Here is a 57671-nt window from a genome sequence, read left to right on the forward strand (position 1 = left end):
TCCTCGAGGCGACGTTCATCGGCCTGTTCTTCTTCGGCTGGGACAAGCTCTCGCGCGTCGGCCATCTCGCCGTGACCTGGCTGCTCGCCTTCGCGACCAGCATGTCCGCGCTGTGGATCCTCGCCGCGAACGCGTGGATGCAGAACCCGGTCGGTGCCGAGTTCAACATCGACACGATGCGCATGGAGGTCACCTCGTTCAGCGCGGTGTTCTTCAACCCGGTCGCCCAGTCGAAGTTCGTGCACACGGTCAGTGCCGGCTACGTGCTCGGCGCGATGTTCGTGCTGTCGATCAGCGCCTGGTACCTGCTCAAGGGCCGCAACGTCGATTTCGCCAAACGCTCGATGACGGTTGCGGCGAGCTTCGGCCTGGCGGCATCGCTGAGCGTGGTCGTGCTCGGCGACGAATCCGGCTACACGGTCACCGAACACCAGAAGATGAAGCTCGCCGCGATCGAGGCGATGTGGGAGACCGAGCCGCCGCCGGCGTCGTTCACGCTGTTCGGCTGGCCCGACGTGGCCGAGCGCAAGACGCATTACGCCGTGCACATTCCGTGGGTCATGGGTCTCATCGGTACACGTTCGCTCGACGGCGTGCTGCCGGGCATCCGCGAACTCGTCGCCGAAGCCGAGGTGCGCATCGCCGATGGCCGCAAGGCCTACGCGGCGATGCAGGCGTTGCGCGCGGATCGCAACGACGCCGAGGCACGCGCGACGTTCGAGGCGCACAAGGACGACCTCGGTCACGCGCTGCTGCTGACCCGCCTCAACGTCGATCCGCTTTCCGCATCGCCCGAAGACGTCGCGCGCGCCGCCGAGAGCACGATCCCGAACGTGCCCGTGCTGTTCTGGGCCTTCCGCATCATGGTCGCGTGCGGCTTCTGGTTCATCGCGCTGTTCGCGTACTCCTTCTGGCTCGCCTCGAAGCGCCAGCTCGACCGCCACCGCTGGTACCTGCGTGTGGCGCTGTGCAGCCTGCCGCTGCCGTGGATCGCCAGCGAGCTCGGCTGGATCGTCGCCGAGTACGGCCGCCAGCCGTGGGCGATCGAAGGCATCCTGCCGACCGCGCTCGGTGTCTCGTCGGTGTCGGTCACGCAGGTCATGACGAGCCTGATCGGCTTCGTGGTGTTCTACACGGCGCTCGCCGTCGTCGATGCGTTCCTCATGGTGCGCTACGCGCGCAAGGGGCCGGACGGGCTAGGCATGTGGCCGCCGAAAGAGGAGGGCGTGCATTGAACACGGTGCCATCGCCGCGCGGGGTTCGCGGACGCGTTCCTCGGGTGCCGGCCACGCGCGTGGCGCGCCGCACGCACGACGCGCAGGACTGAACGGAGGTCGCCGCATGCCGGATTACGAGACCTTGCGCATCATCTGGTGGCTGCTGCTCGGCGTGCTGCTCGCCGGCTTCGCGGTCATGGACGGCTTCGACCTCGGCGTCGCCGCGCTCGTGCGCGTGCTCGGCCACGACGACGGCGAGCGCCGCGCGCTGCTCGAGACCGTCGAGCCGGTCTGGGAGGGCAACCAGGTCTGGCTCATCCTCGGCGGTGGCGCGATCTTCGCCGCATGGCCCCTGCTCTACGCGGCATCGTTCTCGGGCTTCTACTTCGCGATCTTCCTCGCCCTGCTCGCGTTCATCCTGCGCCCGGCCGGCTTCAACTTCCGCAACAAGATCGAGGACCCGCGCTGGCGCGATGCCTGGGACGGCGTGCTCACGTTCACGGGCGTGGTGCCGCCGGTGATCTTCGGCGTCGCGATCGGCAACCTGTTCCTCGGCGTGCCGTTCCGCTACGACGCGACGTTGCGCATGACCTACGAAGGCGGCCTCGTCGACCTGCTGCGGCCGTTCCCGTTGCTGGTCGGCCTCGTCGCGCTCGCGATGCTGCTCATGCATGGCGCGGCCTGGGCCGCGGTGAAGTCCGAGGATCCGATCGCGCAGCGTGCCGAGCGTGCGCTGCGCGTGCTCGCGCCGGCCTTCGTCCTCCTCTATGCCGCGGCGGGCGCCTGGCTCGCGACCGGCATCCCGTCGTACGTGATCAGCGGTGCCGTCGTCGTCGATGGACCGTCAAATCCGCTGTTCAAGGCCGTCGCCACGGACGGGCAGGGTTGGCTGCACGGTGCGCTCGGAAGCTGGGCCTGCGTGATCGCGGGCATCGCGATCGCCAGTGCCGTGCTCGTGCCGCTGCTCGCGTCACGCCGGCGTCATCGCGGCGCGTTCCTCGCGAGTGCGGTCGCGGTCGTCGGCACGGTGATGTCGGCGGGCTTCGCGCTGTTTCCGTTTCTGATGCCGTCGAGCCTCGATCCGCGCAGCAGCCTGACCGTGTGGGATGCGTCGTCGAGCCGGCTCACGCTCGGGCTCATGCTGATCGCGGCGGCGATCTTCATGCCGATCATCGTCGCTTACACGATCTGGGTGTACCGCGTGCTGCGCGGGCGCATCGACCTCGCGCACGTGCGGCGTTCCCACTCGATGCACTAGGAGGCCGTCCCCGATGTGGTACTTCAGCTGGATCCTCGGCGTGGGGCTCGCCTGCAGCTTCGCGATCCTGAACGCGATGTGGTTCGAGCTCGACGCCGATCGTGAGGCAAAACGCCGCGCCGACGACGAGACGCCGCCGCACTGACGACCGGCCTCGCGGGGGCGTACGCATGTACGCCTCCGAACCGCGACGGGCTTAACGGGAATTGAACCACGACCCGTCACGTCATTTGCTACTTTCGTCACGCGCTCGGGGAGTTCGACGCGCACCCCGTCAACCTCCAGCCGAGCGACCTCGCGCATGTTCAACTCGCGCCTGCCAACGTTGGTGTTCGCCGCCTGCGTGGCGACCCTCCTCGCCCCGCGTTCCGCGTCCGCCGCCGAAGCACCCCTGTGGTCGCTCGATACCGGTCTGACGCTACTCGTCGCACCGGTCGTCCAGGCCGCGGCCGTGACGCCGTTGTGGGCCGTGCCGGCCTCGACGCTGCCGTCCGCCGCCGAGGTCGTGACCGCCTCCGAGACGAAGCACTCGTGGAGGCCGCGCATGCTCGAGGAGCTGTCGCCGCGGCAGCTGCTCACCTCGATCGCCAACCGCCTGCGCGACATCCGCTACCGCCGCGGTGGCCGTGATCCCGAGAGCGGTTTCGACTGCAGCGGCTTCGTGCGCTACGTGTTCCAGCACGGCCTCAATGCCGATCTCCCGCACAGTTCGGCCGCCCAGTTCCACGTCGGCCGCAAGATCGACCGCAAGGAGCTGCGCAGCGGCGACCTCGTGTTCTTCCGCATCGCCGGCAAGTCGATCTCCCACGTCGGCATCTACCTCGACGACGGCCGCTTCATCCATGCCCCGTCGTCGGGCAAGCGCGTCAGCGTGAGCAGCCTTTCCGAGCCCTACTGGGCCAAGCGCTACGCCGGCGCCAAGCGCCCGGACGTGCTCGTCGCGCATGACGACACGCTGCCGCAGACGCACGACCGCCACGGCTGACGCGCGGCGTCAGTCGTCCGATGCCGGGTCCAGGCCCGGGAACAGCACGTCGGTGAAACCGAGTCGGGTCAGGTCCTGCATGCGGGTCGGGTAGAGCCGGCCGATCAGGTGGTCGCACTCGTGCTGCACGACGCGTGCGTGGAAGCCTTCGGCTTCACGATCGATGGGCACACCCTGCGGATCGACGCCGCGATAGCGGATCGCCCGCGGTCGCGGCACGAGACCGCGCAGGCCCGGCACGGAAAGACAACCCTCCCAGCCGTCCTCGAGTGTCGCATCGAGCACCTCGATGACCGGGTTGAGCAGGATCGTGCGCGGCACCGGCGGTGCCTCGGGATAACGTTCCGAGCGCTCGAAACCGAAGATCACGAGCTGCAGGTCTACACCGATCTGCGGCGCGGCGAGGCCCACTCCGCCGGCCGCGGCCATCGTCTCGAAAAGGTCGGCGATCAGCGCCTCGAGTTCGACGCTGCCGAGCATCATGTCGGGCACCGGCGGCGCGACTCTCAGCAGGCGCGGATCGCCCATGCGCAGGATCGGATGGATCATCGCGGCCGCCCGCTCAGCGCTTCGCCATGAGCGCTTCGATCGCGTCGGGATCGCTCGGCACGTCGCGCGTGATGACCTCGGGGTCGCCGCTCGTGACGACGACGTCGTCCTCGATGCGGATGCCGATGCCGCGCCAGCGCGCCGGAACGCCCTTGAGGTCCGGCGCGACGTAGATGCCGGGTTCGACCGTCACGACCATGCCGGGCTCGAGCTCGCGGAACTCGCCGTCGATGCGGTAATCGCCGACGTCGTGTACGTCGAGACCGAGCCAGTGCCCGGTCTTGTGCATGTAGAAGCGGCGGTAGGCGTGGTCGCGCAGGTTGGCCTCGAGCGTGCCCTTGAGCAGGCCGAGCTCGATCAGGCCGCGCGTGATCACGCGCACGGCGGCTTCGTGGTAGGCGTCGTAGGCGCGACCCGGGCGCACCGCGTCGATCGCCGCGGCCTGCGCGGCCAGCACGATGTCGTAGAGCGCGCGCTGCTCGGGCGAGAAGCGCCCGTTGACCGGAAACGTGCGCGTGATGTCCGACGCGTAGCACTCGAACTCGGCACCGGCGTCGATGAGCAGCAGGTCGCCGTCGCGCAGCGGCGCGTTGTTGGCGCGGTAGTGCAGCACGCAGGCGTTCGCGCCGCCGCCGACGATCGGCTCGTAACTCGGCACGGCGCCGTGGCGACGGAACGTGTGCAGCAGTTCGGCCTCGACCTCGTGCTCGTTCATGCCGGGTCGCGTCGTGCGCATCGCACGCACGTGCGCCTCGGCGGCGATCTGTGCCGAACGCCGCATCGTGCGCAGCTCGGCGCGCGACTTGAACAGGCGCAGGTCGTGCAGCAGGTGCGACAGCGCGACGAACTCGTGCGGCGGCTTCGCGCCCTGGCGCACCATCGCGCGCACGCGGTTGACCCAGCCGATCAGTTTGAGGTCGAACTCGGTGTCGCGCCCGAAGTGGTAGTAGACGCGCGAGCGTCCCTCGATCATGCCGGGCAGGATGTCGTCGATGTCGGCGATCGGAAACGCGTCGTCGAAGCCGTACTGCTCGACGGCGCCTTCGTGGCCGGCGCGCGCGCCGTCCCAGCGTTCGCGCTCGGGATCCTTCTCGCGGCAGAACAGGATCGTCTCGCCCTGCGCGCGGCCCGGGATCAGCGCGAGCACGGCTTCGGGTTCCGGGAAGCCGCTCAGATAATGGAAATCGCTGTCCTGGCGATACGGGTAATGCGCGTCGTTGTTGCGCACGCGCTCGGGCGCGGCGGGCACGATGACGATCGCGTCGCGGCCGGCCATGCGCATGAGCTGGCGGCGACGGCGGGCGAACTCGCTGGCGGGGATCATCGCGGCGGCGTCGCTCAGTGCAGGCGTCGGCTGGGCGGCGCGCCGGCGCCCGCGCGCGGCATGCCGTTGAACTCGCCGTACAGCAGCAGTACGCCGACGCGCACGAATTCGAGTACCTCGGTCAGCGCGGCCTCGTCCTCGTCTTCGTCCTCGAGATCGAACGACGAGCCCGCGATCGTCGCGACGTCGCGCAGGATCTCGGTCGCATCGGCCGAGCACGTGCCCGGATGTCCGGCACCGGCCAGACCGATGCCGCCGAGGAAACCACGGCACCAGGCAACGAGCGCATCGGCACGATCGGGCAGCGGCGCGTCGTCGCGCGGCAGCAGAGGCTCGAAGCCGAGCTCCTGATCCTCGAGCTGGGCCAGGCAGGCGGGATACAACGCGGCCATGCGCGCGTCGCCGTCGTCGTCGAGGTCGATCGCGAGCGCTTCGGGCCAGCGGCGTGGATCGGCACGGCCACCGCCGCTCAGGAAGCCTACCAGCGAGCCGTGCACCTCGCTGGCGCCGAGGCCGGCCTTGAGGCGGGCCAGGGTGTGGCCGAGGTCGTCGTGGTCGAGAGGGGATGAATCGGTCACGCATCACGTCCGCAGGTCGATGCGCGGATTCTAGCGCGTCGCGCAGGAGGCGACGTGCACGCGCGCAGCCGATTGCCTACACTGCGACGACGAAGCGGGGGAAGGAACGTCGACGCGTGCCCGGGGCGCAAGCCGCGACACGACCGCTGCGGGACGATGGAGTCTGGTCAGGCGGTATCCGGATGCGCACACGCAGCAAGCTCCAACGCTGGACCGGTCCGCACGCATGGGCGCGGCTCGGCCTGTTGCGTGCGCTGATCGTCGCCTGCGCATGGCTCGCGGCGGTCATGCCCGCCGCCGCCGTCGAGCGCGCGTTCTATTTCGACGCGATCGGTGCCGACCACGGTCTGCTGCAGAGTTCCGTCAACGTGATCCATCAGGATGCCGCCGGTTTCCTCTGGGTCGGCACGCAGGGCGGGCTGCACCGCTTCGACGGCTACCGGTTCAGGCTCTATGCCCACGACGGCGACGATTCCGCGAGCCTGCCGGAAGGCGTGCTCATGGCGTTGGCCGACGCTGCCGACGGCCACCTGTGGGTCGGCACCAATGTCAGCGGCGTGTCGCGCTTCGATACCGCGACCGGCCGCTTCGACGCGTTCATGCTCGGCGACGACGCACCTTTGCGCGGTCTCCGCGATTCGGTGACCGCGCTCGCGGTCGATGCGCAGGGCGACGTGTGGATCGGCTCGCGGCACGGTCTGGAACGCCTCGCCCCGGCCACGCGCACGCGCGTCACGCTGTCCCCGGCCGAGGGCGCGGCGCCGAATCCCGTGCGCAGTCTCGTGATGGCCTCCGACGGCACCCTCTGGGCCGCGACCGCGCAAGGCCTGCTGCGCGCGCAGCGCGGTGCCTCGTCGGTCGAACGGGTCGCCGCCGGGAAGCTCGGCGACCTCACGAGCGTCATGGAGGGGCGCGATCGCGTCATCTACGCGGCGGGTCCCGGTGCGCTGTACCGCGTCGACCAGGTCAGCGGCGAGGCTGAGGTGCTGTGGTCGGGGCAGGGCCATGGCAAGGTCACCTCGCTCGCCGAGGACATGGTCGGCCGCGTCTGGATGTCGGTGCGCGGCGAAGGCCTCGCGATCCACGAGCCGGGCCGCGAGGGCGTGCGCTGGATCCATCCCAACCGCGAGCTTCCGGGCGGCCTGCAGGAGCCCACGATCTCGCGGCTTTTCGTCGATCGCTCGGGGCTGCTGTGGATCGGCGGCGAGACCACCGGCCTGGCCAAGGTCGATCCGGACGGCGCGACGTTCCGCTACATCGTCGACAACCGCGCGGCGAGCTTCGAGTCGGGGGCCAACAGCATCCGCTCCATCCTCGAGGACGGACCCGATGCGCTGTGGCTCGGCACCGACGGCGGCGGCCTGCGCCACTACGATCGACGCAGCGGCCGTTTCGAGGACCACACGGCGCTCATCGCCGCGGCGTTCGGCCTCAAGCCGCCGACGCGACTGCACGTGGAAGCGCTCGCGCGCGACGCCGGCGGTGTGATCTGGTTCGCCACCAATCTCGGTGTCGGCCGCTTCGAGCCGGGTACGGCATCGGTGGTCCCGCTCGCGTCGACGCTGGGGCGCGCCGGCGAGTCGCGCGACCGCGGCTACCGGACGCTCATCGTCGCGCGGGACGGCGCCGTCTGGTACGGATCCAACGCGGAAGGCGTGGCACGCCACGACCCGCGCACCGGCATCACGCGCTCGTGGCGGCATGCGGATGGCGATGCGGGAAGCCTCACGCACGACCATGTCATCGCGCTGCACGAGGACAGGGCAGGTCGACTCTGGGTCGGCACGCTCGACGGCCTCAACGTCATCGATCCCGCGAGCGGCGTCGTGCGCACGATCGAGCACGACGCGGCCGATCCGCATTCGTTGTCGGGCAACCTCGTCCGCGACATCCACGAAGCGGCCGACGGCAGCTTCTGGATCGGCACGCACAGCGGCCTCAACCACCTCGCGAAGCTCGACGGCGCGCCGCCGCGCTTCACGCGCTACGGCGTGCGCGAAGGCCTGCCCGACCCGACGGTGTACGCGATCCTCGAGGATCCGATGGGCCGCCTGTGGTTCAGCACGAATCGCGGCGTCGTCGCGTTCGACGCCGCCAACGACACCTTCCACACGTTCTCGCTCAAGGACGGGCTGCAAGGCCTCGAGTTCAACGGCGGCTCGTCGCTCGGGCTGTCGAACGGGGAGTTCGCGTTCGGCGGCCTCGCCGGGCTCAACATCGTCATGCCCGGCGCCGTCGTCGCGAGCCGCTACGTGCCGCCGATCGTCATCACCGGCGTGCGCATCGGCAACGCGGGCGAGTCGCAGGACCGGCCCGGTCCCGACCTGACCATGCAGCAGGCCGATCGCGTCGTGCGCTTCGAGTTCGCCGCGCTCGACTTCACGGCGCCCGAGCGCAACCGGTTCCGTTATCGCCTCGAGGGCTTCGACGAGCACTGGGTCGAGGCCGGCGCGCGCAGCGACGCGACCTACACGAACCTCGACGCCGGCAACTACGTGTTCCAGGTGCAGGCCAGCAACCACGACGGCTACTGGAGCAACGATTCCGCCTCGCTCGCGTTGCGCATACGCCCCGAATGGTGGAACAGCCTGCCGATGCAGGTGGCCTACGTGCTGTTCGGCGTGCTCGCCGTGCTGTTCGCGTGGCAGTCGGTGCGGCGCAAGCGGCTCGAGGAACGCCGCCACCACCGCGAGATCCAGGAGCGCGAGGACCGCCTTCGCCTCGCGCTGTGGGGATCGTCGGACGAGTTCTGGGACCTCGACATGGATTCGGGCGTCCTCGTGCGCCTCGGTGCCGACCGGCGCGGCAACCAGCGCGAGGATGCCGCGTCGGTCTACGAGTGGGTGCGTGGCCACGTGCACCCCGACGACCAGCGCGCGATCGCGCAACGCCTCGACGACCACATCACCGGCAAGGCCTCGCTGTTCGAATCCGAGCAGCGCGTGCGCGTGCGGGACGGCGAATGGATCTGGGTGCTCGCACGCGGCAAGATCGTCGAGCGCAACGAGGCCGGACGCCCCCTGCGCATCTGCGGCACCGCGCGCAACGTCACCGCGACGCGCGAGGCCGAGCGCGACCGGCGCATCGCCCAGCAGGTCATCGGCAGCATGAGCGAGGCGGTATCGGTCACCGACCTCGACTTCCGCTTCATCTCGATCAACCCCGCGTTCACGCGCATGACCGGCTGGCAGGAGCACGAGCTGCGCGGCCGCTCGGCGTCGCTGCTCAACTGCGCGCAGCACTCGCCCGAGCACTACCAGTCGCTGCGCGACGCGCTGGCGCGCGACGGCCACTGGCGCGGCGAGCTGTGGCAGCGCCGCAAGGACGGCGAGGAGTTCCTGTCCTGGCTGCAGAGCAGCGAGGTGCGTGATGCGCAGGGCCAGCGCATGCACTACGTGCAGGTCATCACCGACATCACCGAGCGCAAGCGCAACGAGCAGGAACTGCGCTACCTCGCCAATTACGACACCCTCACGGGCTTGCCGAACCGCACGCTGCTGTTCGAACGCCTCGGTCACGCGGTCGTGCGCGCGCGTCGTGGCGCGCGCAAGGTCGCGGTGCTGTTCCTCGATCTCGACCGCTTCAAGCACGTCAACGATTCGATGGGCCATGCCGCCGGCGACCGCATGCTCAAGGCGGCCGGCAGCCGCCTGCGCGACCACGTGCGCGACGGCGACACGGTCGCGCGCATCGGCGGCGACGAGTTCAACATCGTGCTCGAGGAACTCACCGACGCGATCGAGGCCGAGCGCGTCGCGCAGAAGATCATCACCGCGTTCGAGGCGCCGCTCGAGCTCGACGACGGCCAGGAGGTCGTCATCTCGCCATCGATCGGCATCAGCCTCTACCCCGACCACGCGCAGACGCCGACCGACCTGCTCAAGTTCGCCGACACCGCGATGTACCAGGCCAAGGAGCACGGCCGGAAGACCTACAAGGTCTACACCGAGTCGATGGATGCCGCCGCGCGCCTGCGCGCGACGCTGGTCGGCGCGCTGCGCAAGGCGCTCGAGCGCAACGAGTTCAGCCTCGTCTACCAGCCCAAGCTGTCGCTGCTCGACGACCGCATCACCGGCGTCGAGACGCTGCTGCGCTGGAACAGCGAGGAACTCGGCAGCGTGCCGCCGTCGACGTTCGTGCCGATCGCCGAGGAGACCGGCCTCATCGTCGAGATCGGCGACTGGGTGCTCGAGCAGGCCTGCCGCCAGCTGTCGGCCTGGAACCGCGCCGGCCTGCGCGACATCTCGGTCTCGGTGAACCTCTCGGTGCTGCAGCTGCAGCGCGGCGACCTCACCCAGCGCCTGTGCGACATCCTCGCCGACAACGACATGGCGCCGAACCAGCTCGAACTCGAGCTCACCGAGAGCGTGATCATGGCCAACGCCGAGCAGTCGATCACGACGCTGCGCCAGCTCAAGGCGGTCGGCGTGACGCTGTCGATCGACGACTTCGGCACGGGCTACTCGTCGTTGAGCTACCTCAAGCGGCTGCCGATCGACACGCTCAAGATCGACAAGGAATTCGTCGGCGACATCACCACCGATCCGGATGACGAGGCGATCACCGCGACGGTCATCACGATGGCCCACTCGCTCGGCCTGAACGTGGTCGCCGAGGGTGTCGAGATCGCCGAGCAGGTCGAGTATCTGCGCGAGCAGGGTTGCGACGAGGTGCAGGGCCACTGGCTGTCCCGGCCGATCCCCGCCGAGGCCTGTTTCGCGTTCCTGCGCGACCGTTCCAAGCGGCGTCGCAGCAGCCTCGGCGACCCCATGGACTGGTCGGTTTCCGGTGTATAGTGGACGCCATGTCGGAGCATGATTCCACGCTGTCCGCAGTCGCGGAAATCGGCGGCCAGGTCGATCGCCTGGTCGAGCTCTGCCGCCGCCTCACGGACGAGAATCGCAGCCTGCGGCAGAGCCAGGAGCAGCTCGCCAGCGAGCGCGCCACGCTGCTCGCGCGCAACGAGCAGGCACGCACGCGCGTCGAGGCGATGATCGCGCGGCTCAAGTCGCTGGAGCAGAACCAGGCATGAGCGAACCCGTCGCCGTCCGCATCCTCGACCGCGAGTACCTGATCGCCTGCGCTCCCGAGGAGCGCGCCGGCCTCGTCGCGGCCGCGAATTACCTCGACGGCAAGCTGCGCGAACTGCGCGAGGCGCACCGCGGTGGCGGCCTCGAGCGCATCGCCGTGCTGGCCGGCCTCAACATCGCCCACGAGCTGCTCGGCGAGCGCCGCGCCGGCGCAGACCGCGACGCGCATCTTGAACGCCACCTGCAGACACTCAAGTCGAAGCTTGATGCCGGTTTGCCCGCGTCACTACAATAGGCCCCGGTGTCCTCGGCGGTGTGCGACAGCGCATCCCAACATATTGCCTTGTACCTGTAGACGACCCGGGATGGCCATGTGACGGCCGGTGTGCATGTCCGCCTCGAGCGGAAAGCCTGATGGTCTTGCAGAGCCCTCCCACCTGAACCCATTGGTTCAAGGTCGTTAGGTGTGCATCGGCACGGCGGAGGACGCCACTTCTTTCCCAAGTTGCGGCGCGCATGACAGTCGAAGACGAGCGGCGACTCCTGCGTGCCGAGCTCCGCGCGAAGCGCCAGGCCCTCGGGGCCGCCGAGCGCATCGCGGCCGCCACGGGCGTGGCGGCATCGCTCGAACAGCTTCCCGAGTTCCTGACCGACCCGCGCATCGCCGGCTACTGGGCGATCGACGGCGAGCTGCCGCTGCACAGCGTCGTGGCGAGCCTGCAGCGGCGCGGCCAGCGGTATTACCTGCCGCGCCTGGCCGGACCACGCCTGCTGCGCTTCGCGCCGTGGCATCCCGGCATCGCGTTCGAGCCCAACCGTTACGGCATTCCCGAGCCCGCAAGCGCCGAGGGTGACCTCGTCGAGCCGTCCGCGCTCGACGTCGTGCTCGTGCCGCTGCTCGGTTTCGACCGTCGTGGCCATCGTCTCGGCTACGGCGGAGGCTATTACGACACGAGCTTCGCGTTCCTGCGCGAGCGCACCGAGGTCGCGCAGCCGGTCTACGTCGGCGTCGGCTATGCCGCGCAGGAGCTCGACGCGCTCGAGGCCTCGCCGTGGGACGTCGCGCTCGACTACGTCGCCACCGAGAACGAACTCATCGACTGCCGCGCGGGCGCCGCGTGAGCATGTCGCGCGGCCTGCTCCTGCGCGCCTGCGCGCAGGCATGCTGCACCAGCACGGGAACACCGCGATGACCAAGCGCTACTGGCTCATGAAGTCCGAGCCCGAGGAGTTCTCGATCGACGCGCTCGCCAAGGTGAAGGTCGAGCCGTGGAGCGGCGTGCGCAACTACCAGGCGCGCAACTTCATGCGCGACGGCATGCGCGTCGGCGACGGCATCCTGTTCTACCACTCCAACTGCCCCGAGCCCGGCGTGGTCGGCCTCGCCGAGGTCGCGAGCCTCGCGCATCCGGACCCGACCCAGTTCGATCCGCGCAGCGACTACCACGATCCCGCGAGCCGTCCGGAAGAGCCGCGCTGGCTGCTCGTCGACGTGCGCTTCAAGCGCAAGCTCGCGCGCACGATCACGCTCGACGAACTCAAGGCGCAGGCCGACGAGCTCGGCGACTTCGCGCTGATCCGCCGCGGCAACCGCCTGTCGGTGCTGCCGGTGACGCGCGCGCAGTGGGACTTCATCCTCGCCCTCGAATGACCCGGAGCCCCGCATGACCCCGCAGGAAGAAGGCAAGCGCCGCGCCGCGCGCGCCGCGATGCGCTACGTCGAGAACGGCATGACCGTCGGCGTCGGCACCGGCTCGACCGTCGCGCACTTCATCGATGCACTCGCCGAGCGCCGCCACGACATCGAAGGCGCCGTGTCGAGCTCCGAGCAGTCCACGCGTCTGCTCAAGGAGCGCGGCATTCCCGTGTTCGAGCTCAACGCGACCGGCGAGCTCGCGCTCTACGTCGACGGCGCGGACGAATGCGATCCGCAGCGTCGCCTCATCAAGGGCGGCGGTGCCGCGCTCACGCGCGAGAAGATCATCGCCGCGGCGTCCAAGCAGTTCGTCTGCATCATCGATCCGAGCAAGCGCGTCGACGTGCTCGGGCGCTTCCCGCTGCCGGTCGAGGTGATCCCGATGGCACGCAGCCATGTCGCGCGCGCGCTGGTCGACCGCGGCGGCAAGCCGGTCTGGCGCGACGGCGTCGTCACCGACAACGGCAACTGGATCCTCGACGTGCACGGCCTGCACATCACCGATCCGGTCGCGCTCGAGCGCGACATCAACCAGATCGTCGGCGTCGTCACGGTCGGCCTGTTCGCGCAGCGCCCGGCCGACGTCGTGCTGACCGGCGACGCGGCGCTCGACGGCAACGCCTGAGCACCGCGCTTCTGGTGGCGCCGCGCTTCCGCGCCGGCGCTGGATGCTCGCCGTGCGTGTGTCGGCGCCCACTGTTGTCCGGGGAAAGTTCGATCGAAGGCAGGAGAGCATTGCCGCGCCAGGCTTCAGGCGATGAATGCCGGGATGCCGACTCGCTCTCGTGGCAGACGCGCGCGGCGCGTTCTTTCCCTTCTCTCCGGGAGAAGAGCCTGCCCCGTACCCCGATACGGGGTGGCCCGAAGGGCCGGATGAGGGTCCGGGATCGCGACGATGCTCCGACGTAGTCTCGATCCCGCACCCTCTCCCCAACCCCTCTCCCGGAGGGCGAGGGGCTCAAGCCCAACGCCACTGCGGGAGGGCGCGTCGAGCCTGTTCGGTTGCGCGATACCGAACGCGCCAGGAAGCACCATGCGACAGATCCGCTGACGGCGCGATGCAAGGTGCGGATTGTCCCCGGACAGCAGTGTGTTGGCGCCGGGATGACGTCGGCATCACGCATGCCGCCCTTGTGGAGGCGAAGGAGCGGTCTTCCGTCCCGGCTCGTCGCCGTTCGATCCGGGTGACCCGTAAGCCCGGCCTCAGGCCGGAGCCGGCACCGTCGCGGCCGGTCGCGATGTCGCGCGCTGCGTGAGTGCGGCTTCCCACTCCGGCGCGACCACGCGTTCGCCCGCGTCGACGCCTTCGCCGACGATCGCCTGCAGCTTGCCGCCGACGAGGGCCGCGACCGGCACGCCGTCGGCGTAGACGATGCGCGAGCCGACCATCGCGGCGATGCGCGTGCCCGGCGTGAGGATGCCGACGAGGTTGAGCGGGTCGGTCGCGGCGATCGCGACGAGCTCGCCGTCGCGGGGCCGCGAGCGCGCCTTGCGCAGCAACGGGATCGCTTCGGGCAAGGCGAACTGTTCGCCCGACAGCGCCGCCACGAAGCGGCCGCCGCGGAGCTCGCCGCGTGCCTCGAGCTGGCGGCAGGTGCGCACGAGTTCGCGCCACGGTGGCAGCCAGTCGGGTTCGCGTGCGAGCAGGCGCCACGCGATGACGCCGTAGCGGCGCAGCAGCGTGCGCACGATGTGCTCGAGCGTGTCGGCATCGCAGGCCGGTGCACCGCGCGCGGGCGTCGACGCCGGCACGTCGGTGCGTGGCGCGTGGATCAGCGCCCAGCGACCCGCATCGGCAATGCCGAGCAGGTTCGGTCGGCGTGGCGCGCGTGCGCGCGTGGAGCCGCGCTTCGAGGCCGGCACGAGCAGCGCGCGCAGGCCGGCGAAACTGTCGGCGTGCACGAGGCCGCGTGCGACGAGCTCGCCGAAGGCTTCCTCGAGTTCGACCTGCAGCAGGCGCGTCGCGTGCGCGACCTCGTCGAAGAACGATGCGCCGTGCGCGGCGAGATGGTCGAGCACGGCCTGCGCACGTGACGAGGCCTGCACGCCGTCGAGCGCGCCAGCCGGCGCGAGCGAAGTCCACAGACGCAGCGTCCGGCGTGGCAGCACGAGCACGGGCGTCGCGCGCACGGGTCCGGTCGCGCGCTCGCGCGTGGCGGCAGCGGTGTTGGCGATGCGCGTCCATACGGCGCGGCCGCTGCGGCAGAGGTCGTCTAGCCAGGTGATCGTGTAGTCGGCGACGCGCGCGGGCAGCAGGTCGGATTCCCAGGCGCCGGCCGCCGCTTCGTAGCCTTCGAGCTGGCCGAGCACGGCGAGCAGCGCATCGGGTCCGCGCGCACGCGCCGACGGCGACACGCGCTGCCAGTCGAACAGGAAGCGCTGGAAGTCGCGCGGCTCGACCGGCTCGATCTCGCGGCGCAGGCGCTTGAGCGTGTAGCGGTGGATGCGTGCGAGCAGGTGGCGCTCGCACCACTCCTCGCCGGCGAAGCCGGGCGTGAAGCGACCGCGCATCGCGTAGCCTTCCGACTCGAGCACGGTCAGCGCGAGGGCGATATCGCTCGTGCCGACCGCGAGCGAGGCGGCGAGCGCTTCGGTGGTCACCGGTCCGAGTGCGCCGAGGCGGCCGCGCACGAGGTCGACCAGCGCGTCCTCGCGCGTCCACGCGATCGCGGCGAACTCGGCCGGTGCGTCGATCGCGGGCTCGCGCGTGGCATTCGCGTGCACACCAAGTAACTGCGGCAGGCGTTCGGCCGCGCACCACAGGCCGTGCGTGGCGCCGACGGCCTGCACACAGGCTGCGCGTGCGTCGCGCGCGAGCTGGGCGAGCCACGCGGCCCAGCCCGCATTCGCGCCGGCCTCGCCGCTCGTGACCGCGCCGAGGCCCATGAGCACCTCGTGCATCTCGTCGGCGTCGCGCGGGCCCGGCCAGGCCTCGTCGCGCACCGTGGCGATCGCGTCGGCGTCGAGCGCACCGATGTCGTCGGCCGATTCGGGATCGCTCCAGCGGCGCATCTGCACGGCCTGCGTGCGGCGCTCCTCGAGCGGCGCGTCGTCGAGGAACGCGTAAGGCCGCGCGGTGAGGATCTCGGCGGCGAGCGGTGAAGGCTCGGGCAGGTCGCGCGCGACGATGCCGATCGCACCCGATTCGAGGCCGCGCAGCACGTCGAGCCAGCCCTCGGCGTCCATCGCCTCGCCGAGGCAGTCGCGCAGCGTCTGCGCGACCAGCGGGTGATCGGGCACCTGGCGTTCGCCGACGATATTCTCGAGGCAGGCGACCTGATCCGGGAACACGGTCGCGAGCAGGTCCTCGGACTTCATGCGCTGCAGCTGCGGCGCGGTCTTCTGGCCGCCCGTGAAGCGCGGCAGCGCGAGTGCGGTGGTGGCGGCCCAGCGCCAGCGCACGCCGAACAGCGGCGCGTCGAGCAGCGCCTGCACGAGGATGTCGTGCGCGGTCGCCGAATGCAGGTAGCGCGACACCTCGATGAGCGGGAAGCTGTGGCTGGTCGACAGCGACAGGATGATCGCGTCCTCGGTGGCCGCGGCCTGCAGCTCGAAGTTGAACGTGCGGCAGAAGCGCTTGCGCAGCGCGAGGCCCCAGGCCTTGTTGATGCGGCTGCCGAACGGCGAATGGATGACGAGCTGGGTGCCGCCGGACTCGTCGAAGAAGCGCTCCATCGCGAGCTGGCGCTGGGTCGGCAGCATGCCGAGTGCGTGACGCGCTCGCGCGAGATACTCGACGAGCGCGCGCGCGGCGACTTCGCCGAGGCCGACCTCGTCGACGCACCACGCGATCGCCGCGGCCAGCGGAGCGCCGTCGGCGACTGTCGTGAGCAGGCTTTCGACCGACTCGCGCACGCGCGACACGCCGGCCGACAGCGCGTCGCTGCGCCCCGGCGCCTCGGCGACCCAGAACGGGATGCTCGGCGGCAGGCCTTGTGCGTCCTCGACGCGCAGCCGGCCGCGTTCGATGCGCAGGATGCGGTACGAGGTGTTGCCGAGCTGGAAGACGTCGCCGGCCATGCTCTCGATCGCGAAGTCCTCGTGCACGCTGCCGACCGTGGTCGCCTCGGGCTCGAGCACGACGGTGTAGTCGGCCGTGTCGGGGATCGTGCCGCCGGCGGTCAGCGCGGTGAGGCGCGCATTGCGGCGGCCGCGCACGCGGCCGTGCACGGCGTCGCGGTGCAGGTAGCCCGCACGTGCGCCGCGGCGTGTCGTGAAGCCTTCGGCGAGCATGCGCACGACCGCGTCGAAATCGGCACGCGCGAGATCGCGGTACGGCCAGGCCCGGCGCAGCCAGTCGTACAGCGCACCCTCGTCCCACTCGCCGCAGGCGACCTCGGCGACGATCTGCTGGGCCAGCACGTCGATCGGTGCGGGCGGGATCTCGAGCAGGTCGAGTTCGCCGCGGCGGATGCAGTCGAACAGGGCGGCGCATTCGACGAGGTCGTCGCGCGAGGTCGGGAACAGGCGTCCTTTCGGCGTCGCGCCGACCGCATGGCCGGAGCGGCCGACGCGCTGCAGGAACGCCGCGATCGCACGCGGCGAACCGAGCTGGCAGACGAGGTCGACATCGCCGATGTCGATGCCAAGTTCGAGCGAGGCGGTCGCGACGAGCAGCTTGAGCTCGCCGCGCTTGAGGCGCTGCTCGGCGTCGAGGCGCAGTTCCTTGGCCAGCGAGCCGTGGTGGGCGGCGACGTGCTCCTTGCCGAGGCGCTCGCCGAGGTGGCGCGTGACGCGCTCGGTGGCACGCCGCGTGTTCGCGAACACGAGGGTCGTGCGATGCGTCTGCGCGAGCTGGGCGAGGCGGTCGTAGACGGCCTCCCAGGCCTCGTTCGACATCACCGCCTCGAGCGGCACGGGCGGCATCTCGAGGGCGAGGTCGCGCTCGCGCACGTGGCCGCTGTCGACGATCGTGCAGTCGGGACGGCCGTCGCGGTCGACGTGGCTCGCACCGACGAGGAAGCGGGCGACCTCCTCGATCGGCTTCTGCGTCGCGGACAGGCCGATGCGCACGAGGCGGCGCTGGCACAGCGCCTCGAGGCGCTCGAGCGACAGCGCGAGGTGGCAGCCGCGCTTGTCGTCGGCAACCGCATGGATCTCGTCGACGATCACCGTGCGCACGTCACCGAGCATGAGCCGGCCCGATTCCGAACCGAGCAGCACGTACAGCGACTCGGGCGTGGTCACGAGGATGTGCGGCGGATCGCGCAGCATGCGCTGGCGTTCGATCTGGGGCGTGTCGCCGGTGCGCACACCGGCGCGGATGTCGATGTTGAGGTGGCCGCGTCGCTCGAGCTCGCCGCGGATGCCGGCCAGCGGCCCTTCGAGGTTGATCGCGATGTCGTTGGACAAGGCTTTCAGCGGCGACACGTAGACGACGCGCGTGCGTGCGTCGAGGCCGAAGCCGAGGCCTTCGCGCACGAGGCCGTCGATCGTGGCGAGGAACGCGGCGAGCGTCTTGCCCGAGCCGGTGGGCGCGGCGATCAGCGCGTGGCGTCCCGCGCCGATCGCGGGCCAGGCCTCGACCTGTGCCGGCGTCGGCGCATCGAACGTGCGCGCGAACCATGCCGACACGGCGGGATGGAAGGCCTCGAGGACGGGGTGGGGCGCGGACATCGGCGTGGCGTCGGGCGGGGCGGGGACCGATCGTGGCATGCGGGCGGTCTCAGGCCGTGAGACGCCACGGCGTTGGTCGACCACCGGCTATGTACTAGAGTCAGTCGTTCAGGTTCGCCGGCGGTCACGCCCGCGAACCAGGGAGCCATTCTGCTCCGTTGCCGGTGCCCACGCATGAACACGATCGGGTCGAGGCCGTCGTCGGCCATCTTCCGTCCGCGCCGCTGGCGGCCGCTGCGCGCGATCGCGCGCTGGCTCGCCGACGTGCCCGTCGCCGATCCGGTCGAGCGTCGCCACGCGCCGATGCTGCAGATCGTGTTGCTGCTGCTGGCCGGCATGCCGACGCTGCTGTGGGCCTACCGCATCGGGTTCAGCGGCTTGCCCTGGCGGCCGGCGGAAACGGCGGGCCTGGCCATGAGTGCCGTCATCGTCGCCGTGGCGGTCGCGGCGCTCTTGCTCGTGCGGCGCGGGCACTTCCAGTGGGCGGTACGCCCGCTGCTCGCGGTCATCGCGGTATTCGTGGTGCTGGCCTACGTGCAGAACGGCTTCGACAAGCAGGGCTACGAGCAGCCGTTGCAGGTGGCCTGGCTCGTGCTCGCAGGCCTCGTCGTCGGGCGGCGCGCGCTGTGGGCGATGTTCGCGGTGATCGTCGTGGCGTTCGCCTGCGGCATCGTCGTCGACATCGACACGGCCGCGCGTGCGCTCGAGCCGTCACGCTTCTCGGCCGGCGATCGCATCACGAGCGGTGTCACCGCGACCGTGATCTTCCTGCTCATCGCGATCGTGGTCGACCGCAGCGTGGCGGCGCTGCGCACGAGCCTCGCCGAGGCGACGCGGCGGGGCGATGCGCTCGCACAGGCCAATGCGAGCCTCGTCGAGGCGATGGCCGAACGCGACCGCATCGCCGACCAGCTCGTGCACGCGCGCAAGATCGAGGCTGTCGGCCAGCTCGCGGCCGGTGTCGCGCACGACTTCAACCACCTGCTCGGCCTCGTGCTCGGCCATGCACGGCGCGGCCTGCGCGTCGCGGATGCCGATACGATGAGGGCTGCGCTCGAGGGCGTCGACGCCGCGGCGCGGCGCGCGACGTCGGTCGCGCAGACCGTGCTCGGCTTCAGCCGCCTCGCGCCGGAGCAGGTCTCGCGGTTCGACGTCGGTGACGCGTTGCGCGGCATGCAGCCCGTGCTCGCGCAGCTGTTCGACGGCCGTGTGCGAATCATTCTCGACACGGGTGACGAGCCGCTCGAGGTCGCGTTCGATCGCGATCGCCTGCTGCTGGTCGTGCTCAACCTCGCCGCGAACGCGCGCGACGCGATGGAGGGCGAGGGCGTCTTCGCGATGCGCGCGGCGCGCGCGCACGGTGGTGGCGTCGCGATCACGTTCCGCGACAGCGGACCCGGCGTGCCCGACGCGCTGCGCGGACGCATCTTCGAACCGTTCTTCACGACCAAGGCCTCGGGCCACGGCACCGGCCTCGGGCTCTCGCTCGTGGCCGACGTCGTCGCGGCACGCGGTGGCCGCATCGTCCTCGACGATGCCGATCCGCAAGGCGCGTCGTTCGTGGTCGAGCTTCCGCATGCCTGAATGCCTTCGTGCTTCGCGTCGTCACGTTTCCTGCGTATAGTCCCTGCCAACCGGGCGCGGGGGCGTCCGTCGCGAGCGGAGACACGATGCGGCTCAATGTTGCCGTCCTCGAGGACGACAGCGATTTCCGGGACGGGATCCTCGTGCCCGAACTCGGAGCCTTGGGCTTCAGTGTCGAAGCGTTCGCGCGCTCGCACGACCTCTACCGCCGCATGCGGTCCACCGCATTCGAACTGCTCGTGCTCGATGTCGGCCTCGCCGACGAGCACGGCCTCGACATCGCGCGCACCGTGCGTGCGGCCTCGCCGATCGGCATCGTCGTGCTGACCGGCCGACACGACCCGCATGCACGCGTCACCGGACTGCGCGAGTCGGTCGACGCCTGGCTCGGCAAGCCCGTCGATTTCGACCTGCTCGCGGCGACACTGCACAGCGTGTCGCGGCGCGTGCGCCTCGAGCGCAGCGCCAATGCTCCCGTGCTCGCGCCGCCCGGATGGCACATCCCCGCGGGACGCTGGGAACTGCACGCGCCCGACGGTGGCCACGTGCCGCTCAACCTCGCCGAACGCCGCGTGCTCACGCGCCTGCTCGCGACACCGGGCGATCCGGTCTCGCGCGACGAGCTGATCGCGAACATCAGCGAGCCCCTCGAGGAGTTCGACCCGCATCGCCTCGACATGCTCGTCCACCGCCTGCGCCGCAAGGTCGAGGACCGCCTCGGCGTGAGCGTGCCGTTGCGCTCGGTGCGCGGCTGCGGCTACGTGATCCTCAACGCCGACGAGCGCCGCCCCGTCGTGTCCTGACCTGCGACGCGCAGGTGCGCGTTGCATTTCTTTGCAATTCTCGTGGGCGGTGGCCGGGGATCCGGTGAGTCACGGTGAGAAACCGTGAGCCTGCGTGGATGATTCACCGTTTACGTCTTCCTAACCTACCCGGTAGGGGCATGCCGCGAGAGGCGGACGCTTCCGTGGGCATGGTCCGGGAGTCGGGACCCTGTTCCACGACAGACGCAGGTGCGCGGTCGGATCGGCCGCGTCCAGAAACGGTTGCAAGCAGGACCGCGTGACTCCGCGTGCCTGTCCAAGGGGTCCCCACATGACGTTCCGCCACCCGTTCCGCCCGTCCGGCAGCTTGCCGGGCTTCGCTGCGGCCCTCGCCTTGCTCGCCGCGGCTTCCATGCCCGGCACGCTGCATGCCGAGGGTAGCCGTTCACTCTTCCCGGCGACCTATCCGGCCACGCGAGCCCGCGCGAGCATGGACCTGAGCGGCGACACGCAGTATGTCGGCCAGGTCAATCGCCGCCAGTTCCTCTACGTGTACGCGCGCGCCGGCGAATACATCCTGCTCGGTTCGCGCAACCGCCTCAGCACGAGCGCCGGTGGTGACATCCGGGTCTGGTCGAGTGCCACGGGGAACTTCGGGCCGAAGGGCTGGGAGAATGTCGGCGGAACGCCGCAGACCGGAACGCAGGTGTTCTCGTGCGATCTCTCCGGCGTGCCGCAGCCGGCGAACAGCTTCGCGGGAACGACGCGCGGCGCGATCGCGACGCGTGCAGAGGAACTCGCCGGCCCGCACAGTGCGGACGGTTCGGTACTGACGCCGGGCGGCTTCACGCCGTGCGCGTACGCGGTGCCGACGACGGGTGTGTACGGCGTGACCTTCACCTCGCGGTCGGGCGCCGGTACGGGCAGCAAGAACGTCCTCGATCCGCCGGCCCAGCTCAGCGACGCGGTATCCGCGTGGGACGTGACGGTGCGCGCCAGTGCCACGTCGACGACCGACCTCAACGGCCGCCTGTTCACCTATGCCTGGGCGGGCTTCACCGGTGGCAACAACACCGAGGCCCACCGCCTCAACCACACGCTCTACTACGTCACGAGCGACGGCTACCGCTACGAGCAGATCCAGCACGGCATCGATCCGAACGGTTATGCGATGTACGCGAACCGCTCGGGCTTCCTGGATGGCGGAGCGCCGCTCTACAAGGACGTGCGCCCTGCCGCCGGCGGTTCCGCACCGCTGGTCAATCCGATCCTCGGCGGTACCTCGGGCATCAGCGCCGAGCCGCCGCAGTACCCGGTGTTCTTCAGCAGTGTCGCGACGACCGCTCCGCACGCCGCGGAGACCAACCGCGTGCTCGCGCGCCTGGGCATCCCGGCGGTCCCGCCGGTGCCGCAGCTGAGCAATCCGCAGTTCGAAGGCAACGTCGGCGGCTCGACCTCGACGGTCGGCGCGGGTGGCATGTTCCGCTTCCAGACGGTCAACACGCTGTCGTTCGAGATCGTGATCAGCCGTAACGGCGTCGACTACGATCCGGCCAACCCGCTCAACCGCGTCATCACCGGTGTCGCCGAGACCGGCACGCACGCGGTGTACTGGAACGGCAAGGACAATGCCGGTGCCAATTTCCCGGCCGGTCCGCTGTACAACTACCGCATCGCCGGCCGCAACGGCGAAGTGCACTTCCCGCTCGTCGACGCCGAGGCGAACCTCTCCGGTGGCCCGACGATCAACAAGCTCAACGGCACCGGCGGCTCGCGCGTCTACTACGACGACCGCGGCTACCTGTCGCGCAACGGTTTCGCGGTCGGCACGCTCAACGGCCGCATCTGCGGCGGCAGCCAGGCGGAGCCGGTGGCGACCCATTCGCTGGTCGGCGTCGACTCGAGCATCGCGACGGGCGGCAACTACTACCGCACGTGGAACGGCACCAACCAGAACACCGACTGCGGCACCGGTGGTTTCGGCGACGCCAAGGGCATGGACACGTGGGCGTTCGAGGAGACCGCCGCGATCGTGCGTCAGCTCGACATCATCGGCGGCCCCGCCGGTGTCGACGTCGGCACTTCGGCGTCGGCCGCGGCCAGCGTCTACCCGGGCCAGACCGTCAACGGCAGCTTCGTGTTCCGCAACGACGGCACCGATCCGGCGACGGGCGTGACGTACAGCGTCGTCCTCGGCGATCCGGCCAACGGCTACTGCCCGGCGAGCGCGGCGTTCCCGCTCGTGCCGGCCGGCGTGGTCGCGACGTTCAATCCGCTGCCGCTGTGCACGGTCACGTTCACGGGCATGCCGACCACGCTGACCCCGGGCCAGTCCCTCGTCTTCAACTTCACGTATCCGGCGCCGGGCCCGGGCACGATGCCGATCACCACGACGATCGCCGCGGCCAACGAGTCGCCGTCGCCGGGCACGTCGCCGAACACCGCGACCGCGCAGACCGTCATCGCGGTCGCCGACGTCGCCACCACCGTGACCGTGCCGGCCACCGCGACCGCGGGTTCGACCGTCAACGGCACCATCGTGTTCTCGAACCTCGCGAGCGCCACTGCAACGGCCCAGGGCGTCACCTACACGGCGACGATCGGCACGCCGGGGAGCTGCCCGGCCGGCGTCACGCTGGCCGTGCCGCCGCCGCCGGGCGCGAGCTACACCTACGACAGCGCGACCTGTGCGGTCACGTTCACGGGCATGCCGACGATCCTCGCCCCGGGTGACACGCTCAACGTCAACTTCTCGTACACCGCACCTTCGGGCGCGGCGACGATCCCGGTCAACGCCTCGATCGGCACGACCACGCCCGAGGCGCAGACGGCGAACAACAGCGCCAGCGGCCAGACCACGATCAACCTGCCGACCGCCACGCTCTCGATCGTCAAGACCGCGGTCGAGACGGGCGTCGCGCCGGGCACGAACGCGAGCTACACGATCCTCGTGACCAACAACGGTCCCGACGCGGCGGTCAACGTGGTCGTCAACGACACGACCCCGGCCGGCCTCGCGTTCGTGTCGAACACGGGCGACTGCACGACCGCATTCCCGTGCAACCTCGGCACGCTCGCGAACGGCGCCACGCGCACGATCACGACGACGTTCTCGGTGCCGGCCAACTACACCGGTGCGAACCCGATCACCAACATCGCCTCGGTGGAATCGCCGACCGATCCGTCGGGCCCGCACCAGGACGACGCGACCACGCCGGTCGTGCCGAACGCCGCACTGACGATCGTCAAGACCGCGCTCGACACCAGCGTCGCGCCGGGCACGAACGCGAGCTACACGATCGTCGTCACGAACAACGGTCCGTCGGATGCCGCCAATGTCACGGTGACCGATCCGGCCCCGGCCGGCCTCACGTTCGTGTCGAACACGGGCGCCTGCACCACGGTATTCCCGTGCAACCTCGGCACGATCCCGGCGGGCCAGAACCGCACGATCACGACGACGTTCTCGGTGCCGGCCAACTACGCCGGTGCGAGTCCGATCACCAACGTCGCGACCGTGTCGTCGCCGAGCGATCCGTCGGGTCCGCATGACGACGACGCCACGACGCCGGTCGTCGCCAATGCCGCGCTGGCGATCGTCAAGACTGCACTCGAGACCAGCGTCACCGCCGGCAACACCGCCAGCTACACGATCGTCGTGACCAACAACGGTCCGTCCGATGCGGCCAGCGTCACGGTCAGCGATCCGACGCCGGCCGGCCTCACGTTCGTCGGCAACACCGGCGCGTGCACCACGGCGTTCCCGTGCAACCTCGGCACGATCCCGAGCGGACAGAACCGCACGATCACGACCACGTTCCAGGTGCCGTCCAACTACGCGGGCGCAAGTCCGATCACGAACGTCGCCACGGTCGGTTCGCCGAGCGACCCGTCGGGCCCGCACCAGGACGACGCGACCACGCCGGTCGTGACCAATGCCGCGCTCGCGATCGTCAAGACGGCCGTCGAGACCTCGGTGACGCCGGGCAACAACGCGAGCTACACGATCGTCGTGACCAACAACGGCCCGTCGGACGCCGCCAATGTCGTCGTCACCGATCCGACGCCGGCCGGCCTCACGTTCGTCGGCAACACCGGCGCGTGCACCACGGCGTTCCCGTGCAACCTCGGCACGATCCCGAGCGGCGAGAGCCGCACGATCACGACGACGTTCTCGGTGCCGTCGAACTACACGGGCGCAAATCCGATCACGAACGTCGCCACGGTCGGTTCGCCGAGCGATCCGTCGGGTCCGCATTCGGACGATGCGACCACGCCGGTCGGCGCGGCCGAAGCGGCCCTCGCGATCGTCAAGACCGCGGTCGAAGCCTCGGTGATCCCGGGCAACAACGCGAGCTACACGATCGTCGTGACCAACAACGGTCCTTCGGACGCGGCCAACGTCGTCGTGACCGATCCGGCTCCGGCCGGCCTGACGTTCGTGTCGAACACCGGCGCGTGCACCACGGCGTTCCCGTGCAACCTCGGCACGATCCCGAACGGCGAGAGCCGCACGATCACGGCGACGTTCTCGGTGCCGTCGAACTACGCGGGCGCCAATCCGATCACCAACGTCGCGACCGTGGCGTCGCCGACCGACCCGAGCGGTCCGCATTCCGACGACGCGACGACGCCGGTCGGTACGGCCAACGCGGTGCTCGCGATCGTCAAGACGGCCGTCGAGAGCTCGGTGGTCCCGGGCAACACCGCGAGCTACACGATCGTCGTGACCAACAACGGCCCGTCCGATGCGGCCAACGTCACGGTCAACGACACGACCCCGGCCGGCCTCACGTTCGTCTCGAACGCGGGCGCGTGCACCACGGCGTTCCCGTGCAACCTCGGCACGATCCCGAACGGCGAGAGCCGCACGATCACGACCGTGTTCCAGGTGCCCTCGGGCTACACGGGCGCGAACCCGATCGTCAACGTCGCCTCGGTGGTGTCGCCGACCGATCCGAGCGGTCCGCACCAGGACGATGCCACCACGCCGGTCGGCGCGGCCAACGCCGTGCTCGCGATCGTCAAGACGGCGGTCGAGACGTCGGTGATCCCTGGCAACACCGCGAGCTACACGATCGCGGTGACCAACAACGGTCCGTCGGATGCCGCCAATGTCGTCGTCAACGACACGACGCCGGCCGGTCTCACGTTCGTCTCGAACGCGGGCGCCTGCACGACGGCGTTCCCGTGCAACCTCGGCACGGTGCCGGCGGGCGAGAGCCGCACGATCACGACGACATTCACCGTGCCGTCGAACTACGCGGGCGCCAATCCGATCGTCAACGTCGCCTCGGTGGCATCGCCGACCGATCCGTCGGGTCCGCACCAGGATGACGCGACCACGCCGGTCGGCACGGCCAATGCCGTGCTCGCGATCGTCAAGACGGCCGTCGAGACCTCGGTGATTCCGGGCAACAATGCGAGCTACACGATCGTCGTGACCAACAACGGTCCGTCGGACGCCGCCAATGTCGTCGTCAACGACACGACGCCGGCCGGCCTGACGTTCGTGTCGAACGCGGGTGCCTGCACCACGGCGTTCCCGTGCAACCTCGGCACGGTGCCGGCGGGCGAGAGCCGCACGATCACGACGACATTCACCGTGCCGTCGAACTACGCGGGCGCCAATCCGATCGTCAACGTCGCCTCGGTGGCATCGCCGACCGATCCGTCGGGTCCGCACCAGGATGACGCGACCACGCCGGTCGGCACGGCCAATGCCGTGCTCGCGATCGTCAAGACGGCCGTCGAGACCTCGGTGATTCCGGGCAACAATGCGAGCTACACGATCGTCGTGACCAACAACGGTCCATCGGACGCCGCCAACGTCGTCGTCAACGACACCACGCCGGCGGGCCTGACGTTCGTGAGCAACGCCGGTGCCTGCACCACGGCGTTCCCGTGCAACCTCGGCACGGTGCCGGCGGGCGAGACGCGCACGATCACGACGACGTTCACGGTGCCGTCGAACTACGCCGGTGCCAATCCGATCGTCAACGTCGCCTCGGTGGCGTCGCCGACCGATCCATCGGGTCCGCACCAGGACGACGCGACCACGCCGGTCGGTACGGCCAACGCCGTGCTCGCGATCGTCAAGACCGCGGTCGAGACGTCGGTGGTCCCGGGCAACACCGCGAGCTACACGATCGTCGTGACCAACAACGGTCCGTCGGACGCCGCCAGCGTCGTCGTCAACGACACCACGCCGGCCGGCCTCACGTTCGTGTCGAACGCGGGCGCGTGCACCACGGCGTTCCCGTGCAACCTCGGCACGATCCCGAACGGCGAAAGCCGCACGATCACCACCGTTTTCCAGGTGCCGTCGAACTACGCGGGTGCGAATCCGATCGTCAACGTCGCTTCGGTGGCGTCGCCGACCGATCCGAGTGGCCCGCATCAGGACGATGCGACCACGCCGGTGGGCGACGCGACGGCCGCGCTGGTCATCGTGAAGACCGCGCTCGAGACCTCGGTCACGCCGGGCGGCAACGCGAGCTACACGATCGCGGTGACCAACAACGGTCCGTCCGATGCGACCGGTGTGGTCGTCAGCGACCCGACGCCGGCAGGACTCGTGTTCGTCTCGAACACCGGTGCGTGCACCACGGCGTTCCCGTGCACGCTCGGCACGGTGCCGGCAGGCGAGACGCGCACGATCACGACGGCGTTCCAGGTCCCGGCCGGCTACGCGGGTCCGAGTCCGATCGTGAACCTCGCCTCGGTGAATTCGCCGGATGATCCGACCGGTCCGCACGACGACGACGCGACGACGCCGATCGGCGACGCCGTGGCGCAGCTCGCCATCGTCAAGACCGCGACGCAAGGCCAGGCCACGCCGGGCCAGGCGATCACGTACACGATCGTCGTCACGAACAACGGCCCGTCCGATGCGGCCAATGTCGTGGTGACCGATCCGACGCCGGCCGGTCTCGTGTTCCTGTCGAACGCGGGTGCGTGCACCACGGCGTTCCCGTGTGCACTCGGCACGATCCCGAACGGCCAGAGTCGCACGATCACGACGATGTTCCAGATCCCGCAGAACTACGCGGGTCCGACGCCGATCCTCAATGTCGCCACGGTCAGCTCGCCGAGCGATCCGAACGGCGACCAGAGCGACGACGCGGTCGTGCCGCTGCAGCCGAACGTCGATGCGATCGCGATTCCGGTCGGCGACGGCTTCGGTCGTGCGTTGCTCGTGTTCGGCCTCGTCGCGCTCGCCGGCTTCACGCTGCGCACGCGCCGCGTCCGCGGCTGATGATCGATCCCCGTGCCGGTCACGCCGGCACGGGGTGATCCACCCGATGCGCCGCTTGCGGGGTAACCCGCAGGCGGCCAGCATGTCCCTCCCGTCGATGCCCAAGGAGGTGGCTCATGCTCACGTTACACGGTAGTCCAGGCTGGGGTTCGGCGATCGTCGAGGCCCAGCTCGTGGCCTACGGCCTGCCGTTCCGTTTCGTCGAGGTCGGCGATCTGTTCGCGTCGGCCGATGCCCGCGATGCGCTTGCGCCGCTCAATCCGCTCGCCCAGGTCCCGGTCCTCGAACTCGACGACGAGGTGCTCACCGAGAGCGCCGCGATCACGCTGCATCTCGCCGACCTCACGCGCAGCGACCTGCTCGTACCGCCGCCCGACGCGCCCGAACGCGCACGCTTCCTGCGCTGGCTCGTCTTCCTGGTGGCCAACGTCTATCCGATCTTCACCTACGGCGACGAGCCGACGCGTTACGTCGAGGACGATGACGCTGCACGGGCTTTCCGTGAACGGCTGGACCACCGCATCGAGATGCTCTGGACGGTCGTCGAAGCGGCTGCGGGCGCACCGTGGTTCCTCGGAGAGCGCCGCAGTGCGCTCGACGTCTACCTCGCCGTGATGACGCGCTGGCGGCCTCGCCGCGCGTGGTTCGCGCAGCACGCCCCGCATCTGCACGCGATCGCACGGCGCATCGACGACGACCCGGCGTTCACGGCCACATGGGCGCGCAATTTCCCGGACGCCGTGCCGGGCGATTGATGCCCGTGTCCCATAGCGGACACGAGATTGCCGGTCGGGTGGCACGGCGCGACGTGCCCGGCATCTTCGACATGCAAGCCCACCGCCGGCGTTCGTGACTCAGGTCGAGAGCGCCTCCGCGGAGGCTTCGGCCCGTTCTTTCGACGCGGCACGCGCCGCGTGCACGGCCTCGCGATGGTCTTCGGCCCAGGCCACGAGCGCGGCGAGCGGATCGAGCAGCGAACGACCGAGTGGCGTCAGCGCGTAGTCCACGCGCGGCGGGATGGTCGGGAACACCGTGCGCGAGACGAGGCCGTCGGTCTCGAGCGTGCGCAGTGTCTGCGCGAGCATGCGCTGCGAGATGTCGGGGATCGCGCGGCGCAATGCCGTGAAACGCAGCGTTCCCGCGGCGAGCTCGTTGATCACGAGCACGCTCCAGCGGTCGCCGATGCGATCGAGGATGTCGCGCACGGGGCAGCGCGCCTCCAGGTCGGGATCGCGCTCGAGCAGTCGGTTCATGGCAGGTCTCCTCGGTGACGCCGCAGTAACCTGGGCACGTTCGGCTCCCTTCTTGGAAGCCATGGTATGCGATTGCATGTCGCTCTCGCCGAGTAACCGACATGCCGTCGGGAACCGGGTCTTTCAACGAGGAGCCACGCCATGATCGTCATCACCGCTGCGAGCGGCCAGCTCGGCCGCGCCACCGCCCAGTCACTCGCGCGCCACGTCGCGCCGTCCACCGTCCGCCTCGCCGCGCGCGATCCCTCGAAGCTCGCGGCCTTCTCGGCCGAAGGTTTCGAGGTGGTCCGCGCCGACTACGACGATCCCGCGAGCCTGCGGACGGCGTTCGAAGGCGCCGCGAAGGCCCTGGTCATCTCGGGCATGGGCGTCGACGCCGATCGCCTGCGCCAGCATGTCGCCGCGGTCGACGCTGCGCGTGCGGCCGGCGTGAAGCATGTGGTCTACACGAGCGCCACGCATCCGACCCCCGACAGCCGTTTCGAATGGGCCGGCGCGCACCGCGAGACGGAGGCCTATCTGAAGGCCTCGGGCCTCGCGTGGACGATCCTGCGCGACAACGCCTACGCCTCGAACAACGACGGCCTTTACGCGCACGCGCTCGAGACCGGCGTGTTCGGCCTGCCGGGACCGGATGCGCGCGTCGCATGGGTCACGCACGAGGACGTCGCCGATGCGCTCGCTGCGGTGCTGACCGGAGGCGGCCACGAGGGCAGGACCTACGAGATCACGGGCCCTTCCGCACCGACCGGCCACGAGGTCGCTGCCGAGCTCGCACGCCTGCGCGGTGCACCGGTCGAGGCGGTTGACGTCCCGCTCGAGGCCTTCGCCACGCACCTCGCCGAGGCCGGCCTGCCGCCATTCGTCGTGTCGGGGGTGACGAGCTTCTACGCGGCGCTCGCCGCGGGCGAGTACGCCGAGGTGTCGGGCGACGTCGAGCGCCTGACCGGCCGACCCGGCACGCCGCTGGCGGCCTACCTGCGGGCGCGGTACGCGCGCTGAATGCCGGTCCACCCTCGGGATTGCGAGGGTGTCCGCGTGTCGCCGCTTCGACCATGGTCGATGCGTGACGCGATTCGGCGCCGAATTGCGTTAAAGGAGAAGACCCGTCGCGTTCGCGCGTCCGGGGCGCATGCCTGGATCGGCTGCGCAAGGTTGGACCGTGTCGGTCGTCCGCCCCCTGGGGCGGCCGAACGCCGTGAACTCGCAGCTCACGGCGCGCCATGGTGGCCGGCCGTCCACTCCCCAAGGTGGGCGGTCGGCTTTTTTATTCCGCTGCGGCGCCGGGCAGGCGCACCATGCAGCCCACGAGGTGCTCGAGCGTGCGCAGCGGATCATCGCTGCGGCCCGTGTGCAGCGGCGAGGTCTGGATCATCGCGCTGCGTTGCGCGCACAGCCAGTGGAAGCGCTCGCGCACGGCGAGCCGCCCGATCGGCCCGGCGTCCGTGCCGCCGGCGCAGATGCGCGGTATCGCGGCGAGATGCCCGCGCACGAGTTCCACGTCGACCCGCGGGTCGAGCGCGAGCAGGCGCGCCTCGTCGAGCTCGATGCGCGCCGCGAGCAGGCGCGGCGACGCGCACGACAGGATCACGCCCGCGTTGACGAACTCGCCGCGCTCGGGGCGCGGCACGACGCGCACGATCGCGTAGTCAAAGACCGGCATGGGCGCGCGCGGCCTCCGTGGCGAAATCGCGCGGTGCCTCGAGGCGCCGCACGAGGTAGTCGACGTAGGCCTCGCGATGCGCGCGCGGCGATACGAACGCGGCGTCGTCGCACAGCCAGGCCTCCGGGATCGCCTCGACGTGCGCGCGGATGCGCTCCGGCGTGATGCGCGCAGCCATGTCGGCGTCGATTTTGGCGATGCGGCTCGCGAACGGCAGCAGCACGTGGTCGCGGATCGGCGCGAACGCGCGGCGCGCGCGCTCGGCGTGGTCGCCCCAGGCATGGTGGAAATACAACGCGGCGCCGTGGTCGATGAGCCACAGGCGCCGGTGCCAGACCATGAGGTTGGTGTTGCGTGCGCTGCGGTCGACGTTGGTCACATAGGCGTCGAACCAGACGATGCGCGAGGCGAGCTCCGCATCGGGCTGCCACGCGACGGGATCGAACGTGACCGCGCCGGGAAGGTAGTCGAGGCCGAGGTTGAGACCGGCGCTCGCGCGGATGAGGTCCTGGATCTCGGGATCGGGCTCGGTGCGCGCGAGTTCGGGATCGAGGTCGATGAAGGCCAGGCGCGGCATCGGCAGGCCCGCGTCGCGCGCGAGCTCGCCCGCGACGAGTTCGGCGATCAGCGCCTTCGGGCCTTGCCCGGCGCCGCGGAACTTGAGCACGTAGAGGCCGTCGTCGTCGGCTTCGACGATCGCGGGAAGCGAACCGCCTTCGCGCAGCGGCGTGACGTAGCGCGTGGCGTGCAGCGTGAGCGGTTCCATCGGGGCGGCGATCGTCGTGGACGATGTGCAAGCATAGCGGTACTCGCCACGGCACCAGGAATCGCATGGCTTCGACGCCCACCGTGATCGCGCTGTTCGTCGCCTCGTTCTCGACCGTCGCGAGCGCCGCGATGTGGTTCGCGTGGCGCGGTGCAAGGCGCGCCAACCACATCCGCGAGTACCGGTTCCCGCCCGGCCTGCTCGCGAGCCTGCGCGAGCACCATGCGCATCTGACGGGTGGCCAGCTGCAGCTGGTCGCGCGTGGCCTGCGCCAGTTCTTCCTCGTCTGGCTGCGCGCGAAAGGCAAGCCGGTGGCGATGCCTTCGAAGGTCGTCGACGACCTCTGGCACGGCTTCATCCTGCACACGCGGCATTACCACGACTTCTGCAACAAGGCGTTCGGCCGCTACCTGCACCACACGCCGGCGCGCGTGCTGTCGAAGGACCGGCTCGACAACGCCGCGCTGCGCCGGACCTGGGCGCATGCCTGTGCCGAGGAGAACATCGATCCACGCAAGCCCACGCGGCTGCCGCTGCTGTTCGCCCTCGATGCCAAGCTCGGCATCGAGGGCGGTTACCGCTACGCACTGGACTGCGCGAAGCTGCGCGACACCGTCGGCGATGGCGGCGGCAACGGCAGCGTGCATTGCGCAGGCGACTTCGGCGATGACGGCTTCGACGGTGGTACCGATGGCCTCGGCGATGCGGACAGCGGCGGCGGTGACGGCGATGGCGGCGGATGTGGTGGTGACTGATCGGGTGGTGGCGGAGCGGGCTTGACGCGGATCATGGCGACGGCGAATCGTTCACGCCTAAGATGCGCTTCGCCGTTGCTCAGGAAACACCGATGCTGTTGCACATCCCCGATGTCCTGAATGCCGACGAGGTCCGCCAGTGCCGCGAGGCGCTCGAGCGTGCAGCATGGGGCGACGGCCGCGCGAGCGCGGGGCATCTCGCCGCCAAGGCCAAGCAGAACGAGCAGCTCCCCGTAGACGATCCGCTCGCGGTCGAGCTCGGCAACCGCCTCGTCGACCGACTCGCGACCGTGCCGCGCTTCATGGCCGCGGCGCTGCCGCTGCGCGTGCTGCCGCCGCGCTTCAACCGCTACACGGGCGGTGGCACCTACGGCAACCACATCGACAACGCGATCTTCTCGATCCCGGGCACGCCACTGCGCGTGCGCAGCGATCTCTCGGCGACGCTGTTCTTCAGCGCGCCGGACGAATACGAGGGCGGTGAGCTCGTCGTCGAGGACACCTACGGCACCCAGCGCGTCAAGCTACCCGCCGGTCATCTCGTGCTGTATCCGGGCACCAGTCTTCATCGTGTCGAGCCGGTCACGCGCGGCACGCGCTACGCGGCGTTCTTCTGGGTACAGAGCCTCGTACGCGACGACACGCGTCGCGCGCTGCTGCTCGAGCTCGACGACGCGATCCAGCGCGTCGGTGCGCAACTCCCCGACGATGCGGCCGTGGCGAGCCTGACCGGCGTGTACCACAACCTGTTGCGGCAATGGGCCGAGACCTGATGCCGCTGCCGCCGCTCGAGCGCATCCCGTCGGACGTCGTCGCGCTCGCCGACTACGCACCGCTCGCGCGCGAGCGCATGACCGACGCGGCCTGGGCCTACCTCGACGGTGGCGCGGCCGACGAATCGACCCTCGCCGACAACCTCGCCGCGTTCCGTCGCGTGCGCCTGGCCGGTCGCGTGCTCGGCGACTTCGACGGCGCGAACACGCGCGTCGAGCTGTTCGGTACGACGTTCGACCATCCCATCCTGCTCGCGCCGATCGCGCTGCAGAAGCTCGCGCATCCGCTCGGCGAGCTCGCGAGCGCTCAGGCCGCGGCCGCACTCGGCGCCGGCATGGTCGTCAGTACCGAGGCCAGCACGACGCTCGAGGCGATTGCCCTGGCGGCGCCGGCACCCCTTTGGTTCCAGCTCTACATCCAGCACGACCGTGACTTCACGACCGGGCTCGTCGCACGTGCCGAAGCGGCCGGCTACCGCGCCCTCGTGGTCACCGTCGATGCGCCCGTGGCGGGCATGCGCGACCGCGAACGTCGCGCGGGCTTCGCGCTGCCGGAAGGCGTCGCGCCGGTCAACCTCGACGGGTTGCGCGCGCCGCCGCCGCAGGTGTCTGCAGGGCCCGCGTCGCTGTTCGACGGCCCGTTGCCCGCGGCCGCGCCGACCTGGAAGGACATCGAGGCCCTCGTCGCGTCGACGCACCTGCCGGTGCTGCTCAAGGGCATCCTGCGCGCCGACGACGCGCGCCGCGCGCTCGACCACGGCGTCGCCGGCATCGTCGTGTCCAACCATGGCGGACGCACGCTCGATACCGCGCCGGCCACGCTCGATGCCTTGCCGGGCGTGGTCGCGGCGGTCGCCGAACGCGTGCCCGTGCTGCTCGACGGCGGCATCCGGCGCGGCACCGACGTGCTCAAGGCACTCGCGCTCGGCGCACGCGCCGTGCTCGTCGGAAGGCCTTACGTGCACGCGCTCGCGGCGGCGGGCGCGCCGGGTGTCGCCCACGTGCTGCACATCCTGCGATCCGAGTTCGAGGTGGCGATGATGCTCGCCGGCTGCGCGACGCCCGACCGGATCACGCGTGACGTGATCTGGCCGGGCGGCTGATCGGGGATCAGAACGCGAACGTCATGCCCGCGTGCGGGCCGCGGATCGTGAGGTCGAGGTTGCCGTTCCAGCTGGTCTTGCGGTAATCGGCATCGAGGTTGAACCAGTCGTAGCCGAGCTGCACGCCGACACCCTTGAGGAAACGGTATTCGGCGAGCACGCCGGCGCGCACGAACTGGCCGTCGATGTCGCTGATGTTGGCCTTGAACGCCTGCACGTAGCCGCCGAAGCGCCACTGCTCGTTCGGCGTCGACAGGAAGCGCAGGCCGATCGCCGGCGAACCGCCCTTGGCCTGCGTGCGCGCCTCGAGCAGGGTCTCGTCGTCGGCCGCGATGCTGGCCTTGGCCTCGGCCCAGTGCACGCCGATCGCGCCACCGACGGTGAGCTTCGGCGTCTCGACGAAGGCGTACTCGTACGACAGCGTCGCGAGCGAGAACTTGAACTTCGCCGTCACCTCGGTATCGATCGAGAAATCCTGGCCGTCGAACGAGATGTCCTCGTCGAGCACGGCCGAATTGCGTCGCGCAAGGTTGTAGTAGTTGAACAGGATGCGATGGCGCTCGGCGATGCGGAACATGCCGTCGACGCGCGGGCGCGTGCGCTCCTTGGCGAGATCGAAGCTGTCCTCGAAATCGACGCGCTGGCCCATGACGTCGGGCGCGTACGCGGAGACCTGGGTCTCGGACGTCGGGCGGAACGCCGAGATCGTGATCGCGAAGGTGTCGTCGTCGGCGCGCGCGGCGACGGGGGCGAGCGCGGCGGCGACGGCCGCGGCGAGCAGGTACGGAAGCGGACGCATCATGGAGAAGTCCCCGGGGACAGGTGTGGGCAACGGTCCGGGGATGGTGGAGGCGCGACGCTGAGCGCGCGTTTAACGAAAACCTCAGATATGCCAGTCGCCATCGTCGCCGAGCACGCCGGCGACCTCGTAGTGGCGCACCAGCGGTTCCATGTCGAGCAGGTACTGGTCGTCCTCGGGGTAGTAGACCGAGCGGTCGGGATTCTCGCCCGCGAACGCGCGCACCGCGTCGAGCGAGTCCCACAACGACACCAGCATGATCTCGCAGTGCTCGCCCTGCACGCGCCGCATGATCGTCACGCCGCGGTTGCCCGGCGTCTTCGCGTAGTCGCGCAATCCGGTCTGCTGCAGGTATTCGAGGTAGGCGTCGGCCTTGTCGGCCAGCGTGATGCCCCGCCAGATGCGCGCGATCATGATCGTGCTCCTCCCACCGGAGCGCGGATCATCGCACGCGTCGCGGTGGCCCGTGCCTATTGACCGCGGCCGGCAGGCTGCGCTCTAAATGCACCGGCCGCGCATCCCTGCGCGCGGCGGGGGACGCCGCATGCTGACCGATCTGGGGATGGCCGCGCTCGGCGCGTTCGTGCTGCTGCTCGGCACCGATTCGACCGCGAAGGGCCTCGCCGGCGCATTCGCGCGTGACGGGCGCGCCTCGGCATGGCCGACCCTCGTCGGCGTGATCGTGGCCGCGGTGCTGCCCGGATCCTGCGTGCTCGTCGCCGCGCTCGCGTTGGGCGATCCCGACCTCGCGCTCGGCGGACTGGTCGGCGGCGCGTTCGCACAGGGTTCCCTCGTGCTCGGCGTGGCCGCGATCGCGGCGCCGCTCGTGACGCGCCTGCGCGCGGTCGTGCTGCTGGGCCCGGTCGTCCTCGTGGCGACGGTGCTGCTCGCCGCGCTGGCTTTCGACACGGCGTTGTCGCGCATCGACGGGGCGATCCTCGTGGTCGCGGCGTTCATCGGCACCGTCGTGCTCGCGCGCGCGCTGCGCGGCGAGCGTGCCGCGACGCTCGCGCTGGCCGCGGGCGAGGTTCATCCCGTCGGCGGCGCGCGCATGATCGTGCGCGTCGTGATCGGACTGGCCCTCGCCGGACTCGGCGCGTGGCTGGTCGTGCGCGGCAGCCGGGATGCCGCCGCCGCCCTCGCATGGAACCCGTTCATCGCGGGCCTGCTCGTGTCCGGCACGGCGGTCGCGCTCGCGGCACTGCCTGGCGTGGTCGGGGCGGCGCGTACGCAGGCCGGCGATGCCGCCGTCGGCCAGGCGATGCTGGCCGCATTCGTCCAGCTCACGCTGCTCGCCGGCATCGTTGCGCTCGTCGCGATGCCGGTGGTGCCGAGTTCGCTGGCGCGGCTCGAACTGCCTGCGCTGTTCGCGCTCGCGCTCGCGACGTACCCGATGATGCGCAGCGACGGCGAACTCTCGCCGCGTGAGGGCGGCATCCTCGTCGGTGCCTTCGTGCTCGCCGTGGCCGGCGAGATCGTGCTCGCGGCCGGCTGAAAGCGCAGGCGCTTATACTGCCCGGCCAAGGGCGAGGAGGGCAGGCATGCAGTGGATCGGCTGGATCATCGCGGTCGCCGCACTCGCGGCTCTCGGCCTGGTCGTCGTGCGCCTGCGCGACGAGCGCCGCATGCATGCGCGCCTGCGCGAGCAGCATGCGCAGGCCGTCGCCGACATCGAGCAGCTGCAGGAACGCCAGGCGCGCCTCGTCGAGGCGTCCGCCCGTGCTCCGCTCGCGTCGCTGGCGACCTCCATCGCGCGAGACGTCGACGCACCGCTCGAGCTCGCGCGGGGCAACGTCGAGCTCGCCGCCGGGCGAGTCGAGGATTACCGCAGGCTGGTCAAGGCCTACGACGCCGCCGTGCAGTATTGCCTGCAGCCGGTCGAGATGATCTTCGGCGCCGATCGCGCCTCGCTGGACCAGCTCGTCAAGCACGTCGAGGATGCGCGCCGCAAGCTGTTCGCAGCGCGTACCGAACTCGAGCGCAATCCCGCGCTGGGTCAGCTGCGCGAGCTGCTCGGCGAGGCGAACACGCGGCTCGGGCGCCCGGTCGCCGTCGTGCAGGGCCTCGCGCGCTTCGCGCCGGCGGCACGCGGCGAAGTCGAGGCGATCGACCTCGCCGATACGGTCGAGGCCGCGCTCCGCCTGCTCGAACCCGCCTGGGGCGAGCGCATCGAGGTCGTGCGCGAGTACGCCGATGTCGCAAGGCCGCACTGCCATGCCGCGCAGGTCGCCGAGTTGCTCCTGCACGTGCTGGCCAACGCGGGCGAGGCGATCGTCGGTACCGGCCGCGTCACCGTCCGCCTGCGCATGGTCGGTGCGCGCACGGTCGAGGTCGCCGTCGCCGACACGGGCGAAGGCGTTCCCGACGACGCACTGCCGTTCGTGTTCGATCCGTTCTTCACGACGCGCGATCCGGCGCGCCATCTCGGGCTCGGCCTCGCCGTGGCGCGGGAGGCCGTGCGCGTGCATGGCGGCACGATCAACGTGCGCACGACGCCCGGCGAGGGTTCGACGTTCACGATCGGCTTGCCGGTCGAAAGCCGCGCCGCCGCGGCCACCTGATCCACGCCGCCGATGCCCACGATCCTCGTGACCGGTGCGTCCGGCCCGATCGGCCGGTTCCTCGTGCCACGCCTGCTCGCCGCAGGGCACGAGGTCGTCGCGATGAGCCGGCGCGAGCGCGAGGCGACGATGCCCGGCATGCGCTGGATCACGGCGGACCTGCATGACGAGGAGGCTCCCGAACTGCCGTCGCTCGACGCGATCGTGAGCCTCGGGCCACTCGACGCGTTCGCGGCCTGGGCGGCGCGCACGCGGGCCGACGGCGTCTCGCGTGTGGTCGCGATCGGCTCGATGAGCGCGGTCAGCAAGCGCGAGTCGCCCGATGCACGCGAACGCGAACTCGCGGCCCGCCTGCTCGCTTCCGAACAGCGCCTGCGCGAGGTCGCCGATGCGCGCGGCATCGCCTGGACGCTGCTGCGGCCCACCCTGATCTACGGCGGAGGCACGGACCGCAGCGTCGCGCGTCTCGCCGCGCTCGCGCGGAGGTGGCGCGTGCTGCCGCGCCTCGACTGGGCGACCGGCCTGCGCCAGCCCGTGCACGCCGCCGATCTCGCCGCGGCCTGCCACGACATCCTGGCCGCGCCGGTCACGCATGCGCAGACCTATGCCCTCGGTGGCGGCGAACGCCTCGCGTTCTCGGATCTGCTCACGCGTATCCGCGACGCCTTGCCTTCGCGGCCGCTCGCCGTTCCGGCGCCGGAGTGGGGCGTGCGGATCGCGGCACGCCTGGCGGGCGTGTCGCCTGCGGCGGTCCGGCGGCTGCGCGAGGACCTCGTCGCCGACGACGCGGCGGCGCGCGCGGACTTCGGCTGGTCGCCGCGCCGGCTCGATCTTGCGGGCGAGGCTCTCGGAGCGGACCCGGAAGCCTGAAAACCCGTTCACATTCGGCACCGCATGGTGCGTCGCAACATGCTGATCTGACGGGTTTTTTAAGTTAAGACACCGTTGCCAACGCGCGTTTGAACCGCCTACTATGTGCGGCACAACGACGCCATAACGAAGGGGATCCACCATGCAGGCCCGATTGATCGCGGCGGCCATCCTGCCGTCCCTGCTGCTCGCCGCCTGCGGCGGTGGCAGCAACAGCCCACGTGCTGTCGACACGCCGCCCGCGACCAACCATGACGGGTCGCCGGTCACGGGCATCATCACGGCCCGGTTCGACCCGACCAACAGCGTCATCCCGTTCCCGACCAACCTGCTGCTGTCGGGCACGACGGACCTGACCCTGAACATCCCGGTGCCGAACCCCGACGACTACTCCAATCCGCGCGTCGCGATCAACGCGCTCGACGGCTGGAGCACGACCTCGCCGTGGACGACGACCTTCTCGGTCTCGCCGCGCACCAACAGCATCGTCGCGGGCACCAGCGTGCGCGTGTTCGAAGTTTCGCTGGAGAGGCCGGGTGGCGGCGTCACCGGCGTCGTGCGCGAACTCCAGGCCAACGCCGACTTCGTCGTCGCCAAGGCGCCTTCCGACGCGACCGGCCGCACGATCGCGATCGTGCCGACCCGCCCGCTCAAGCAGCTCACCTCGTACATGGCCGTCGTCACCGACGGCATCGTCGACGAGCGCGGCAACGACACCACGCCCGACCAGACCTATTTCCTCGCCAAGCGCACGAGCGCACTGTGCGTCAGCGGTGTCTCGCAGGAGCCGCTGCTGCCGAATGCGACCGCGTGCGCGCTCGAGCCGCTGCGCCAGCTCGTCAACTCGCAGGAGACCGCCGCCGCGGCCGCCGGCATCCCGAAGAACCGCATCGTGCTGTCCTGGGTCGCGACGACCCAGTCGATCACGCTGGTCATGGGTGCCGTGCAGGCGCGCACCGCGCAGACCGCGCCGGCCGCGACCGCGCTCGCGCCGACCGGCCTCACGCTGGCCCAGGTCAACCCGGCGCTGCCGCCGATCGCCGACGTCTACATCGGCACGATCGACCTGCCGTACTACCTGAGCGCACCGTCGGCTGCCGCGCCGACCGCCCCGCTCAACACGTTCTGGCGTGCCGCGCCGGGTGCGTACGTGCCGCCGTTCAATGCTGCGGGATTGAGCCCGACCTCGACGTTCGTGACGTTCGCGAACCCGCTGCCGGTCGCGACGTCGACGCAGAAGGTGCCGGTGCTCATGACCGTGCCGAACGCGGCCTCGGGTCGTACCAAGCCGGCTTCGGGCTGGCCGGTCGTGATCTACCAGCACGGCATCACGCGTGACCGCAGCGATGCGTTCGCGGTCGCCGGCACGCTGGCCTCGCAGGGCTTCGTCGTCATCGCGATCGATGCGCCGCTGCACGGCATCACGAGCGCGACGAACCCGCTCAACATCGCCAACTCGCCGTTCGCGGCGGCCGGTGCACGCGAGCGCACGTTCAACGTCGACTATGTCAACAACACGACCGGCGCCGCCGGCCCCGACGGTGTCGTCGATTCGTCCGGCACGCACTTCATCAACCTCACCAGCCTGCTGACCTCGCGCGACAACATCCGCCAGGCCGCGGCCGACCTGCTCGTGCTGACGCGCGCGATCCCGACCATGCGCATCACGCAGTCCGGCACGGACTTCGACGGCTCGCGCATCAGCTTCGTCGGCCAGTCGCTCGGCGGCATCATCGGCACCGTGTTCATGGGCGTGCAGCCCGATGTGCAGACCGCGCTGCTCAATGTACCGGGTGGTGGCATCGCGCGCCTGCTCGAGGCTTCGCCGACGTTCGGTCCGCGCATCCGCGCCGGCCTCGCCGCGGGTGCGGGCCTGCAGCCCGGCACCCCGGACTACGACTCGTTCTTCGGTGCCGCGCAGACCGTCATCGATTCGGCCGATCCGGTGAACTTCGCGCTCGCCGCGAACAATTCGCTGCTGGCGAGCAAGCGCCTGCTGCTGCAGGAAGTCGTCGGTGGCGGCAGCGTGCTGCCCGACCAGGTGATCCCGAACAGCGTCGCCGGCGCGCCGCTGTCGGGCACCGAGCCGCTGATCCGCACGCTCGGCCTCGCCTCGATCACGCAGACCACGCAGTCGCCCACGGGTATCCGCGGTGCCACGCGCTTCATCGTCGGCGACCACGGCTCGCTGCTGAGTCCGGCGGCCTCGGCCGCGGCCACGGCCGAGATGCAAGGCCAGATGGCGAGCCTGCTCGTCAGCGGCGGTGCCGCCGTGCAGGTCGCGAATCCGTCCGTCCTCCGCACGCAGTAACCGACCGGAACCTGGGGAACCATCAATGACCATCCGCACGCATCTCCCGGCCGGCCGCCGCATCTCGCGCATGCCGGTCCGCAACACCCTCGCGCTCGCCACGGCGCTCGCGCTGGCCGGCTTTGCCGGCCACGCGCAGGCGTTCAGCTTCGGCAGCAGCGACGGCTTCTCCGGCACCGTCAACACCACGATCGGCTACGGCATGGCGTGGCGCACGCAGGATCCGTCCGACGACCTGATCGGCAAGGCGCAGTTCAACCCGCTCGTCAGTGCGCTCGGCCTCGGCAGCCAGGCGCAGCGTGACGCGCGCGGCCGCTACTCGGTCAACGGCGACGACGGCGACCTCGCCTACGACAAGTGGGATCCGATCTCGAACGCACTCAACCTGACCGTCGAGGTCAGCCTCAACTACGGCCCGAACTGGGGCGCGTTCGTGCGCGGCTACGGGTTCTACGACTTCGAGAACAACGACCGCGACGACCTCTCCAACGCGGCCAAGAACCGCGTCGGCACGCAGACGCGCATCCTCGATGCGTTCGTGTTCCACAACTTCAACGCCGGTGGCCGCCAGGGCACGATCCGCGTCGGCCAGCAGGTCGTGAGCTGGGGCGAGAGCACGTTCATCCAGGGTGGCATCAACGCTATCAACCCGGTCGACGTGTCGAAGCTGCGTGTCGCGGGCGCCGAGCTCAAGCAGGCGTTCCTGCCCGTCAACATGCTGTGGGGCTCGTACAACCTCACCGACAACCTGTCGATGGAAGCGCTGTACATGCTCGACTTCCGCCGCACGGATCCCGATCCGGTCGGCACGTACTTCTCGACGAACGATTTCGCCGTGATCGGCGGCCGTTACGTGATGCTCAACTTCGGCACGGTGCCGCAGCCGGTCATCAACCCGGACCTCTACAACGAGGTCTGCGTCGGCGGCAACTACGGCGCGAGCGATGCCGGCCTTCCTGCCGCGCTCGTCGCTGCGGGCTGTTCGGCCGCGTTCCCGCGCTCCAAGACGCGTGACCCGAGCAAGACCGGGCAGGGCGGCCTGGCGTTCCGGTACCTCGCCGAAGGCCTCAACAACACCGAGTTCGGCTTCTACGCGCTGAACTACCACAGCCGCGTGCCGCTGATCAGCGGCATCTCGGTCACCGGCCAGGCGCCGAACACGGGTTCGTATTTCACCGAGTACCCGGAAGACATCCGCATGTACGGGGTGAGCTTCAACACGCAGCTGCAGGCGAGCGGCATCGCGCTGCAGGGCGAGTTGAGCTACCGTCCGAACCAGCCGTTCCAGGTCGACGACGTGGAACTGCTGTTCGCGGGCCTGTCGCCGCTCAATGTGCTGCTGCCGCAGCCGTACCTGCGCTTCGTGAGCCAGCTCGGCCAGTACGGGCCGGGCGAGGAAATCCGCGGCTACGAGCGCCACAAGATCACCCAGCTGCAGCTGACGGCGACCAAGGTCCTCGGCCCGGGCAACTTCATGGGCTCCGACCAGCTCGCCCTCGTCGGCGAAGTCGGCTTCACGAACGTCCAGCTGCCCGACAACCTGCGCTTCAACGGCGACGGCACCGATACCGGTGGCGGTCCCGACGTGAACTCGGGCAGCGGGCGCAACCCGATCACGCAGGCGGGCGGCTTCCCGACCGACTTCTCGTGGGGCTACCGCCTCGCGATGCGCGCGGACTACAACAACCTGTGGGGCACGCCGTTCAACGTGTCACCGCGCCTCGCGTTCAACCACGACGTCAAGGGTTACACGCCGGGTCCGGGCGGCAGCTTCGTCGAAGGCCGCAAGTCGGTCACGATCGGCGCGGAGACCACCTACCTCAACCAGTGGACGTTCGACCTCGCCTATACGAATTTCTTCGGTGGCGGCAGCTACAACCTCATCCACGACCGCGATTTCGTGCAGATCGCCGCGCGTTATTCCTTCTGAGAGGACACCGGACATGACCATGCTGAAGAAGACCGGCCTCGCGACCCTCGTCGCCACGGCGATGCTGGCGAACGCCGCGCTCGCCAAGGTGAGCGCCGAGGACGCCGCCAAGCTCGGCGTCTCGGGCACGCCGCTGACGCCGCTCGGCGCGACGCGCGCCGGCAATGCCGACGGCACGATCCCCGAGTGGACCGGCGGCATCACGCAACCGCCGGCAGGCTACAAGGTCGGCATGCACCACCCCGATCCGTTCGCGTCGGACAAGCCGCTGTTCACGATCACGGCAGCCAACCACAAGGACTACGCCGGCAAGCTCAGCGCCGGCCAGGTCGCGATGTTCGAGAAGTACCCGGACTGGAAGATGGTCGTCTACCCGACCCGCCGCTCGGCCTCGAACCCCGCGCGCACCTACGAGAAGACCATCGCCAACGCCAAGAGCGGCGAGCTCGTCGGCGCCGGTGACGGCGTCGCCAACGTCTCCGAGGGCGTGCCGTTCCCGATCCTCGACAAGGATCCGGCGGTCGCCGGCGCGCAGGCGATCTGGAACCACAAGCTCAAGTACAAGGGCGTCTCGCTGCAGCGCTGGGCCAACCAGGCGCCGGTCACCGCGGGTGGCCAGTACGTGATGGTGCGCATCAAGGAAGAGCTGCTCGGCCTGTACTACAAGCCCGACGCGACGCTGCAGGACATCAACAACATCCTCGTGTACTTCTACCAGGAAGTCGTCTCGCCGCCGCGCCTCGCCGGCCAGGTGCTGCTCGTGCACGAGACGCTCAACTCGCAGGTCGGCCCGCGCCAGGCGTGGGTGTACAACCCGGGCCAGCGCCGAGTGCGCCGCGCGCCGAACATCGCCTACGACAACCCGGGCACGGCCGCCGACAACCTGCGCACCACGGACATGACCGACATGTTCAACGGTTCGCTCGACCGCTTCGACTGGAAGCTCGTCGGCATCAAGGAGACGTACGTCCCGTACAACTCGTACAAGGCGCACAGTGGCGACAGCAAGATCGCCGACCTCATCAAGCCGGGCTACATCAACCCCGACTACCTGCGTTACGAGCTGCACCGCACCTACGTGGTCGAGGCCAACGTCAAATCGGGCCAGCGTCACATCAACCCGAAGCGCACGATGTACCTCGACGAGGACAGCTGGCAGATCCTCGTGATCGACCACTACGACGCGCAGGGCAAGCTGTGGCGCTACTCCGAGGCGCCGAGCGTGAACTACTACGAAGTGCCGGTGTTCTGGTCCACGCTCGAGACGCATCACGACCTCAAGTCGGGCCGCTACATCGCGGTCGGCCTCGACAACGAGGACAAGATGTACGACTTCTCGTTCCAGACGACGCCGGACATGTTCTCGCCGGCCTCGCTGCGCCAGCGCGGCTTCCAGTAAGCTCGCAGGGGGAATCCGCCGGCGGCGCGCGACGCGCCCGCCGGTCGTTCGAGCCGGCGGCGGTCACGCCCCGGCTCCGTCGCAAAAATCCAAGGTGACACCGCATGCCGCTGACCCGATCGACATCCGTGGCTGCGTGCCTCGCGCTGGCCACCGTCGCCGCCTGCGCGTTCGCGCAGGATCCGGCCCCCGCCGCCGCAGGCACCGATCCTTTGCGCCGTCCCGCCGAAACGCTTCCGCTCGCGTCGCGCGCCCTCGTGCTCGACCTCGTCCGTGCCGGTGACCGCATCGTCGCGGTCGGCGAGCGCGGCCACGTGCTCGTGTCCGACGACGGCAGCACGTGGCGCCAGGTCGCGGTGCCGCTGCGCACGACGCTGACCGCCGCCAGTGCCGTCGGCAAGGCGGTGTGGGCGGTCGGCCACGACGGCGTGATCCTGCACAGCGCCGACGCCGGCGATACCTGGACCGTGCAGCGCGAGGACGCCTGGAAGCTGCCCGACGACGGCAGCGAGCACGACCTTCGCCAGGGCGTGCCGCTGCTCGACGTGCTGTTCACCGACGCACAGCACGGCATCGCGATCGGCGCCTACAGCCTTCTGCTCACGACGTCCGACGGCGGCGCGACCTGGTCGGGCTCGCGCATCGCGCTCGCCGGCGACGCGGCCGCGGCCGCCACTCCGGCATCCGCTGCCACCGCCGATGACGAGCTCGAGGTCGAGGATCATGGCGACACCTTCAGCGCCGACGAACTGCGCATCGGCGAGGAGAGCGAACCGCACCTCAACGCGATCGCGCGCACCGGCAGCGGCGCCTACGTGATCGTCGGCGAGCGCGGCGCGGTGTTCCACTCGCGCGACGGCGCGACCTGGGAGCGCTCGCGACTGCCTTATGACGGCTCGATGTTCGGCGTGATCGGCTACGACGGCGACCACGTGCTCGCATTCGGCCTGCGCGGCAACGTGTTCGAATCGACCGATCTCGGCACGACCTGGACCGCGGTGCCGACGCAGACCGAGCTGAGCCTCATGGGTGGCGTCGCGCTGCCCGACGGCGGCGCCGCGATCGTCGGCGCGAACGGCACGATCCTGCATCGTGCACGCGCCGGCGACGCGCTCGCGCGCGCCACCGAATCCTCCGCCGGCATCATCGCCGGCGTCCTGCCCGCCGGTGACGGCGGTGCCCTGCTGATCGCCGGCGAGAACGGCATCGGCCGCCATCAGCCCAAGTGACGGTGACGCGATGAGTGCAGCTTCCTCCGGCAACCGGCCGCCCAACGCGTTCCATCGCGCGGCCGAGGCGCTCGTCTTCGGCAACCGCCCGATCGTGCTCGCGCTGTTCGCGCTGGCCACGATCGCGCTGGCGTTCTTCGCCTCGCAACTGCGCGTCGACGCGGGATTCAAGAAGCAGATCCCGCTGCAACACGAGTACATGCGCACGTTCATCGACTACGAGCAGGAGTTCGGCGGCGCCAACCGCGTGCTCATCGCGGTCATGGACAAGAACGGCGACATGTTCAACCTGCCGTTCTTCAAGACCATGGAGAACATCACGCAGGACGCCAAGAGCATCGCCAGCGTCGACGAGGCGCGCGTGCGCTCGATCTTCACGCCGAACGTGCGCTTCGTCGAAGTCGTCGAGGACGGCTTCGCCGGCGGCAATGTGATCCCGCAGTCGTTCACGCCCAACAGCGAGGGCTTCGAGGCGAGCGCCGAGGATTTCGCGACGATCCGCGCGAACATGGAGAAGGCCGCGATCGTCGGCCGCCTCGTCGCCAAGGATTTCTCGGGCGCGATGATCTGGGTCGACCTCGTCCCCGAGAACCCGGAGCAGGGCGTCAAGGTGGATTACCACCTCATCGCCAAGCAGCTCGACGACATCCGCGCCAAGTACGAGAACGAGCACACCACGGTCGCGATCATCGGCTTCGCCAAGATGGTCGGCGACATCACCGATGGCGCGCGCTCGGTGATCTGGTTCTTCTTCCTCACGATCGCGTTCACGTGGCTGCTGCTGTTCGTGTACTCGTCGTCGGTCAAGCTCGCCTCGCTGACCGTGTTCGCGGCACTCGTGTCGGTGGTGTGGATGCTCGGCGCGCTGCGCCTGCTCGGGTTCGGCATCGACCCGATGAACATGCTCACGCCGTTCCTGATCTTCGCGATCGCGGTGAGCCACGGCGAGCAGATGATCAACCGCTTCCGCGGCGAGATCTTCTTCGGCGGCCTCGAGGAAGGCACGCCCGAGGAACTCGCGCAGCGCCAGGGCACCGATCCCGAGACCGCCGCACGCCGCGCGTTCCGCGCGCTGCTCGTTCCGGGCTCGGTCGCGCTCGTCGCGGGCTGCATCGGCTTCGCGGCGATCCTCGTGATCCCGATCCGCATCATCTTCGAGCTCGCGATCACCGCCACCATCGGCGTCGCGCTGACCATCCTCACCGACCTCGTGCTGCTGCCGGTGTTGCTGTCGTACACGCGCCTGCGCAACCTGCCGCGCAAGCGCGCCTACCGTCTGCGCCAGCTCACGCAGTTCGACAAGATCTGGACCGCACTCGCGCACTTCAGCCGCCCGGTGCCGGCCGCGATCATCCTCGTCGCGGGTGTCGCGATCTGGTTCGTCGCCGAACGCTACGGCAGCAAGGTCATGATCGGCGACGCGCAGAAGGGCGTCGCCGAGCTGCACGCGGACTCGCGCTACAACCGCGACGCCGACCTCATCAGCGACCGCTTCGCACTCGGCGTCGACATCATCAACGTGATCGCCGAGGCGGGTCCGTCGGCGTGCACGTCGAGTTATCCGACGATGGAACTCGTCGACCGCTTCGCCTGGCACCTGCGCAACGTCGAGGGCGTCGCCCAGGTCATGACGCTGCCGATGGCCGCGAAGATCGTCAACGCGGGCTGGAACGAGGGCAACGTGCGCTGGCGCGTGCTGCCGCGCGACGCCGACACGCTGCGTCTCGCCACGCAGGGCTTCGAGACCGACACCGGCATGCTCAATGCCGACTGCTCGGCGATGCCGATCATGGCGTTCCTGACCGACCATCGCGCGACCACGATCGACCGCGTCGTCGACGCGGTGAAGCAGTTCCGCAAGGACAACAACGCCTGGGCCGGTCCCGACGTGAACCTGCAGAAGATGCTCGCCGAGCAGTCCGCGAGCGGCGAGGCGCCGAAGGCCGATCAGCCGTTCGTGAACCTGCGCCTGGCCACCGGCAACGTGGGCGTCATGGCCGCGGTCAACGACGAGGTGCGCCTGGTCAAGCGCCAGATCCTCTACATGCTCTACGCGGCCGTGTTCCTGATGTGCCTCGTGAGCTTCCGCAGCGCGCTCGCGGCGCTGTGCATCACGCTGCCGCTCGTGCTCGTGACCGAGCTCGGCCACGCGCTCATGGTCTACCTCGACATCGGCATGAAGGTGAACACGCTCACCGTCGTCGCGCTCGGCGTCGGCATCGGCGTCGACTACGCGATCTACATCTTCGCGCGCATGCGCGAGTCGCTGCTCGCCGGCAAGCCGCTCACCGAGGCCTACTTCGGTTCGCTCAAGACCACCGGCATCGCGATCTTCTACACCGCGCTCACGCTCGCGGTCGGCGTGTTCACGTGGGTGTTCTCGGACCTCAAGTTCCAGGCCGACATGGGCGTCATGCTGACCTTCATGTTCGTGGTCAACATGGTCGCCGCGATCGTGTTCCTGCCGGCGCTGTGCCGCTGGCTGCTGCGCCCGCGCGAGCGGGCGTGATCATCCGCCGTGGCGTGCCGCATGTCGCGGCACGCCACGTCATGGAGGCGCGGAAACCTCGTCGCGGGCACGTCATGACCATGATCCTCACCGTGCAGCTGCGCCAGGGATCGCCATGAGCCCGCTCCACATCGCCGCGATCCTCGCCTTCCTGCTCGGCCTCGCCCATTCGGTGCTCGGCGAGCGCTACATCCTCGTGCGCCTTTTCCGTCGTGCCGACCTGCCGAAGCTGTTCGGCGGCACCGCGTTCACGACGCGCACGCTGCGCTTCGCGTGGCACCTGACCACGCTGCTGTGGTGGGGCATGGCGGTGCTGCTGTGGCAGGCCGCCGAGCCGGACGGCATCACGCGCGCGGGCGTGCTCGCGGTGATCGGCTGGACTTCGCTCGCCGCGGGCCTGTTGCCGCTCGTGATCACGCGCGGACGCCACCTGTCCTGGATCGTGCTGTTCACGATCGCGGCGATCGCACTGGTCCACGCGAAGGGCTGAGCACGTCGGCCGTCGACTTCATCCGCGGTCGGCGTACGATGGTGGCTCGCGACGGGTGGGGTGCCCGTCCATCCAGCGGGCGCCCGTGTGCGGGCCCGACACGCGGAGGGCGTCGATGAAGAACGCAGTGCTCATGGTGCTTGCCGTGGTGATCGGCCTCGTCGCCGGCAGCGCGGTCAACATGGGGTTGGTCCTGCTCGGTCCGCATGTCGTCACGCCGCCGTCGGGTGCGGACGTGACGACGGCCGAAGGGCTCACCGCGTCGTTGCACCTGTTCGAACCGCGGCACTTCCTGTTCCCGTTCCTCGCCCATGCGCTCGGCACGCTGGCCGGCGCCTTCGTCGCGAGCCTGCTCGCGCCGAACCGCTCGCCGATTCCCGCGGCCGTGATCGGCGTGCTGTTCCTGTGCGGCGGCATCGCGAGCGTGTTCATGCTGCCCGCGCCGCTGTGGTTCTGCATCGTCGACCTCGTGCTGGCCTATCTGCCGATGGCGTGGCTCGGGCATCGGGTCGCGACCGCAGCGCGCCCGCGCACCGTCGCGGTCCGCTGACGGAGCGCCAGGGCATGCGCGATGGGAGCGGCAGGCAGGGGGCGCTCGTCACGGGCGCGCATTCGCCCGTGCCGCTCGGCTGCACGCTGCGCCTGCGGTCGACGAGCGTGATCGAGGCGTATCGCTTCAACGACGACGGTCACGTCGCCGCGACGCTCGGCACCGTCGACGGCCCCGTGTGCGCGGTCGTGCTCGCCTACCGCGTCTCGGGCGACGGTGCGCTCGACCTCGAGGGGGCTGGCCTGCACGAGGCATGGCGCGCCATCCACGTGTCGCGTGACGAGGTGTCGGTCGAGCGCCACGGCACACGCATCGTCTTCGCGATCGAGCGATGCGCGGCCCCGGCCACTGCAGGAGATGCCGCATGAGCGCGCCGACCTTCTTCCGCGACGGGGCCGCGTTCCGTCGCTGGCTCGCCTCGCATGCGGCGACCGCGAAGGAGCTGCTCGTCGGTTTCCACAAGGTCGGCTCCGGCACGCCGAGCATGTCGTGGTCCGACTCGGTCGACGAAGCCTTGTGCTACGGCTGGATCGACGGCGTGCGCAAGCGTATCGACGACGCGACCTACACGATCCGCTTCACGCCGCGCAAACCGACCTCGATCTGGAGCGCGGTCAACATCGCCAAGATGGAGGCGCTGCAGCGCGAAGGCCGCATGACGCCGGCCGGCCTCGCCGCATTCGCGCACCGCAGCGAGGCGCGTTCGAAGGTGTACTGCCACGAGCTCGAAGTGACCGAGGAGCTCTCGGCCGACGAGCTGCGCGCGTTCAGGCGCGACAAGACGGCGTGGGCGTACTTCGAGGGTGCACCTCCGGGCTACCGCAAGCTCGTGCAGCACTGGATCTGCAAGGCGAAGAAGTCCGAGACACGCGCGGCGCGTCTCGCGAAGCTCATCGAGGCGTGTGCGGCCGGTGAGCGCCTCCGCTGACCGGCTGCGCATGGCCGATGCGGGATCCGCGCCATGGAGGATCGCGTCCCGGACGCGTGTAAAGACCGCGGTCACGATGCATGCCGACTGCTAAGCTGATGCCCGTTCCGGGGGAAGGGGATCACGGATGAGAAGCAGGCAAGCGCTCGCGTGGGCGCTGACGGTCATCGTGCTGTGCGCGTGCGGGGGCGGTCGCGACAAGGCCATCGAGGCCCAGAAGGACATGTACGGGTTTCTCGCCGTGCCGATGCCCGACGGTGCACCGGCAGGAACGATCCTCGTCTTCGCGCCACCCAATTGCCCGAAGGAGAGTGCGCGACGCGCACAGTCGCTCGTCGACGAGCTCTCCCGGCGTGGGGTGCCCGTGATGCTGACGTCCCACTACACCAACGGCAGCCTGATGCCGGGGCCCGAGAGCACGGAGATCCTCAAGCGCCTCGACCACGTGATGCGGGGGCAGCTGCCGATCGCGCTGGTCAATGGTCGCGGCAAGGCGAATCCCTCGATCGAGGACGTCCTCGCGACCTACCGGGCGACGACGGAGTAGGGTAGCGATTCGCCGGTGACGCGCCGAGACTCTCCGGCGTCGACGAGTCCACGCGTGCGGCGCGGCCCGCGAGACGGCCAGAGGCCTGCGCGGCGGTGAGTGCTCGTTTCGACGGTGCTCGGCACGCGGCAACCCCTGCGATATCGTAGGCGTACGGCATCGCGTTCGCGATGCGCCACCACGCCGGATGCGATGGACCGTCGATACGCCAAGCGCAAGGCCGCCTACTGGTCGCGTCGTCGTGCCGACATGTTCGCACCGCTGTCCGGAGAAGATTCGAAGCGAATGCGCGGAAGTGTTGTCGCGTCGGGCTTTCGACGACGAATGTCGGGATGCCGGCTCGTTTCGAGGCGGCATGGCATCGCGCGATCCTTGTCCCTTCTCCCTTCGGGAGAAGGTGGCCCGAAGGGCCGGATGAGGGTCCGGGATCGCGATGGTGATCGGGCGTCGTCTCGATCCCGCACCCTCTCCCCAACCCCTCTCCCGGAGGGAGAGGGGCTCGAGCGCAACGCCACTCCGCGAGGGCATGACGGACCTGCGCGATCTCGCGACGCTGCTCGCCGGGAACATGCGACCGCTCCGCCGACGACGCGACACGATGTGCGGATTCTCCCCGCACGGCGGCGGACGCATTCGGGTATCTGCACAGCCGCGACTTCATCTCCGGCCACCGGCTCGTGACCGGTCCGGCTGCGCGCACTCCTATCGACGAACGCCGAGGTCGTCCGTGACGAAGCGCCTGATCCTCTACGGCGTTCTGCTCGCCCTCGGCACGCTCGCGCTGCAGTGGCTCGACTATTACCGCGTCGTGCGCAGCGCGCCGGGCTCGGTGTTCGACGTGCTGTTCGCCGGGCTGTTCCTGCTGCTCGGCATCTGGACCGGTGCGCGCCTGCTCGCGCGCCGCACGCCCGCGCCCGAGGGCGAGGCGGGCAATCCGCAGGCGCAGGCCGTGCTCGGCATCAGCGCGCGCGAGCTCGAGGTGCTGGCCGAGATCGCCGCCGGGCACTCCAACAAGGAGATCGCGGCACGCCTGCACGTGTCGCCGAACACCGTGAAGACGCACATCTCGAACCTGTTCGAAAAGCTGGGCGCTCGGCGGCGGACCGACGCGCTGCGGCGCGCGAGGGAGCTCGGCCTCGTGCCGTGATGCCGCTCCGGACGGGTGAATCCGCCGAAATCACCCTTCCGGGCGATGGTGCCGGGCGCACGACGGCCGCCCAATGGCGGCCCCTTCCACTTCGCAAGGACATCCCATGGGACGCACGCTCCTCACCTACGGCCTGATCGCGGGCGCGATCGCCGGCGCCGCGCTGTTCATCGTCAGCCTCGTGTTCGACGGCGAGCCGCCGATGGACTACGGCATGGCGCTCGGCTACGCGTCGATGCTGGTCGCGCTGTCGGTCGTGTTCGTGGCCGTGAAGCGCCACCGTGACAGCGCCGGCGGCGGCGTGATCCGCTTCTGGCCCGCACTCGGCCTCGGCCTCGGCATCAGCCTCGTCGCGAGCCTCGTCTACGTGCTGGCCTGGGAGCTCACGATGCTCGTGATCGGCAAGGACTTCGCGGCGATGTTCGCGCGCCTGTTCGTCGAACAGGCGACGTCGCAGGGCCTCACGGGCGACGCGCTCGCGGCGGCGCAGCGCCAGGCCTCCGAGTTCGAGACGATGTACCGCAACCCGCTGCTGCGCCTGCCGATGACGTTCCTCGAGATCTTCCCGGTCGGCGTGCTCGTGTCGCTGTTCTCGGCGGCCGTGCTGCGCAACCCGCGCCTGCTCCCGGGGCGTGCCTGACGACGCACCGGCGGCGCGTCGTGTCCCCGTCGACGCGACGTGCCGTCGGGATCGTCACCCGAACCGGCTGGTCGCCATGCCCGCGATGCGGCAGGCTGTCGGCCGCGAATCTTCCGGAGCACGCCATGGCCACCGACCGATCCTTCATCGACTACGTGGCCGAGCAGGCCGGCCTCGAGGGCCGGCTGACCTCGCGCAAGATGTTCGGCGAGTACGCGCTGTACCTGTCGGGCCGGGTGGTCGCGTTCGCGGCCGACAACAGCCTGTACGTGAAGGCCTTCGACGGCACGCAGGCGCTCACTGCCGATCTGCCGGCGCGGCCGTTCTACCCGGGCGGCAAGCCGTATCCGCTCGCCGACGAACTGCTCGACGATCCCGAGCGCCTGCGCGCACTGCTGATCGCGACCGAGGCCTGCGCGCCGGAGCCTGTCGAGAAGCCGCCGCGCAAGCGTGCGGCCAGGCGCTGAGAAAGCTGGGGTCGGAGAAAGCTGGGGTCAGGTTCATTTGCCTGACATGCACCTCGATGCTCGACCACGCGTCCGGGCAAATGAACCTGACCCCGGCTCACGGACCCCGGCTCACGCCCGGCTTCAGACCCCAACGTCAGGAAATGAACCTGGCCCTGGTTCAAGGCGCCGGATATCGGACCGTCACGGCATGACCGGCGGGCTGTACGTGAGCGTCTGACCGAAGATCCACAGCAGGAACAGCACCAGCGGGATGTGCACGAGCAGCTGCACGAACGAGTAGCCGATGATGTCGCGCGCCTTGAGGCCGATCACGCCGAGCAGCGGCAGCATCCAGAACGGGTTGATGAGGTTCGGCAGCGCCTCGGCCGCGTTGTAGATCTGCACGGCCCAGCCGAGGTGGTACTGCAGGTCGTTCGCGGCCTGCATGACGTACGGTGCCTCGATGATCCACTTGCCGCCGCCCGACGGCACGAAGAAGCCGAGCACGGCCGAGTAGGTCCCCATGATCACCGCGAAGGTGTCGTGCGAGGCGATGCTCACGAACATCTCGGACAGGTGGTGCGCGACGGTGTCGCCGGCGCCGTTCTTCGCGGTGGTCAGGATCGCCGCGATCGAGCCGTACAGCGGGAACTGGATCAGCACGCCCGAGGTGCTCGGCACGGCGCGCGCGACCGCATCGAGGAAGCGCCGCGGGCGCCAGTGCAGCAGCGCGCCGAGCATGATGAACAGGAAGTTGTAGGTGTTGAGGTTCGAGATCGCGACGATCGCGTCCTTGGTCGCGAACTCGTGCACGAGCCAGCCCGCGGCGAGTGCGGCGAGCAGCACGGTCAGGATCGGGCTGTACTCGAGCCATTCGCCGGGACGCGAGGGCTTGTTGTCGGGCGCCGGCGGCGGCGTGGTGTCGACGCCGCAGGCCTCGGCATCGCGCGCCGCGGCGGCGCTCGGCGCGGTCACGAACGAGACGACGAGCGAGACGATGATCAGGATCGCGGTGAGGCCGATCGACTGCCACAGGAAGATCGTCTCGGAGAACGGGATCACGCCCGTGATCGGCAGCAGCGAGGCCGGGATGCTCTTCGGGTTGGCCTGCAGCTGCGCGGCCGACGACGACAAGCCCATCGCCCACACCGCACCGAGGCCGAGATAGGCCGCAGCACCCGCCGCACGGTAGTCCATGCGCAGCTCCGTGCGCGCACCGAGCGCGCGCACGAGCAGGCCGCCGAACACGAGGCTGAAACCCCAGTTGAGCAGCGAGGCGAGCATGCTCACGAGGCCGACCCAGCACACCGCGCCGCGCGACGTCGACGGTACGCGGGCGAGCAGGTCGATGAGTCGGCCCGCTGCGGGTGAACTCGCGACCACGTAGCCGCCGATCACGACGAACGCCATCTGCATCGTGAACGGGATCAGGCTCCAGAAGCCTTCGCCGAACGCGACCGCGATGGTGGTCGGCGTCGCGCCGATGACGAGCGCCGCGACCGCGACGATGACCACCGCGAGCGCCGCGAACACCCAGGCATCGGGAAACCAGCGCTCCGCCCACGCCGAACAGCGCAGCGCGAAGCGTGCGGACCAGGTTTCCTGCGAAGTCGACATCGATGGCGTCCGGGACGGGAGAATCCGGCAAGGATCGCATCCCGTCCCGCGGTGTCGCCATTCGACTTTCAGGTGCCCGGCGGTTGCGACAGCAGCGTGACCGGCGCATCGCTGCGTTCGAAGCGCACATCGGCACCGCCGTCGACGCGGATCGTCACGCGGTTGGTCGCCGAGGCGGGGCTCTCGCGCAGCGCGGCACCGAGGTTCGGCGTCAGCGTGCCGATCGTGCGCACGCCGGTCGACGGCGGTGCCACGCAGGTGCGGCAGTAGCCGCTCGTGATCTCGAGCAGCGGCAGGCCCTGGCCGGGCACGTAGGACGGCGTGCTCGCGGTGGCCCAGCGGATATTGCCGTCGGCGGTCGGGTAGTACAGGTAGACGATGAGGCCGGGCGGCTGCGCAGGATCGGCATTCGGCGTGGTCACGGCCTCGAAGCCCCAGCCTCCGTCACCGGGCGAGTACCAGTGCCCGGACAGGTTGCGTCCGGCGCGGTAGCCCTCGGTCAGCACGAGCGGTTCGATGCACCAGGTCGCCGTGTCCGAGCGGATGCGCCAGGTCACGCGTGCGAGTGCGGCCGCACCCGCACGGTCGGGTGTGCGGCAGGCATCGACCTGGGCGAAGTCCAACTCGATCTGTCCCGGCACGGTCGCGTCGGGAATGATGCGCTGGCCCGGGGGGCGCGTCGCGTCGTAGCGGATGCGCGTCAGCGTGTTGCCGTTGGCGTCGGGAACGGGCATGAGCTTGCCGTCGCGCCAGTTCGCGAGCGCGACGTACCACTCGGGTGCGCCGAGCGCGTCGTAGGTGTAGAACACCGCGTAGTAGAGGTCGCCCGCGGTCGCGTCACGACGCACGAGCTGCAGGTCGAAGCCGTGGCCGCTGCGGCGGCGGTCGTACCAGTTGCCGGGTAACGGTGTCGGTGGCAGCGGCGCGACGAAGCGCCCGAAGCCCGCGTCGAGCGCGGTGCGCGAGGGCGCGTTGAACAGCAGGCCGTAGCGCATCATCGAGTTCCAGCTCGGCCGGTAGGCGCCGCCCTGCACGTAGTCGGCGCCTTCGAACAGGCCGATGCCTTCCTGCGGCACGCGCATCGGCAGGGCGCCCGGCGGCAGCAGCGCGCCCCACGGAATCACGGCGCGGTCGGTCGAGAGCGTCACGTTCGCGCTCGGGTAGTGGTCGGCCGGATCGATCGTCGTGAACAGTTCCTCGTACTCGTCGCCGAGGTCGCCGATGAAGTGGCCCATCTCGTGGCCGGCGACCGGATCGTCGAGATCGACGCCGTGGTAGCCGCCGCGCGTGACCATCGAGCCCGGGTTCGCGCCGATCGTCTGCGTCGCGCGGCCTGCGACGACCGGCAGGTTGACCAGCACGACGAGCTCGTCGAAGCCCGGCATGATCTGCTGCGCCATCTGCATCGCACGCGTGCGGTCGAGCTCGATGATCCGTCGCTGCATGCTCATGCGTGCGTTGAACAGCGTGTTCGCGCGCTTGACGACGGTGCCGTCCTCGGCGGTGACGGTCATGCCCGACTGCGGCGACGCGACGAATGCCGCATCGGCCTGGAAACGGTGCGCGTTGCGGTCCCAGTAGTCGGTGCCGAACAGGCCGCGCAGGTGGTCGCGCGCGTTGCGCAGGAACAGCGCGCGGTCGTCGAAGTTGGGGAAACCGTCGCCGCTGGTGTCGGCGAACGGCTCGTTCGCGGCGGTGTTCGGCGTTGCGCCTTCTGCGGGCATGGCGGCGTTGCCGTAGACGTCGACGAAGTCGCTCGCGGCCTCGTAGCGGCCGTTGCCGTTGGTGTCGTACCAGAGGGTGCCGTCCCAGGTGCCGTTGCCGTTGCTGTCGGTGAACGTCTCGGCGGTGGCCGTATAGCCCTCCGAGAGGTAGAGCAGGCGCACGCGGTCGCTCGACGCGCCCGTGAACAGGCGCACCGGTGACGCCGTGCCCGAAACCGCGATGCCCGGGTCGTCGAGCGTGACGACCGGCGGTGCACCGGCGACCGCGCCGAGCACGACGCGCTTGCCGATGCCGCGGTCGGTCGCCGACGCGCTGAACTCGACGGTCCAGCCATCGCCCACAGTCACCGAGAAGCGACCGTCCGGGCCCGAGCCCACGGCCGCGCGGTAGCGGCCGAGTCCATCGAACACGAACACCGGCGCATCGGCGTACGGTGTCCCGTCGACCTGCTGCAGGCGACCTTCCCATGCGGGTGGCGAGGCGGTCACATCGACATCGATGCGCCGGTTCGACGAGGCGAGGTCGACCTGCGTCACCGTGCGCGTCGCGACACCGGCCGTGACCACCTCGACGTCGAAGTCGTACATGCCGGGTGTGATGCGCAGCGTCCACGTCGCCGTGCACGCGGTGGCGGTGCAGCCCGCGCTGTCCCAGCGGCCGAGGCGTGGCCGTGCGAGCGTCGTGCCGTCGCGACGCACGCGCACCTCGGCGGTCGAGGTGATGCGCACGTCCCAGTTCACGACGAGGGTCAACGTGCGCTCGGCGGCGGGCAGCGCGAGGTCGCGCACGACGCTGCCGGCGACCGTGACCGGTGCGTCGAAGCGCGCGCCGACGTAGAGGCGGTTGTCGGCGCCGAGTGCTTCGCGCGCCCCCGAGTCGACCTCGAGCAGGTAGGTGCCGTCGGCGATCTTCATCTCGTAGCGGCCGTTCTCGTCGGTGCGCGTCGACAGCACGTAGGCCCCGCTGTCGGCGCGCGTCGCGCGCACGGTCACGTCGGCGATCACCTCTCCGCCGGCGCTGCGCACGATGCCCGAGAGCTGGCGCAGCGCATTCACCTGCGTCGTCGCCTTGGCGACCGGCGCCGTGTGCGCGGCGAGCTGCTCGCGGCGGCGATCACCGACATCGCGCAGTGCCGCGTCCGCGGCATCGCGTGCCTCGGCCGTCGATGCCGTGCCGAGCGCGGCAACCGCGGCGGACAGGCCGCCCGCCTCGCGGAATGCCTCGCGTCGCGGCAGCTCGACGGATGTCGCGCGCTTGCCGTCCCGCGGCATCGATGCGGCGATCTGCGCACCGATCTCGTCCGCCTTCGTGCGCGCGGCCTCGCGTGCCGCGGCATCGAGCGGGCCCTGCCATGCGACGCGACCTGCCGCGTCGACGAGTTCGAGGGTCGCCGCCGATGCGAGCGCCGGCAGGCGTGCCGCGAGCGCGCCGTCGCGAGGCGCGTGCATCGTGCGTCGCAGCGGATCGCCGACCGGCACGACGGCCAGTTCGGTGCCCGCGGCATCGAGTACGCGCAGCGACCAGCCGTCGCGCAAGCCTGTGCCACGCGGCGCCTCGTACGCCGGGATCGCCATGAGCGAGGCTTCGCGCACGTGCGCACCGTCGAGCGTGAAAGTCGCGAAGTAGCCGCCTTCGGCGGCGTGCACGGATGCGCCCGCCAGCGCAAACAGCGGTGCGAGCCACCGGATCCTTGTGGACATGTCGTTGCTCCCTGAGTGGAGCCCGCGACGATACGCGCGCCGTCGCGTCGTGCGTAGTGCCTCAGCCGATCGCGACGCCGAACAGGCGGCCGATCAGT

Annotated in this window: 46 protein-coding genes and 1 other RNA gene (2 of these 47 running past the window's edge); 35 read left to right on the top strand and 12 right to left on the bottom strand. The window is 70.0% G+C overall.

Annotated elements, in window-relative coordinates; genetic code table 11:
• From ACQQ2N_RS07915 to ACQQ2N_RS07930, 4 genes are all read left to right on the top strand, one after another.
• A protein-coding gene (locus ACQQ2N_RS07915) for a cytochrome ubiquinol oxidase subunit I (protein ID WP_440225166.1) crosses the window boundary here: on the top strand, window positions 1-1235 show its 3' portion. It extends 319 nt beyond the left edge of the window; 1235 of the gene's 1554 nt are visible here — the last part of the coding sequence; its start codon lies off the left edge, out of view; the stop codon is at window positions 1233-1235.
• 106 nt (window positions 1236-1341) lie between these two features.
• The gene (gene cydB, locus ACQQ2N_RS07920) at window positions 1342-2475 is read left to right on the top strand and encodes a cytochrome d ubiquinol oxidase subunit II (RefSeq protein WP_440225167.1); all 1134 of its coding nucleotides are present in this window, start codon (window positions 1342-1344) and stop codon (window positions 2473-2475) included.
• Window positions 2476-2488: 13 nt separating this feature from the next.
• On the top strand, window positions 2489-2620 hold the full coding sequence (gene cydX / locus ACQQ2N_RS07925) for a cytochrome bd-I oxidase subunit CydX (RefSeq protein WP_440225168.1): 132 nt from the start codon (window positions 2489-2491) through the stop codon (window positions 2618-2620).
• Window positions 2621-2776: 156 nt separating this feature from the next.
• Entirely contained in the window at window positions 2777-3460 is a 684-nt protein-coding gene (locus ACQQ2N_RS07930) for a C40 family peptidase (protein WP_440225169.1), read from the top strand.
• Between the two features lie 9 nt (window positions 3461-3469).
• Here ACQQ2N_RS07930 and def read toward each other — a convergent pair whose 3' ends face one another.
• The 3 genes from def to ACQQ2N_RS07945 are packed head-to-tail and all read right to left on the bottom strand — an operon-like array spanning window position 3470 to window position 5911.
• Window positions 3470-4009, bottom strand: a complete 540-nt coding sequence (gene def, locus ACQQ2N_RS07935; RefSeq protein ID WP_440225170.1) for a peptide deformylase — start codon at window positions 4007-4009, stop codon at window positions 3470-3472.
• A gap of 13 nt (window positions 4010-4022) precedes the next feature.
• A complete protein-coding gene (gene pepP, locus ACQQ2N_RS07940; protein WP_440225171.1) occupies window positions 4023-5333 on the bottom strand; it encodes a Xaa-Pro aminopeptidase in 1311 nt (436 codons plus the stop codon).
• A gap of 14 nt (window positions 5334-5347) precedes the next feature.
• A complete protein-coding gene (locus ACQQ2N_RS07945; protein ID WP_440225172.1) occupies window positions 5348-5911 on the bottom strand; it encodes a UPF0149 family protein in 564 nt (187 codons plus the stop codon).
• Window positions 5912-6093: 182 nt separating this feature from the next.
• On the opposite strand from ACQQ2N_RS07945, the gene ACQQ2N_RS07950 reads away from it, so the two are divergent.
• From ACQQ2N_RS07950 to rpiA, 7 genes are all read left to right on the top strand, one after another.
• Window positions 6094-10707 (top strand): EAL domain-containing protein, encoded by a 4614-nt coding sequence (locus ACQQ2N_RS07950; protein WP_440225173.1) that lies wholly within the window; start codon window positions 6094-6096, stop codon window positions 10705-10707.
• 8 nt (window positions 10708-10715) lie between these two features.
• On the top strand, window positions 10716-10943 hold the full coding sequence (locus tag ACQQ2N_RS07955; protein WP_440225174.1) for a TIGR02449 family protein: 228 nt from the start codon (window positions 10716-10718) through the stop codon (window positions 10941-10943).
• Window positions 10940-11236, top strand: coding sequence for a cell division protein ZapA (locus ACQQ2N_RS07960; protein WP_440225175.1), 297 nt, complete (start codon window positions 10940-10942; stop codon window positions 11234-11236). Before ACQQ2N_RS07955 ends, ACQQ2N_RS07960 begins: the two co-directional genes overlap by 4 nt.
• A 7-nt stretch (window positions 11237-11243) precedes the next feature.
• Window positions 11244-11431, top strand: a non-coding RNA gene (ssrS, locus tag ACQQ2N_RS07965) — 6S RNA.
• Between the two features lie 26 nt (window positions 11432-11457).
• On the top strand, window positions 11458-12063 hold the full coding sequence (locus tag ACQQ2N_RS07970; RefSeq protein WP_440225176.1) for a 5-formyltetrahydrofolate cyclo-ligase: 606 nt from the start codon (window positions 11458-11460) through the stop codon (window positions 12061-12063).
• A 67-nt stretch (window positions 12064-12130) separates the two neighbouring features.
• A complete protein-coding gene (locus ACQQ2N_RS07975) occupies window positions 12131-12592 on the top strand; it encodes an EVE domain-containing protein (RefSeq protein WP_440225177.1) in 462 nt (153 codons plus the stop codon).
• 13 nt (window positions 12593-12605) lie between these two features.
• Window positions 12606-13262: a ribose-5-phosphate isomerase RpiA gene (rpiA, locus tag ACQQ2N_RS07980; protein ID WP_440225178.1), complete on the top strand. Its 657-nt coding sequence runs from the start codon at window positions 12606-12608 to the stop codon at window positions 13260-13262.
• A gap of 578 nt (window positions 13263-13840) precedes the next feature.
• Here the strand turns inward: rpiA and ACQQ2N_RS07985 are convergent.
• Entirely contained in the window at window positions 13841-18253 is a 4413-nt protein-coding gene (locus ACQQ2N_RS07985; RefSeq protein WP_440225179.1) for a DEAD/DEAH box helicase, read from the bottom strand.
• Between the two features lie 174 nt (window positions 18254-18427).
• On the opposite strand from ACQQ2N_RS07985, the gene ACQQ2N_RS07990 reads away from it, so the two are divergent.
• The 4 genes from ACQQ2N_RS07990 to ACQQ2N_RS08005 all read left to right on the top strand — a co-directional run bounded on the left by ACQQ2N_RS07990 (window position 18428) and on the right by ACQQ2N_RS08005 (window position 28614).
• Window positions 18428-19837 carry a sensor histidine kinase gene (locus ACQQ2N_RS07990; protein ID WP_440225180.1) on the top strand — a complete coding sequence of 470 codons (1410 nt, stop codon included), beginning with the start codon at window positions 18428-18430 and terminating at the stop codon, window positions 19835-19837.
• Window positions 19838-19923: 86 nt separating this feature from the next.
• Window positions 19924-20640 carry a response regulator transcription factor gene (locus ACQQ2N_RS07995; protein ID WP_440225181.1) on the top strand — a complete coding sequence of 239 codons (717 nt, stop codon included), beginning with the start codon at window positions 19924-19926 and terminating at the stop codon, window positions 20638-20640.
• A 292-nt stretch (window positions 20641-20932) separates the two neighbouring features.
• On the top strand, window positions 20933-27859 hold the full coding sequence (locus ACQQ2N_RS08000; protein ID WP_440225182.1) for a DUF7507 domain-containing protein: 6927 nt from the start codon (window positions 20933-20935) through the stop codon (window positions 27857-27859).
• A gap of 116 nt (window positions 27860-27975) precedes the next feature.
• Complete coding sequence (locus ACQQ2N_RS08005; RefSeq protein ID WP_440225183.1) at window positions 27976-28614, top strand: glutathione S-transferase family protein; 639 nt, start codon at window positions 27976-27978, stop codon at window positions 28612-28614.
• 99 nt (window positions 28615-28713) lie between these two features.
• On the opposite strand, the gene ACQQ2N_RS08010 is transcribed toward ACQQ2N_RS08005, so the two are convergent.
• The gene (locus tag ACQQ2N_RS08010; protein WP_440225184.1) at window positions 28714-29112 is read right to left on the bottom strand and encodes a winged helix-turn-helix transcriptional regulator; all 399 of its coding nucleotides are present in this window, start codon (window positions 29110-29112) and stop codon (window positions 28714-28716) included.
• Between the two features lie 141 nt (window positions 29113-29253).
• Between ACQQ2N_RS08010 and ACQQ2N_RS08015 the strand changes: the two genes are divergently transcribed.
• Complete coding sequence (locus ACQQ2N_RS08015; protein ID WP_440225185.1) at window positions 29254-30114, top strand: SDR family oxidoreductase; 861 nt, start codon at window positions 29254-29256, stop codon at window positions 30112-30114.
• Window positions 30115-30379: 265 nt separating this feature from the next.
• Here ACQQ2N_RS08015 and ACQQ2N_RS08020 read toward each other — a convergent pair whose 3' ends face one another.
• Both ACQQ2N_RS08020 and ACQQ2N_RS08025 read right to left on the bottom strand, forming a co-directional pair.
• On the bottom strand, window positions 30380-30775 hold the full coding sequence (locus tag ACQQ2N_RS08020; RefSeq protein WP_440225186.1) for a DUF3037 domain-containing protein: 396 nt from the start codon (window positions 30773-30775) through the stop codon (window positions 30380-30382).
• Window positions 30762-31541, bottom strand: a complete 780-nt coding sequence (locus ACQQ2N_RS08025) for a HipA family kinase (protein WP_440225187.1) — start codon at window positions 31539-31541, stop codon at window positions 30762-30764. Before ACQQ2N_RS08025 ends, ACQQ2N_RS08020 begins: the two co-directional genes overlap by 14 nt.
• 65 nt (window positions 31542-31606) lie before the next feature.
• Between ACQQ2N_RS08025 and ACQQ2N_RS08030 the strand changes: the two genes are divergently transcribed.
• The 3 genes from ACQQ2N_RS08030 (at window position 31607) to ACQQ2N_RS08040 (ending at window position 34172) form a co-directional block, all read left to right on the top strand.
• Window positions 31607-32296, top strand: a complete 690-nt coding sequence (locus tag ACQQ2N_RS08030) for a glycine-rich domain-containing protein (RefSeq protein ID WP_440225188.1) — start codon at window positions 31607-31609, stop codon at window positions 32294-32296.
• Window positions 32297-32388: 92 nt separating this feature from the next.
• Complete coding sequence (locus ACQQ2N_RS08035; protein ID WP_440225189.1) at window positions 32389-33069, top strand: Fe2+-dependent dioxygenase; 681 nt, start codon at window positions 32389-32391, stop codon at window positions 33067-33069.
• A complete protein-coding gene (locus ACQQ2N_RS08040; RefSeq protein ID WP_440225190.1) occupies window positions 33069-34172 on the top strand; it encodes an alpha-hydroxy acid oxidase in 1104 nt (367 codons plus the stop codon). The genes ACQQ2N_RS08035 and ACQQ2N_RS08040 overlap by 1 nt, the downstream gene beginning before the upstream one ends.
• A gap of 7 nt (window positions 34173-34179) precedes the next feature.
• On the opposite strand, the gene ACQQ2N_RS08045 is transcribed toward ACQQ2N_RS08040, so the two are convergent.
• Together ACQQ2N_RS08045 and ACQQ2N_RS08050 are read right to left on the bottom strand one after the other, a co-directional pair.
• On the bottom strand, window positions 34180-34974 hold the full coding sequence (locus ACQQ2N_RS08045; RefSeq protein ID WP_440225191.1) for a hypothetical protein: 795 nt from the start codon (window positions 34972-34974) through the stop codon (window positions 34180-34182).
• A gap of 81 nt (window positions 34975-35055) precedes the next feature.
• A complete protein-coding gene (locus ACQQ2N_RS08050; protein ID WP_440225192.1) occupies window positions 35056-35385 on the bottom strand; it encodes a hypothetical protein in 330 nt (109 codons plus the stop codon).
• 130 nt (window positions 35386-35515) lie between these two features.
• On the opposite strand from ACQQ2N_RS08050, the gene ACQQ2N_RS08055 reads away from it, so the two are divergent.
• From ACQQ2N_RS08055 to ACQQ2N_RS08130, 16 genes are all read left to right on the top strand, one after another.
• Entirely contained in the window at window positions 35516-36466 is a 951-nt protein-coding gene (locus ACQQ2N_RS08055; protein ID WP_440225193.1) for a sodium:calcium antiporter, read from the top strand.
• 46 nt (window positions 36467-36512) lie between these two features.
• Complete coding sequence (locus ACQQ2N_RS08060) at window positions 36513-37532, top strand: sensor histidine kinase (protein WP_440225194.1); 1020 nt, start codon at window positions 36513-36515, stop codon at window positions 37530-37532.
• A 12-nt stretch (window positions 37533-37544) separates the two neighbouring features.
• A complete protein-coding gene (locus ACQQ2N_RS08065; RefSeq protein ID WP_440225195.1) occupies window positions 37545-38402 on the top strand; it encodes an NAD-dependent epimerase/dehydratase family protein in 858 nt (285 codons plus the stop codon).
• Between the two features lie 142 nt (window positions 38403-38544).
• On the top strand, window positions 38545-40713 hold the full coding sequence (locus ACQQ2N_RS08070; protein ID WP_440225196.1) for an alpha/beta hydrolase: 2169 nt from the start codon (window positions 38545-38547) through the stop codon (window positions 40711-40713).
• A 25-nt stretch (window positions 40714-40738) separates the two neighbouring features.
• Window positions 40739-42643 carry a DUF1302 domain-containing protein gene (locus ACQQ2N_RS08075; RefSeq protein WP_440225197.1) on the top strand — a complete coding sequence of 635 codons (1905 nt, stop codon included), beginning with the start codon at window positions 40739-40741 and terminating at the stop codon, window positions 42641-42643.
• A gap of 13 nt (window positions 42644-42656) precedes the next feature.
• Window positions 42657-44042 (top strand): DUF1329 domain-containing protein, encoded by a 1386-nt coding sequence (locus tag ACQQ2N_RS08080; protein ID WP_440225198.1) that lies wholly within the window; start codon window positions 42657-42659, stop codon window positions 44040-44042.
• A gap of 104 nt (window positions 44043-44146) precedes the next feature.
• A complete protein-coding gene (locus ACQQ2N_RS08085; RefSeq protein WP_440225199.1) occupies window positions 44147-45271 on the top strand; it encodes a WD40/YVTN/BNR-like repeat-containing protein in 1125 nt (374 codons plus the stop codon).
• A 10-nt stretch (window positions 45272-45281) separates the two neighbouring features.
• On the top strand, window positions 45282-47780 hold the full coding sequence (locus ACQQ2N_RS08090; RefSeq protein WP_440225200.1) for an efflux RND transporter permease subunit: 2499 nt from the start codon (window positions 45282-45284) through the stop codon (window positions 47778-47780).
• A gap of 115 nt (window positions 47781-47895) precedes the next feature.
• Window positions 47896-48270 (top strand): hypothetical protein, encoded by a 375-nt coding sequence (locus tag ACQQ2N_RS08095; RefSeq protein ID WP_440225201.1) that lies wholly within the window; start codon window positions 47896-47898, stop codon window positions 48268-48270.
• Between the two features lie 115 nt (window positions 48271-48385).
• Complete coding sequence (locus ACQQ2N_RS08100) at window positions 48386-48820, top strand: hypothetical protein (protein ID WP_440225202.1); 435 nt, start codon at window positions 48386-48388, stop codon at window positions 48818-48820.
• 14 nt (window positions 48821-48834) lie between these two features.
• Window positions 48835-49188: a hypothetical protein gene (locus ACQQ2N_RS08105; protein WP_440225203.1), complete on the top strand. Its 354-nt coding sequence runs from the start codon at window positions 48835-48837 to the stop codon at window positions 49186-49188.
• On the top strand, window positions 49185-49748 hold the full coding sequence (locus ACQQ2N_RS08110; RefSeq protein ID WP_440225204.1) for a YdeI/OmpD-associated family protein: 564 nt from the start codon (window positions 49185-49187) through the stop codon (window positions 49746-49748). Before ACQQ2N_RS08105 ends, ACQQ2N_RS08110 begins: the two co-directional genes overlap by 4 nt.
• Window positions 49749-49875: 127 nt before the next feature.
• Complete coding sequence (locus ACQQ2N_RS08115; protein WP_440225205.1) at window positions 49876-50295, top strand: hypothetical protein; 420 nt, start codon at window positions 49876-49878, stop codon at window positions 50293-50295.
• 727 nt (window positions 50296-51022) lie between these two features.
• Window positions 51023-51442: a response regulator transcription factor gene (locus tag ACQQ2N_RS08120; RefSeq protein ID WP_440225206.1), complete on the top strand. Its 420-nt coding sequence runs from the start codon at window positions 51023-51025 to the stop codon at window positions 51440-51442.
• 106 nt (window positions 51443-51548) lie between these two features.
• Window positions 51549-52082: a DUF4199 domain-containing protein gene (locus ACQQ2N_RS08125; RefSeq protein ID WP_440225207.1), complete on the top strand. Its 534-nt coding sequence runs from the start codon at window positions 51549-51551 to the stop codon at window positions 52080-52082.
• Window positions 52083-52207: 125 nt separating this feature from the next.
• Entirely contained in the window at window positions 52208-52549 is a 342-nt protein-coding gene (locus tag ACQQ2N_RS08130; RefSeq protein WP_440225208.1) for a TfoX/Sxy family protein, read from the top strand.
• Window positions 52550-52732: 183 nt separating this feature from the next.
• Here the strand turns inward: ACQQ2N_RS08130 and ACQQ2N_RS08135 are convergent, their stop codons facing one another.
• From ACQQ2N_RS08135 to ACQQ2N_RS08145, 3 genes are all read right to left on the bottom strand, one after another.
• Window positions 52733-54148, bottom strand: a complete 1416-nt coding sequence (locus tag ACQQ2N_RS08135; RefSeq protein ID WP_440225209.1) for a short-chain fatty acid transporter — start codon at window positions 54146-54148, stop codon at window positions 52733-52735.
• Window positions 54149-54216: 68 nt separating this feature from the next.
• Window positions 54217-57573 (bottom strand): carboxypeptidase regulatory-like domain-containing protein, encoded by a 3357-nt coding sequence (locus tag ACQQ2N_RS08140; protein WP_440225210.1) that lies wholly within the window; start codon window positions 57571-57573, stop codon window positions 54217-54219.
• Window positions 57574-57634: 61 nt separating this feature from the next.
• Window positions 57635-57671, bottom strand: partial view of a VIT1/CCC1 transporter family protein gene (locus ACQQ2N_RS08145; protein WP_440225211.1) — the 3' portion only. Its footprint extends 659 nt past the window's final position; 37 of the gene's 696 nt are visible here — the last part of the coding sequence; its start codon lies beyond the right edge, outside the window — the gene reads right to left on this strand; its stop codon occupies window positions 57635-57637.

This window comes from Dokdonella aquatica, from assembly GCF_051987395.1.
Taxonomy (GTDB): domain Bacteria; phylum Pseudomonadota; class Gammaproteobacteria; order Xanthomonadales; family Rhodanobacteraceae; genus Dokdonella.

Excerpts from the sequence above, each read along its gene's own strand:
- ACQQ2N_RS08080 (WP_440225198.1), top strand. The coding sequence starts at position 42,657 with ATGACCATGCTGAAGAAGACCGGCCTCGCGACCCTCGTCGCCACGGCG.
- ACQQ2N_RS08110 (WP_440225204.1), top strand. The coding sequence starts at position 49,185 with ATGAGCGCGCCGACCTTCTTCCGCGACGGGGCCGCGTTCCGTCGCTGG.
- ACQQ2N_RS08015 (WP_440225185.1), top strand. The coding sequence starts at position 29,254 with ATGATCGTCATCACCGCTGCGAGCGGCCAGCTCGGCCGCGCCACCGCC.
- def (WP_440225170.1), bottom strand. The coding sequence starts at position 4,009 with ATGATCCATCCGATCCTGCGCATGGGCGATCCGCGCCTGCTGAGAGTC.
- ACQQ2N_RS08000 (WP_440225182.1), top strand. The coding sequence starts at position 20,933 with ATGACGTTCCGCCACCCGTTCCGCCCGTCCGGCAGCTTGCCGGGCTTC.
- ACQQ2N_RS07990 (WP_440225180.1), top strand. The coding sequence starts at position 18,428 with ATGAACACGATCGGGTCGAGGCCGTCGTCGGCCATCTTCCGTCCGCGC.
- ACQQ2N_RS08005 (WP_440225183.1), top strand. The coding sequence starts at position 27,976 with ATGCTCACGTTACACGGTAGTCCAGGCTGGGGTTCGGCGATCGTCGAG.
- ACQQ2N_RS07960 (WP_440225175.1), top strand. The coding sequence starts at position 10,940 with ATGAGCGAACCCGTCGCCGTCCGCATCCTCGACCGCGAGTACCTGATC.
- ACQQ2N_RS08100 (WP_440225202.1), top strand. The coding sequence starts at position 48,386 with ATGAAGAACGCAGTGCTCATGGTGCTTGCCGTGGTGATCGGCCTCGTC.
- ACQQ2N_RS08135 (WP_440225209.1), bottom strand. The coding sequence starts at position 54,148 with ATGTCGACTTCGCAGGAAACCTGGTCCGCACGCTTCGCGCTGCGCTGT.
- ACQQ2N_RS08115 (WP_440225205.1), top strand. The coding sequence starts at position 49,876 with ATGAGAAGCAGGCAAGCGCTCGCGTGGGCGCTGACGGTCATCGTGCTG.
- ACQQ2N_RS07970 (WP_440225176.1), top strand. The coding sequence starts at position 11,458 with ATGACAGTCGAAGACGAGCGGCGACTCCTGCGTGCCGAGCTCCGCGCG.
- ACQQ2N_RS08010 (WP_440225184.1), bottom strand. The coding sequence starts at position 29,112 with ATGAACCGACTGCTCGAGCGCGATCCCGACCTGGAGGCGCGCTGCCCC.
- ACQQ2N_RS08045 (WP_440225191.1), bottom strand. The coding sequence starts at position 34,974 with ATGATGCGTCCGCTTCCGTACCTGCTCGCCGCGGCCGTCGCCGCCGCG.
- ACQQ2N_RS08025 (WP_440225187.1), bottom strand. The coding sequence starts at position 31,541 with ATGGAACCGCTCACGCTGCACGCCACGCGCTACGTCACGCCGCTGCGC.
- ACQQ2N_RS08085 (WP_440225199.1), top strand. The coding sequence starts at position 44,147 with ATGCCGCTGACCCGATCGACATCCGTGGCTGCGTGCCTCGCGCTGGCC.
- ACQQ2N_RS08020 (WP_440225186.1), bottom strand. The coding sequence starts at position 30,775 with ATGCCGGTCTTTGACTACGCGATCGTGCGCGTCGTGCCGCGCCCCGAG.
- ACQQ2N_RS08095 (WP_440225201.1), top strand. The coding sequence starts at position 47,896 with ATGAGCCCGCTCCACATCGCCGCGATCCTCGCCTTCCTGCTCGGCCTC.
- cydX (WP_440225168.1), top strand. The coding sequence starts at position 2,489 with ATGTGGTACTTCAGCTGGATCCTCGGCGTGGGGCTCGCCTGCAGCTTC.
- ACQQ2N_RS08090 (WP_440225200.1), top strand. The coding sequence starts at position 45,282 with ATGAGTGCAGCTTCCTCCGGCAACCGGCCGCCCAACGCGTTCCATCGC.
- ACQQ2N_RS08105 (WP_440225203.1), top strand. The coding sequence starts at position 48,835 with ATGCGCGATGGGAGCGGCAGGCAGGGGGCGCTCGTCACGGGCGCGCAT.
- ACQQ2N_RS08040 (WP_440225190.1), top strand. The coding sequence starts at position 33,069 with ATGCCGCTGCCGCCGCTCGAGCGCATCCCGTCGGACGTCGTCGCGCTC.
- ACQQ2N_RS07985 (WP_440225179.1), bottom strand. The coding sequence starts at position 18,253 with ATGTCCGCGCCCCACCCCGTCCTCGAGGCCTTCCATCCCGCCGTGTCG.
- ACQQ2N_RS08140 (WP_440225210.1), bottom strand. The coding sequence starts at position 57,573 with ATGTCCACAAGGATCCGGTGGCTCGCACCGCTGTTTGCGCTGGCGGGC.
- rpiA (WP_440225178.1), top strand. The coding sequence starts at position 12,606 with ATGACCCCGCAGGAAGAAGGCAAGCGCCGCGCCGCGCGCGCCGCGATG.
- ACQQ2N_RS07930 (WP_440225169.1), top strand. The coding sequence starts at position 2,777 with ATGTTCAACTCGCGCCTGCCAACGTTGGTGTTCGCCGCCTGCGTGGCG.
- ACQQ2N_RS08065 (WP_440225195.1), top strand. The coding sequence starts at position 37,545 with ATGCCCACGATCCTCGTGACCGGTGCGTCCGGCCCGATCGGCCGGTTC.
- ACQQ2N_RS08075 (WP_440225197.1), top strand. The coding sequence starts at position 40,739 with ATGACCATCCGCACGCATCTCCCGGCCGGCCGCCGCATCTCGCGCATG.
- ACQQ2N_RS07950 (WP_440225173.1), top strand. The coding sequence starts at position 6,094 with ATGCGCACACGCAGCAAGCTCCAACGCTGGACCGGTCCGCACGCATGG.
- ACQQ2N_RS08030 (WP_440225188.1), top strand. The coding sequence starts at position 31,607 with ATGGCTTCGACGCCCACCGTGATCGCGCTGTTCGTCGCCTCGTTCTCG.
- ACQQ2N_RS08050 (WP_440225192.1), bottom strand. The coding sequence starts at position 35,385 with ATGATCGCGCGCATCTGGCGGGGCATCACGCTGGCCGACAAGGCCGAC.
- ACQQ2N_RS08055 (WP_440225193.1), top strand. The coding sequence starts at position 35,516 with ATGCTGACCGATCTGGGGATGGCCGCGCTCGGCGCGTTCGTGCTGCTG.
- ACQQ2N_RS07995 (WP_440225181.1), top strand. The coding sequence starts at position 19,924 with ATGCGGCTCAATGTTGCCGTCCTCGAGGACGACAGCGATTTCCGGGAC.
- ACQQ2N_RS08070 (WP_440225196.1), top strand. The coding sequence starts at position 38,545 with ATGCAGGCCCGATTGATCGCGGCGGCCATCCTGCCGTCCCTGCTGCTC.
- ACQQ2N_RS08035 (WP_440225189.1), top strand. The coding sequence starts at position 32,389 with ATGCTGTTGCACATCCCCGATGTCCTGAATGCCGACGAGGTCCGCCAG.
- ACQQ2N_RS08060 (WP_440225194.1), top strand. The coding sequence starts at position 36,513 with ATGCAGTGGATCGGCTGGATCATCGCGGTCGCCGCACTCGCGGCTCTC.
- pepP (WP_440225171.1), bottom strand. The coding sequence starts at position 5,333 with ATGATCCCCGCCAGCGAGTTCGCCCGCCGTCGCCGCCAGCTCATGCGC.
- ACQQ2N_RS08125 (WP_440225207.1), top strand. The coding sequence starts at position 51,549 with ATGGGACGCACGCTCCTCACCTACGGCCTGATCGCGGGCGCGATCGCC.
- ACQQ2N_RS07975 (WP_440225177.1), top strand. The coding sequence starts at position 12,131 with ATGACCAAGCGCTACTGGCTCATGAAGTCCGAGCCCGAGGAGTTCTCG.
- ACQQ2N_RS07955 (WP_440225174.1), top strand. The coding sequence starts at position 10,716 with ATGTCGGAGCATGATTCCACGCTGTCCGCAGTCGCGGAAATCGGCGGC.
- cydB (WP_440225167.1), top strand. The coding sequence starts at position 1,342 with ATGCCGGATTACGAGACCTTGCGCATCATCTGGTGGCTGCTGCTCGGC.
- ACQQ2N_RS08130 (WP_440225208.1), top strand. The coding sequence starts at position 52,208 with ATGGCCACCGACCGATCCTTCATCGACTACGTGGCCGAGCAGGCCGGC.